Below are 47,278 nucleotides of genomic sequence, written 5' to 3' on the forward strand. Positions count from 1 at the left end.
AAACAAATAAATAACAAATGTAACATTTATTTCTTAATTTAAAATAAACTTAAAAAATATATTTGAATTAAAATTAAAATATTTTATAATTTTAGGAGCTAAAAAGCTCCTATTTTTAGCCGTTGAATGTGGTATTGTAATCAAGATAAACAACATGAGTTGCAAGGTATTCATAAAGTCCGTGCTTACCATCAGCACCACCTATGCCACTCTTTCTAAATCCTGCGTGAAAGCCTTGCATAGCTTCAAAATTCTCACGATTTATATAAGTTTCGCCAAACTTAATCTCACGGCAAGCTCTCATAGCTGTGTTTAGATTTTCTGTATAAATACTACTTGTAAGCCCGTATTCACAATCATTTGCCATATCAATTGCTTCATCTAAAGTATCAAAACTAGTAACTGGTAAAATCGGTGCAAAGATTTCTTTTTGCATAATATCACTCTTATGGTCTGCATTGCTAAGTAGTGTAGCTGGGTAGAAATATCCACTAGTATCAGTAATCTTACCACCAACTTCTAATTTTGCACCTTGCTCAAGTGCGCGTTTTAGCATTGCATCAGCATTTTTAACACCCGCTTCATTTACAAGTGGCCCCATATCAAAATTACCTTTTGCAGTATTTCCGAATGTAATTTTGCTAAATTCATCAGCCATTTTATTAATAAACTCATCATATCTTGATTTATGCACATATACGCGTTCTGCACAATTGCAAACTTGTCCGTTATTGCAAATTCTACTTGCTTTAATTGCAGGAATTACTAAATCCATATTTGCATCTTTGCATACGATTGCAGGTGCTTTTCCACCAAGCTCAAGATTTACTTTTATAACATTTTTTGCAGCTGCTTGCATAACTCTAACTCCAGCTTCTACGCTACCTGTTACACTTACCATTCCAATAAGTGGGTTTGAGCTTAGCTCATCTCCAACCTCACTTCCTTTTCCGCTAACAAGTGAGAAAACTCCTTTAGGAACTCCAGCTTCATGAGCTAATTTTGCAAATTCAAATGCGTTGTTTGGAGTTTCGCTACTTGGCTTAATTACTATTGTATTTCCTGTTACAAACGCAGGTGCAAGTTTTCTAACTATTAAGAAAAACGGGAAATTCCAAGGTAAAATCCCTGTCGTAACACCAATTGCAGTTCTAAATAAAAAGATATTTTCATTTGCCCTATCACTTTGAATAATTTCTCCTTCATAAGTTCTTGCAAATCCTGCCATATAATCTAAATAATCAGCCGCAAAATCAATCTCAACTTCAGCTAAACCTCTAACTTTTCCTTGCTCTTCTTGTAAAATATCAGCTAGCTTTACTCTATCTCTACGAATTAATTGTGCGATTTTTTTAAGGTAATTTGCACGTTCAATAGCTGGAAGTGCTTCCCATTCTCTACCCGCTCTTTTTGCAGCTTCAAGCGCTCTTTTAGCATCATCTCTTGTGCCTAGTGGATATTCACTAACTTGCTCTTTTGTAGCAGGATTATAAACAGGTGCCATTTCTCTTTTTTCAGTAACAAACTCACCATCAATATACATTTGATAACTCTTCATAACTTCTCCTTTTTTAAATGATTTTGAAATATCTTATCAAGGAATATTAATTATTTTTGTATATTCAAAAAAAATTCTAATTTTTTTACGAGAATGTGAAAAAAAGTAACACTTTAGTATTTTTAAAAAAGAATTTGAAATAAGCATTTCAAATTCTATAAAAGTTATTTTCTATAACCCATTGTAAATATTTCATTTGAGCTATCATCTAAAAGATTTAAATACCTTTCATAATGCTTTAAAATATCTACTATTATTTCTTTTTCATTTAAATATTTTATATCATAACCTAGTCTATCATCGCCAAAAAATGTTATAGGTCTATATTCAAATTCCTTTGATAAATTAGGCAAATTCTCATCATCTAATAAGGTTTTATTTACTTCGTGTTTTTCTATTTTTACCCCATAAATAAAATCTTTTGATAAGTCTTTTTTAATCACTAAACTAATTTTATTTTTTTCTTCTTTTATTAGTGCTTTTAATCCACGCTCGCTTAATTTATTGCAAATCTTTTGCATAGCAGGTTTTACAAGCTCGTTTAAAAACTCTTGCATATCTTTTATTTGAGATTGTTTTAAGATTAAATCAAGCCTTTGTTCCCAAAAATCTCCACTCCAATAAACACTAGCCTTACTAACTCTTGTATTAAAATATCTACTATCAACTATTAAGCCTTTAAGTAGTGATGCACACATAATTACAAGCATTAAAGCAAACGGAAGTGCAACTATCATAGTAACGCTTAAAATAGTATCAAGACCACCAGAATATGATAAAGATATTGCAATAGCAATTAAACTAATGCCCCATAAAATACTTTGCCATTTATAAGGTTTTTCTTTACCACCACTTGCTAAAGAATTTAAAACAAATATCCCACTATCAGCAGAAGTTATAAAAAATAAAACTAAAACTACTAGAGCTAAAATAGTGCTAATTTGTGAAAATGGTAAAAGATTTAAAAACTCAAATAATAACTTTTCAGAACTTTGAGAAAAATTACTTAAAATTTCATTATATTTTAAAGCAGAATTTCCAAATACACTAAACCATAAAACATTAAAAGAAGTAGGAACAATCAAAACTCCAAATATAAATTCTCTAATAGTTCTACCACGAGAAATCTTTGCTATAAAAAAGCCAACAAAAGGCGCCCAACTAAGCCACCAAGCCCAATAAAAAATAGTCCAAGAATTAAACCAGCTAATATAATCTTTATTATATGTATAGGTTTTAAAACTAAACTCAACTATATTTGAAAAATATAACCCTAAATTAGAACTAAAATCAGATAATAGCTCAACCAAATCACCACTAACTAATACAAAAATCATTAGTAAAAATGCTAAAAGCAAATTAATCTCGCTTAATATTTTAAGCCCTTTATTAACTCCACTAATAGCTGAAATAGTAGATAAACTAACAACTATTAATATAATAATAGCTTGTTCGCTAAATGAAATATCACTAAGCCAAGCAATATTAACAAGTCCTGCATTTAAAGAACTTGCAGAATATCCAAGTGTTGTGCTAATTCCAAAAACGGTTACAATTAATGCCAAAATATCAATAACATTGCCCCAAAATCCATAAATTTTATCTTTTAAAAAAGGATAAAAAGCACTTCTTAAAGTTAAAGGCATTTTATAACGAAAACCAAAATAAGCCATAGCTAAAGCACAAACCCCATAAATAGCCCAAGGATGAATTCCCCAGTGAAATAGAGTATGAATTAAAGCTTCTTTATCATCTATATTTAATGATTTTTTATGAATTATAGGCTCAGCCACACCAAAATACATAAGCCCAACGCCCATTCCAGTAGCAAACAACATAGAAAGCCAAGAAAAAAAGCTAAAACTAGGCTCATCATCATCTTTACCTAATTTTATATCTCCAAATTTAGATAAAGCTAATAAGACCATAAATCCTACAAAAAAACTAACACTAAGTATAAAAAACCAAGAAAAATTAGTAAAAACTGAAGTTTTAATATTATTTAAAATACTACTTGTAAATTCTGGTAAAAATATACTTAGTAAAACTAAAATTACAATAAATACTATGCTTGGAACAAACACAGCGGGTAAAAAACTCGTTTTTATCTTCATATTTTCTCCTTGAGTTTTCAGTCTAACAAGGCTTAGTTAATGAGATTTGCAAGATTTAGATGATAATTACATAATTTGTCTATATAAAAGAAAAATTAGCCATTAACCTAAAAAAATTTTTATATCAATTTCTTCAAAAAAATTTATATAGTTTTTAATAAATTTTTTATAAATATATATGTAATAATTATAAAAGATAATAATAAAAAATAAAAATTATAATATGCAAATACACTTAAAAAATCTAAAATTAAAATATTATAAGATTTTAAAAAAGATTGATATATCAGCATATTTAGAATTAAAATAGCTAATATAAATAACTTAATAAGTAAAGATTTTTGACTTGTATTAGTTTTTATATTGGTATTAAGATTTGCAAAATCATTATAAATAAAAACAACAATAAAAATACAAAATTAAACCCTAAAAATAAAACTTCACTTTTTAATAAATAATAATTTATAAAAGGATAAGATAAAAATAAAATCAATAAAATATTTTTATATACTTTCTTAACCCTATAAACCAAGCTAATGCCTAGAATATAAAGAAAAATAAATATAAAAGATATATTTGAAATTTGAAAAACATATTCAAATAATATATAAAAAAACAAAAAATATACCTAGTAAAGCTAAGAATTTAAAATAAAGTTTTTTAGATAAATCTATATGAAATTTAATAAAAATATATTTAGCAAAATCTCTTTAATTTCTTTCATTTTCAATACTCTTTTGTATATTATCTAGCTTATTTATAAAATAATCAAGCTCATTTTTATTTTTAAAAACACTTAGAATTTTATCTAACATAATATTGTCTATTTTGGTGCAAATTAGTGCTAATTCTTTGGCTTTTTTTGTAGGACTTAAAATAAAGGCTCTTTTATCATTTTGATTAGTTTTTCTAATAACTAAGTCTTTTAAAACAAGCTTATCAACTATTGCTTTTATGGTGTTTTGGTCTTTTTGGGTAAGTTCTGAAAGCTCTTTTTGTGAGATTTTTGGGCTTTTACATAAAGCATTTAAGACTATCCATTGTTCAGGTGTAATGTCTAAGTCTAAAAATGATTTATGTAAATGCTGATAAATAATCCTAGCAGTCGCACAGATTTTGATACCTATATTCATATTATCTCCTTGCAACTGCTATTTTAACTATTAATTGTTATCTAATTTTTCTTTTATATGTCCTTTGTATTCTTTATACCAAGCATCTATGCCTTCTTTTCCTATGATATATGGATGGGTTTTGAAATTATTATTATAAATGTTTTCTAATTTTTCATATCCATTATTTCTAAATAAATGTGATTCTAGCTTTGCTACTACATTGTTTTTATCAAGCTCTTTTTTAAACTCATCTAAAGATTTATCATAAGCAATTTGTAGATTTTTATCTTTTGAAATTCCATTTCCACCCCATAAAAATACATTAAATTTCTTACCATTAAACGAGCTTTCAAAGATAATTGAAGTAGTTCCTATGGTATGCCCTGGGGTTAAGAAAGTTTTAATTTCTTTATTACCGAGCTTTATTATTTCTTTATCTTTTAGTAAATGATTAATCGTTGGCTTAGGATATTTTGGGTCATTTGGGCCTTCGTTGTATGAATACATAAAATCCTTATCAATAGCACTCATCATAACTTTTGCGTTATATTTATCTTGAAAATACTTAGCCCCACCATAATGATCGCCATGTCCATGAGTAATTAAGACAATTTTTACATCTTTTGGGTCTAAATTATAAGCTTTTAACCCATTTTCAATCACTTTTGCATCATCATTATCCCACATAGCATCAATTAAAATTATGCCTTCGCTAGTTGTTATTGCGTATGCTACAACGCTTTTTGTCCCAAGACAATAAACATCATCAAAAACCTTAGTAGGCTTTAGCGGAGTATGGTCGTGTAATAATTGTAAAAGCTCCTTAGGAGGCGTGTCATCATTAGCTAATAAATTAGCACCTAAAATACTAAATGCACAAAATAAAATCGTTGCAAATCTTTTCATACTAGACCTTTCTTTAAAAATTAATATGTATGCGTATTAAATTTACACCATAAAAATTAATAACAAACTTAAAACCTATTAATTATTTCTATTTCGCTTTGTTTAAAGTCTAGAGTTTGGGCTTTATTATTTAAATTAAGCTCTATATAAACAACATCACTTAAGCTAGATAAAATCAATACATCTTTTAATACATAATTTCCATCGCTTAATTTACAAATATTTTTCTCTCCTTTTTTAATATCACAATCATTAATATCTAGCTTTTTATAATTTATAAAATAACTCATATATAAACTATTTTTACTAACTACAATATCAGTTCTAAACCCACCAATGTTGGCTAATTTAACAACTTTAATATCAAGACTAAAAAAATACCAAATAGAGCAAATTATCCAAATAATTTTTATAATCAAACTAAATCTTTTAAAAAAATATGCAAAAAAACATAAAGTAATAAATATAGCCATCATAACATTTAAGCAATGATTTATCGTTGGAAAAGTTACATTTTCGTTTTGATATATTTGAACTAAACTTAAAAATACTAATTCAATTATGATAATTACTATAATTACAAATAATAAAAATACTCTTTCATACAAAAAATTAAGAATTTTAAAGCCAAATTTATTTGACTTTTTTCTTTTACAAGCTAAAAGCACAACAAATTCAATCATAACATAAGGAATAATCCCTATAAAAATAGAATAAACAAAACACACATATCCAAATGTAAGTAATAAATTAAAATCAAATCTAGGCAAATACCCAACTTCAAATAAATAATATTTTGTATAAGCTATTACAGAAACAAAAGTTATTAAAACTAAAGAAAATCTCATAGTTTTTACAAATATATTGGCGAGTTTTAATAATTTAAAATAATTAAAATAAAGCCTTTTAAACTCTCTTTTGTAATTTAACATTAATCTTTTAGTATTCCTAGCAAAACAAATTCTAAATTTCTTTAAAAATTTATCAGACATTTTTACTCCTTTTTTTAAATTTAGCAAAAATATCTTTTACTTTTTAAAAAATTCAATAAATTTTTTAATATTTTTATATAATAAAAAAAATTATAAGGACAAAATATGAACTCAAGCTTATTTTTAATGGGAAGAATAAAAGAACTATCAAATGAATTAATTTTAAAAGAACTTAGTAAAAGAGTAGAATTTGATTTATCCTTTTCTCACGCTGATATTTTAAATATATTATTTGATGAAAAAGAATATTGTATGGTTCAAATAGCACAAAAAATACATAGAAGCAAGGCTACAATTAGCTCTTTAATAGACAAATTAGAACAAAATGGATATATCACAAAAAGCCAAAGTAGTAACGATAGTAGAATGTATTTAATAAAAGCAACTCAAAAAACTTTAGATTTAAAACCAATATTTGAAGAAGTATCAAATATAGTTTTTGAAAAATTACTTAAAAACTTTTCAAAAGCAGAAGAGTTATTTTTAGAAGAATTATTAGAAAAAATGCTAAATAACATAAAAAATTAAAATATATTTAACTTTTTATGCAAAAATAGTTCGTTATCAAACTAAAAAGGAGTCAAAATGAGTAATGGATTTAGTGTAAAAAGTCTAGGAGAATTTAAAAATATTCAAAGAATTGATTTAAAAGAAGCTTTAGGATTTACATCTTGTGAAATAAGTATTAACACAATGGAAGCAAATACTAATGTGCCTTTTGTTCATTATCATAAAGAAAATGAAGAAGTTTATATTATCTTAGATGGTAATGGGGAAATAAAGTTAGATAATGAACTAATTTTAATTAAAACAGGAGATATAATTAGAGTTGCACCTAGTGTAAAAAGACAGATTTTTGCAAAAACTAAACTAAATTATATCTGTATTCAAGCAAAAGAAAATTCTCTAACCCAATACACTTTTAGTGATGGCGTAGTAGAGTAATTTAACTTAGGAGTAATCCTAAGTTAAGCAAATATATTAATCAAATAAGTATTCAAAGGAATAGCCACAATATCTATCAAAACAGAACCGCACAAAGGAACTATCAAAAATGCAGGTTTTGAGAATAAAGAATATCTATTGCAAGCAGCATTCATATTTGCAACCGCATTAGGAGTAGCACCCAAGCCATGCCCCATTAATCCAGCACACATAATAGCACTATCATAGTTTTTCCCGCACAATCTAAACACAACAAATATTGCAAATAATGCTAAAACAACAACTTGAACAAAAAGCGTAATCAATAAAGGCATAGCAACCACGCTTAATTCATTGATTTTTAAACTCATCATAGCCATAGTTAAAAATATTCCTAAGCTAAGCTCACTAATAGTATCTATTGTGTATTGATTTAATTTAAATATATTAAAAATATCATTTATATTTCTAATTAGCATTGCTATTAACATAGCGCCCACATAGCTTGGCAAAGAATAACCGCTAAGTTTTGTAAATAATGAACTTATATAAAATCCAATGCACATAATACAAAGTATTAAAAATAAAGATTTTAAAAATTCTTGATAACTTGCGTGATGAATATTGTGCTTTAGCGGGTCAATATCTTGTATATCTTCGTTTGTTTTTATCTCTAATTTATATTTAAGTATTAAATATCTACATAAAGGCCCACCGAGTAAAGAGCCGCTTATTAAACCAAAAGTAGCCGCTGCAATTGCTACTACTTTAGCATTGCTAAGACCACTTAAATCTTCCACCATACCACCAAAAGCAATAGCATTTCCGTGTCCTCCTTCTAAAGCAACAGCCCCACTTAAAATTCCATATAAACTATTCAGCCCAAAAGCATTCATCATAGTAATTCCAATAGTATTTTGCATAATAGCCATTACCCAGCAACACGCTAAATATATTAAAAGCAATTTACCACCAACTTTTAATAATCTAGCACTTCCGCTAAGCCCTACAACACTAAAAAATACAACCATAAAAGGAGTTTGCAATGACTTATCAAATTCAATATTAATATCTATAAAGGTTAAAAACCATACTAAAATACTTACCAAAAATCCACCAACAACAGGAGCTGGGATACAAAATTTTTCTAAAAAATTGATTTTGGTTTTTAAAAACATTCCAAATAATAAAACACCAATGCTAATTGCCAATACGCTTAAACTATCAAAACTCATATAACAGCCTTTCTTAATAAAATATAAGCTAAATAAGCGCTTAATTTAGCAGTATGATTATCTATATCATATTTTGGATTAAACTCGCAAATATCAGCTAAAGCAACTTTTTTACTATCTAAAATAATTTTTAGTATCGGTAAAATTTGTTGCAAACTAATACCATAAACAGCAGGAGCACTAACACCTGGTGCATAGCTTAAAGAAAACACATCAATATCAATACTAAGATATAAAACATCGCAATCTAATATAAATTCTTTTACAATTTTTGCTGAATTATCAAAGTCTTTATCTAAAACATATTTAGCATTCATATCTTGCATAGTATTAAATAAAGCTTGAGTATTTGATAAAGCATTTGCCCCAATACATAAATATTTATAAGAATAATTATTTGATTTTGCGTATTTATAAGCTTCATAAAACGAATTGCCTGAAGTGTGTTGGGGTTGAATTCTCACATCAAAATGTGCGTCAAAATTAATAACACCTACATTTTGTTTATTATCTAATAAAGCCTTAATTCCAGCCAAAGAAGTTTCGTGACCACCACCTAAAATAACGCAATAATCTTGATTTTTTAATACTAAATTAAGCTTATCGTATAATAAATCATCAGCTTCTTCTAGGCTTTTAAAATTATCAATATTACCTAAATCATCAAAGCTAAAATCATCAAATACAGCAAAATTTGCCATATTTTTTCTAATAATATTCGGTGCTAATTCGCTACCAACTCTTCCGTGATTTCTATCTACACCTAAACTAGAACAAAATCCTATTAATTTATTTGAAGATGAAGTATTCAAACATTTAAAAACTCTGTTATGAATACTTTCTTCGCCATCATTTCTTCCAATCCACATAAAACTCTCCTTTAAATATCTTATACTTTAAATTGTTTTAATTAAATAAACAAGAAATACTTAAAAATTGAGTTTAATATGTGTAATTTGGTAATAAAATTAGGAAATAAATTCCTAATTTTGTAAAGATTTATAAATCACATCTAAAACGCTGCCATCACGATATTCTACAACGCCTACTACCTCATCGCCAAATTTAATACTAGCTGGTTTGCCTGTGATTTTTTCTGCCATTTCTTTTAGTTCTTCAATCGTATATAATTTAATACCTGCTTTTGTGAAATTCTCTATCAAATCAGTTCTTTTAGGGTTTACTGCAATTCCGTAATCAGTGCAAACCACATCAACATTTGCTCCTGGGGTGCAAATTGTGCTTACATTATCAACTACGATTGGAATTCTAGCACGAATTAATGGTGCTAAAATCATTGCAATTTTTGCACCTTCAGCAGTATCTTGGTGTCCGCCTATTGCTTGATTAATAACACCTGTTGAAGTAGTAATTACATTTACATTGAAATTCGTATCAATCTCAAGTGCTCCCAACATTACAAAATCTAATTGATTTACCGCTGGAGTAACTAGATTTGGATTTGCATAAAAAGATGCTGATATTTCATAATGTTTTGGGTTTTTTGCAAGTGAGCTAACAGCATCTAAATCAAAACTTTGAGTATCAAAAAGCGCATCCATCAAACCATTTTCATGCAAATCAACTAAAGCAGCAGTGATACCACCAACACCTAAACTAGCAGTGATATTATGCTTAATCATCTCTTCTTTTAAAAGCTTAGTTACTGCTAAAGAAGCTCCTGCAGCTCCTGTTTGAAAACTAAAGCCATTTTTAAATAAACCTGATGCTAATATACATTTTAAAGCATTTTCAGCTATTAAAATATCTCTTGGATTATCATTAAAACGAATTGCACCTGATACTATACCTTTTGGATCGCCAATACTCTCAATCTCACAAACAAAATCCACCATAGTTTGGTCAATACTAGCAGGAAGATTTATTCCATCTACTAAATTATCAGTAATTGCAATAACTTTATTAGCATACATAGCATCAACCTTAGCATAGCCTAAACTACCACAAGCAGATTTGCCTGTATAACCATTAAGATTACCAAATTTATCACAACTTGGAGCACCAATAAATGCTACATCAATTTTAAGTGAGCCATCTTCAATAGCTCTAGCACGACCACCATGACTTCTAATAATTACAGGAGTTTTTAATCCACCATTACTAATAAAAGAACCCAATGGCTCTCTTAGACCACTTGTTTGAAGACTTGTTACAACACCATTTTTAATATGCTCAATTAAAGGTTTATGACAAGTTGAAAGAGAGCTTGCTGCTACGCAAAGATTTTTAATACCTAGTTTGCTTATTTCTTCTAAAACTAGATTTAAAATATAATCTCCACTTCTAAAATGGTGATGAAAACTTATTGTCATACCATCTTTTAAGCCTGATTTTATAATAGCGTCTTTTATACTTGAGACTAATTTATCTTCTTTTTTGCCAACTCTAATAGCTGCACCGATTTTACGCTCTTTTGGTTGTTTTAATTCTCCACTATATACAACTACATCTTTATAATTAGCAATTTTATTAGGTATTTTTCTATTAACTGCATTTACTTTATACATAATCATTCTCCTTTATAAAGACCACTAGCTTTAGCTAATTCAAGCACTCTTAAAGCTCTAATAATAATTGGACCATCTACCATTTTGCCATCAACTGCAATTACACCTATGCTATTTTTTTCCGCTTCTTTAGCTGCGTTTACTACTTTTAAAGCGTCTATTATTTCTTTTTCTTTTGGAGTATAAATATCATGAACTATTTTGATTTGACTTGGATGAACTACTGATTTGCCATCAAAACCTAAGTCTTTTATAAATTGCACTTCTTCAGCAAATGCAACTTTATCTTTTATATTTGAAAAAACGGTGTCAAAACAATATAAATTATTGCTTCTTGCTGCGTGAATTATCTGCTCTCTTGCATAATAAAGCTCCATTGCGTGTTTGCTTCTAGTTGTTTTTAAATTCGTTACATAATCTTCAGCTCCAAGAGCAATCCCCATTAATCTATCACTTGCCTTTGCAATCTCACAAGCATTAATAACCCCAGTAGCACTCTCAATTGCTGCTAGAATTAAAGTTTTTTTAGGACGATTTAATTTATGCTCAACTTCGCTTATTAACTCATCTACTTCTTTAACTTCGTTTGCATTATCAGTCTTTGGAAGTCTTATAACATCAACTCCAGCACTAACCATAGCTATTACATCATCTCTTCCATAAGGAGAATTTAAAGCATTTATTCTTACAACAACTTCAGTTGAACCATAATTAATCTTTTTAAGAGTTTCATAAGTTAGCATTCTAGCAGCATCTTTTGCTGAAATACTTACTGCATCTTCTAAGTCAATCATAATAGAATCACTTCCATAAATATGTGCGTCTATTAATTTTGCAGGTGCATTTCCGGGTAAGAACATCATACTTCTTCTAAGTCTATCTTTATTTAGCATAATTCACTCTCCCAATCATAATCTTTTAAACTAGCTCTAAAAATAGCAGTTTTAAGTCTTGCACGAATTACTAAATCAAGCGCTCCTTTATCTTCTATTTTTATTGTTACATTTTTAATATCATATTCATCTAATACTTCATTAACGCTAGCTAATATTTGTTCTCCAAATTGTTTATAAACACTAGAATTTAATTCAATTTTCCTTCCCACATTAGCAGGACTTACACTAATTAAAACATCGCCTGATTCTAATGAACCAGCACTTGCAATAGTTGTAATCATCAAATCTCCTAATTAATTAAATTTTTTAAGTTTTCTTTTATTATTACAAAGATAACTTAATTTTTAGTTATTAAATTGTTTTTTAAATACTCATAAGTTGAATTAGCACAAAGGGATTTTAACTCCTTATTATTTAAATAATCCTTATCATTTAAAATAATTTTTCTAATCCTACTTGCACTTATTACTTTTTTATTTATTCTAGCTCTACTGATTTCATAGAATTTGATTTTAAATTCTTTTAAAATTTCTTTTGCTTTTTGGTTGTAATCTTTTGTTATTTTATCTTTTGGTTCTGTCCCAAAAAATCTCATATTTATCCCTAAAATAGGTGCTATTTTTGTAGCAAATAATGTAATATCAAGCCTTGAATAAATCTCATTAACATTAGCATTATCCTTTAAAAAATATGTAGGAAAAGTAGCTTTTGAAATAATATAATTTTTACTTTCGTGAATTATTATGTTTTTATAATCTTTTAATTCATTTCTTACAATCTCAAGCCTTGCTTTTGTATTAAACATACTTAAATCTTCGCTTAAAATAAATATATGCAATATTTCGCAGTGCTTTAAGGCTTTTTGAATTAAATATAAATGCCCTTTACTCATAGGATTTAAATTCATTACAATTGAGCCAATTTTTTTTGCTTTTTTATAATGTTTAGCTAGTTCAAATTTATAATTTTCATAATTTAACTTTGTGTTTTCAAATAACGCAACATCTTTTGTAAGACATAATAAATAAAGCCCTAAACTCTCAAATACTTTTACATTACAAGGCTTTGTAAATATAAAATATTCATTTATATTTAATTCTCTTAATTTATCTGCAATTTGAGTTAGTAAAGTAGCACTAAAATTATTACCTTGTAAAGATTTATCAATTGCTATACATTTTACAATATTACCGCTTATACAAGCACTTGCTTTAATCTCTTCATTTTCTTCATAAACTAAAGCATATTCTATATCTTCATCGCATCTTAAATCAAATCTTTTTAAAAATAATTCTAATTTTTCTCTTTCATAAGCTAATAATAAATATCTAAACATTAAAACCTAGCTTCGTGTTCTAATTGATTTTTGCAAATATCTTCTATTGAATACTCTAATTCATATTTTAATAAATTACAAGACTTAATTTTATCGCAATGGTCATTTTTTAAAGCTATTGTTATATCTATTTCTTTTTTGCTTAACTTTTCTACTAATTTGATTAGATTTTCTACACTTATACTTTCTTTGCTAGCTATTGTAGTGCATATATTTTCTTTGGTTGTATAAAGCTCGCTAGCTACTTTTAAATTAATATTAACAATATCATCAATATGTGCGAAATGATAATTCTCATCATAGTTAAAATCACGACCTAATTCAGACTTACCGCAAGCAATTCTTGTGATATTTTTAATAATTGAATAATGTTCAAATTCTCCTAAAAATATCTTAGAATAATACCCTGCAATATTGCAATATCTTAAAATTGCATAAGAAAAATCAGGATTGCTTCTAGCATAATCTTGTATCATATTTTCAGCTAAGATTTTTGTCTTAACATAAGCATCACAGGTATTTTCCAATCCTACATTAGCAAATATACTTGATGGATATATTAAAGTCTTAACTTTAAATTTTTTCATAGCTTTTAATAATTTAAAAAGATTTATGATATTGTTTTCATAAAAAGTTAGATTATCTTTTTTACTAAAATTCTCATTGCTAGTTGCTGCAAAATGAAATACCATATCAATTTTAAATCTTGACATTACATCTTCTAAAGCTTCGCTATTTGAAATATCAACTTCATAAAAATCAACTTCATAATATTTTTTTATATTTTTTATAGCTTTTTTGTTTTTACCGCTTAAATTATCAATTCCAATTACCTTATGCCCAGCTTCTAAAAATCCAGATGCAGTGGCTGAGCCAATATATCCTGCAACACCTGTTATTAAAACTACCACTTTACTTCCTTAACTTAATTTTTGTTTTAAAATCTCATAAGCTTCATTAATCTCATGAAATTTCTCTATCCCTGCTCTTAGCTCGCTTTCACTAAGATTTTTTGTGTTTAACACATCAGGATGATATTTTTTAGCAAGTCTTCTATATGCTGCTTTTACTTCAACTAAACTAGCATTAGGACTTAATTCTAAAACCTCATAAGGGTCTTTTTTAATTTTATTATTATTTTGTTTGTTATTGTTACCAAAATTTATAAATTGTGCAAATTCTTGTGTAACGCCAAAAATCTCTGCAATTTCTTTTAACGCAAAAATCTTTTTTTCACTAAAACCATCAATACTCGCACAATAAAGCAAACTTTGCATAATATTAAGCTTTTCATTTTTGCTTAAAATAAAATTATTTTTAAGCTCTTGTGCCACTATCCTATAATTTTCTGGATTTTCTTTAGCTTCTTTAAAAACCTTTTTTAATCTCTCACGCTCAACTAAATTATAAGAATTATTATCTAGTATTAATTTTATAAATTCGGCTTCTTTAGGCGAAATTACTCCATCAAGTTTAGCTATTTTTGCAATAAGTGCGACTAGGTATTCAGCATATCCACCTTTCATTTTAGTAAATTGATTATTTAAAATATTTCCTTTAAAAAATAAAGGTAATAAAATTGCTCCAATAAGCCCTAAAATAGCCGTTAAAATAGTCCCTAATATTATCGCAAAAAACGATATTATGGTTCTAATAATACCCTTACCTGTAATAAATCCTATAATTGCTAAAATTATTATTAATAATAAAAATATATTCAATTTTCTTCCTTTATAACACTTAAAATCTTTTGGAAATTATCGTTTTTCCTTTGTAATAATCAAATTTTTATTTTTTATCATAGCCTTCAATGTAAGCTAAAACTTTTTTGTAATTTTCCTTGCGAATACCATTTGCTATAGCAAATAATTCTATAACATATATAATGGTTAATAAAAATCCCAAAAATAAAAAACAAAGAAAAGCAATAAGTCCGTCACTACGATGGAAAAATAAACTATAAATTTTTTCTACAACTTTAATCTCAGTCATCGCCATTAATAAAATAATTGTAAAAGAAAAAAATAATAAAAACTTTATAAATGCTAAAATAAAATCACCCTTATAAATCCTATCAATACCACAAATTCCTATCGTAGCCGCTAGCATAAAACCTAAATTTGGATCTTTTAAACAAATATTCTTAGACAAATTCTTATCTTTTATAGTTTCTAAATCCTGCGTTCTTAGTCTATCTTGAAGATAAGATATTTGTTCTTCAGTCATTTTTTGCCTTTAAAAATTTACTATTAATCATTATCCTTAAGTGCAATTAATACACCTTCTATCATTTTTTTAATATCCCCATCAAGTATCGCATCAACTTGGCTAAATGCCTCATTACTTCTAGCGTCTTTTACTTGCTGATAAGGAGCTAAAACATACGAGCGAATTTGATGTCCGAAACTATTTTCGCCAACTCCTCCTGTATCTTTTCCATCGTTTAATTTCTCCATTTCAAGTTCATATAATCTTGAACGAAGCATTTTATAAGCTGTGGCTTTGTTTTTATGCTGACTTCTATCGTTTTGGCATTGCACTACAATTCCTGTTGGAATATGAGTAATTCTTACCGCACTTTCTGTCTTATTTACATGCTGACCACCTGCACCACTTGCTCTATAATAATCAATTCTTATATCTTTTTCTTCAATTTCAATTTCTATATCATCATCAATTTCAGGTGCAACGATTACACTACAAAAACTCGTATGGCGTCTAGCATTACTATCAAATGGACTAATTCTTACAAGTCTATGAACTCCGTGTTCAGCCTTAAAATACCCGTAAGCATTAAGCCCACGAGCAACAAAGCTAACATCTTTTATCCCTGCTTCATCACCTTCTTGATAATCTAGTGTTTCAACTTTAAAGCCTTCTCTTTCACAAAATCTCAAATACATTCTATAAACAATACTCGCCCAATCATTACTCTCCGTTCCACCTGCTCCTGGGTGAATATTAATAATTGCGTTTTTAGTATCATTTTCCCCACTTAAAAGCATTGATATTTCAAGACTTTTAATAGTTTCTTCTAAATTAGGACTATCTATAAATAAAGCTTCTAAAGTCTCATAATCATTTTCTTTCACCGCAAGTTCAAACAACTCGCTAGTGCCTACTAATTCACTATTTGCAATTTCATATTTTGATACTAATTGATTTAATTTAGTTTTTTCTTTACCAAGCTCGGCTGCTCTTTTTGCATCAGCCCATAATGCTGGGTCTTCTTGCTCTTTTTCTATTTCTTTTATTCTTTCTTTTGCCTCGTTTGGTTTGATTATTTTTTCTATATTGTCAAGTTTTATTTGTAATTCTTTTAATAATTCACTAAATTCATAATTATCCAAATTTTGCTCCGTAGTTGTATTTTAAAGGCAAATCTTAGCTAAAATTTATTAAGATAATAGCTTTTTTAAAAGGAATTTAAATGAAATTATTTTTACAAAGTTTAGGCTGTAATAAAAACTTAGTTGATAGTGAAATTATGCTAGGTCGCTTAAAAGAATATGAAATTACTAATGAAGCAAGTGAAGCTGATGTATTGATAGTAAATACTTGTGGCTTTATAAAAAGTGCAAAAATTGAAAGTATTAATGCTATTTTAGAACTACACGAAATTAGAAAAAAAGGCTCAATTTTAGTAGTAACTGGCTGCTTAATGCAAAGATACAAAGATGAATTAGTTAAAGAATTACCCGAAGTTGATTTATTTGCAGGAGTTAGCGAGTATGCAAAAATTGATGAATTAATAGCAAGTCGTGAAAGTAGATTTAGAGATTTTGTATATTTACAAGACGCAAATACTCAAAGAGTAATAACAGGCTCAAATACTCACGCTTATATAAAAATCGCTGAAGGTTGCAATCAAACCTGTAGCTTTTGTGCTATTCCTACATTTAAAGGCAAGTTAAAATCTCGCCCAATAGATGATGTAGTAGCTGAAGTTAAAGGCTTAGTTGCTAGGGGATTTTATGATTTTTCATTCATTGCTCAAGATACAAGCTCTTATTTAAAAGACTTAAAAATTAGCGATGGTTTAGAGAATTTAATTTCAGAAATTGAAAAAATTGAAGGCATAAAGGCTGCTAGAATTTTATACCTATACCCAAGCTCAATTAAGCCTAGTTTAATTACTAAAATAATTAATTCAAAAGTATTTGTGAATTATTTTGATATGCCACTTCAACACTCAAGCGATAAATTATTAAAAATTATGAAGCGTGGCTATGATAAGGCTAAGGCTATTAGCTTTTTAGAGCAAATGAGAGCAGCTCCTAATAGCTTTTTAAGAACTGGTTTTATCGTAGGACACCCAGGAGAAAGTGAAGAAGATTTTGAAGATTTATGCGAGTTTATTAAAGAATTTGATTTTGATAGAATTAGTGTGTTTGCATATTCAAAAGAAGAAGATACCGCCGCTTACTCAATGCAACAAATCAATGCAAATACTATTAAAAGTAGGCTAAAAAAGATTGAAAAAATCGTAGATGCTAAAATCAATGCAAGTTTTGAAAAAATGCTAAATCAAGAAATAATAGCAAGTTGTTTAGGAGAATCTAGCGAAGGCGAGTTTTTTATAGGTGCTAAGCCGCTTTTATTTGATAGAGATATAGATGGAGAAATCTTAATAAATGAAAGTGAGATAGGAGAGCTAAAAGTGGGTGATTTAATAGTTTGTAAAATCACTCAAGTGCATGAAAAAACACTAATAGCAACTGCAATTAGACGCTATGAGAATTGAATATTTAGAAGAGCTAAAAGGTAAAAAAAACCTTTTAGCATTTTCACACGGGACTGATAGCACGGCACTTTTTTATGCACTTTTAGAGCTTTGTGAGTTTGATTTATGCCTTGTGAATTATCAGACTAGAATTAATTCAAATAACGAAGAGCAAAGCGCTATAAAATTAGCAAAAGCTCATAACAAAAAAATCTTTACTAAAAAAGTAAATCTTGATAATAATAATTTTGAAAGTAATGCTAGAAAATATAGATATGATTTTTTTGATGAATTAATGCAAGATTATGATAATTTAATAGTAGCTCATAATTTAAATGATAGGTTTGAGTGGTTTTTAATGCAAATTACAAAAGGTGCGGGATTATGCAATCTATTGGGTTTTAACGGGATTGATACAAGGAAAAATTATAAAATAATTCGCCCATTAATTAATACTAGCAAAGATGAAATTATGCTGTATTTAAATGAGAATAATTATGAATATTTTCAAGATGAAAGTAATTTTAATACCAAATATAAAAGAAACGAAATTAGATTAAATTATGCAAATGATTTTGTAAAACACTACGCAAATGGCATAAGAAATACTTTAAAATATTTAGAATTTGATAAGAGTAAAATATGTAAAGATAGCTTGGTTTATAAAGGAATTTATTTTTGTAAAGATGAAAATTCTTTAGATAAAGCTATTAAAAAACTAGGTTTTGTAAGCTCATCAAAGCAAAAATTAGAGCTAAAAAACCAGCTAAATAAAAACAACGAAGCCGAGCTTTATTTTAGGACTGATTGTGTTTGTGTTTGCTTTTATAAAGGATTTTTTATGGTTTTTTTAAAGGCTATTACAAAGCTTAGTAAGGAGCAAAAAGACGCTTATAGACTAGCAAAAGTGCCAAAAAATCTTAGATTTTTCCTAGCGTTAAATAATATAAAACTAAATGAATTAATAAATCTTACAAAAAACCTAAAATCAACTCATAATAATTATTGATATTTGATTTTAGGAATTTCTTTTTATGTAAAGATTAAATATTTAAGATAATGATTTAATACTTAATTTGCTGATTTTATAGTAATTTTTACTAAAACCAATAACTACAATTTTAATCATTTTTAAAATATAAATAAAAAATATTTAATCTACTTCAAGCAAATTTGTTGTTTTATAGTAACTCTTCTTTATTTTTAAATTATATTTTTTCATAAAATCTTTTTTTAATAAATTGAAATTCCTGTTTTAAATTCCCTTAATATTCATCAAAATATATAATATCAGTATCTTCATCGTAGTTTTTATAGTATTCTAAATAAAAATCAGGCAAGGTTTTTAAACTTTCACACCCATCAAACATCTCATACATATTCTCAACACTATTTGTGTATAAATTAATAAATTTATCAAAACTCGTGCAATCTTTAAACATCTCGCTCATATCCACTACATTTTTTGTATCAAAATCTACATATTGATTAAAACTAGAGCATTTAGCAAACATCGCATTCATATTTACTACATTTTTTGTGTCAAAATCAAGCTCTTGATTAAATTTAGAACAACCCGCAAACATAGCACTCATATCTTTTACATTGCTTGTATTAAAATCAAGCTTTTGATTAAATTCTTTACAATCATAAAACATACAATTCATATCTTCTACATTTTTGGTATCAAAACTAAGCTTTTGGTTAAAACTCTTACAACCTGCGAACATTTCAACCATTTGTTTTACATTTTTTGTATCAAAACTAAGCGGTTGATTAAAATTTGTACATTTATAAAACATACCATTCATATTTTTTACTTTACTAGTATCAAACTCTAGTTCTTGGTTAAAATTACTACACCATGCAAACATTTCACACATATAAACCACATTAGAAGTATCAAAACTAAGCCCTTGATTAAAGCTAACGCAATTAGCAAACATTCTTGTCATATCTTTTACATTGCTTGTATCAAAACTAAGCTCTTGATTAAATTCTTTGCACTCATAAAACATCCCACTCATGTCTTTTACATTGCTAGTATTAAAATAAATCGCTTGATTTAGTTTTTCACATCCTAAAAACATCGCTCTCATATCTTCTACACTAGAAGTATCAAAACTAAGCTCTTGATTAAAGCTAACACAATTAGCAAACATTCCATGCATATCTTTTACATTGCCAGTATTAAGGCAAATCGCTTGATTTAGTTTTTTACATCCGTAAAACATTCCTTCCATATTTGTTACATTTTTGGTATCAAACTCAAGCTTTTCGTTAAAATGCATACACCCTGCAAACATTTCGCTCATATTCACTACATTGCTAGTATCCCATTCGTTTATCCCACTAAAGTCTTTTCTGCTACTTTCATAAAAAAGCCCACTCATATCAGTGATAAGGCTTGTATCAATATCACCTAGATAAATACTCTCATCATTTGCTAGCTCTTTTAGCTCGGCTTTTATGGTTGGTTTGTATTTTTTCATCTTTTATCCTTGTGAGTTTTTTGTAGTTATATCATAAGCATGTGCCTGATTATGTCCATATGTGATTTTTTAAAAATTTTTTTTAGAATTTGAATTAGGAATTTCATTTTAATTTTATATTTGGTTTAAGAACTTCACTCTCGCAAAATTATTTAATTTAGATTAAAAATACACGAAATAAATTCATCTCGTGTATTTTCTAATTACTATTTTAATTTCTCTTCTGAATTAAAAAAAGAATTTTGTAAAACTTTTAGCATTGCCTTTTGGTGGTCATTAATTTGGGTTTTTTGCCAAACCTGACTAATCAACTTATTACCATTCTCATCTTTTTGATATTCTTCATTTTTATATATATCTAAAAGTTTTAAGCTAATCACTAAGCCTTTTTTTAAGTAACTATCAAATTGTGATTGTTTCTCATTAAACGGCTTATTGCTAAATTCTGAATTTTCTCCATCAGTTATCAAAGCTAGATTTCCAAAATTATCCAACACTTCTTGATTTTCTTCTTGCTTAGCCAAACCACTTACATCATTTTGTGCTAAAACATGTTCAACTGAATTAACATACCTAAAACGATATTTTTCAGTATCATCTTTATGTTTTTCCTTAAAATTTTCATCAGTTAATAAGTAATATTCCAAGCGATAAAACCAATAATGCGGGGTATTTGTACCTTTATTTAAAAAATTAAAATTTAAACTTGTAATATCTGTTTGTTCTTCACTACTAATTTCATTAAAAGAAATATCACTAATAATATCAATTAAATTTTGAGTATTTTCTTGTGGGTTGTTTTCTTTTACCAATTGCTTTAATGCCAAAAGGTCATCAATATTCTTTAGGTAGTTTTTAAGCTTGCCAGCATTGCTTTTTAATATTTCCAAATAATTTTTATTAGCTATTACTTTTTGTTCTTCAAAGATTTTATTTTTACAAAATTCTAAGTAATGCGTTAAAAAGTGGTGGTAGTTGGCATTATCTCCACGCCTTGCTACTCTTAGATAGTTTTGGATTAGTTTTAAATCAATAGTATTATCAACTTCATGCCAATCATCATTTTTATTATCATTCTTTTTAAATCTATTCCATAACTTATACACATTTTCATCATCATCAGATTTTCTTTTTATCACAAAGGTATCAAAAATGGTTCTGTAATCTTTTAAAGCATCTATGATTGTTTTTGCTATTAAAGATTTACAAGCTTTACAAGTAAATCTATCAAAATCAATACATTCCCAAGTATTTTCAAGGAATTTATCTTTTTTTATTGATATTTCAGATTTAAAATAATTTCTAGTTGATTCTTGTCTTGATAAAATCTTAAAAACATGCAAAACAAAGGTAGGAAAATCAATAATACTCTCAAACTCAGCTCTATCTTTATCGTTATTTGAATAATTTTGTAACTTATTTTCATTATTAATTATATTTTCAATAGTTGGCGGAGTTGTATTAGGGTCTTTACTATTATTTACAAAACCAAAATCTGAAAAATAATTCATCTGCGAACATTCATCAAATATCCTAGCGTATGTTGTAACTTCGCTTTTTTCTTTTTGATTTTCTTGTTCTTTTTCATTATCGCTTATCAGCTTTAACAATCTTGCCTTTAAAATATCTGTGCCGTCAAGCTGAACGCCTGTATTATTCATCCTTACGAAGTATTTATTTAGCTCTACTTGATCGCCTAAAATTACTAGATTGAACTTAACTTTTTCTTTTATAAAATCAATAAAATCTTCACCATCTTTACCGAAATACACTTCAAAACATTTAAAAGCATTCTTAAAACCTACATTAGTATTGTTTTTTTCGTTAAAACATTCATCTAAAGATTTTTCATTATCACAATAATCTTCTATCGCCTGAATATCTTCTTTTCTAATAGGCATTTCTATATCAAAATAATCTACTTTATTGATAGAAAATTCTTTTTTTAGCAAATACCTTAAAACTAGCCAAATAGTAGTTAGCCTTTGCTGTCCATCTATAAGGATATATTTGCCATTATCTTTTGATACTACAATATTACCTATAAAATGAGTTTTTTGTTGCTCAATACAGTTTCTAAAATCATCTAAAAGAGCTTTTATTTGCTCATCTTTCCAAGCATAAAGCCTTTGATAAGTTGGGATTGTAAAATTTTTCTTAAATTCTATGTTATTATTTTTTTCATTTAGTTTATTGATAGTGCAAATTATTGATGTTGCTTTTTTATTTTGTTCCATTTTGCTCTCCTAAGTAATGACCTAAAATCCCATATTTTTCGTATTTTTCTCTTATTTCTTTTAAATATTTTTTACTTTCTTTTCTTTTTGCACCTTCATGCTTATTTTTTTCTTCTTGATAGCACTTTTCTATAAAAAGCTCTAACTGATTAGCCAAATCACTTTCATAGGTGCTAAAATGAATGATTTTTAAAACATCTAAAGCATTTTTTGAGCAACTAATACTACCTTCAACTATCCTTTGCGAATAAACAGCTCTAGTAATTAGCAAGGCTACATAATCAAAATTAGCGCAATTAAACTTATCTATATAAGCCACCAAGCACATTCTAACGCCTGTTAAAATATTTACTTTACTTTTAATATCTGGATTATTTAAATCTTTTAAAAAATCTAAGCTTTTTACATACTCAAGTATTTTTGCGTATTTTCTAAAATATTCAAAAAACTCACTACCTATGGCAAAATCTCTCATAATGCCATTGTCATATTTTGATATATTGTCTAAATCTTCTTTACAAAACTCAGCAAAACTTAGTTTATTAAAGCCTTTATATATTTTTTTACCTCTAGTCCATAATCTAATCGGAGTTAAAATACTATTTATAAAATAAGAAATATCAAGAGAATTAGGATAATCTTGCTGTTTTATTAGCTTTTCAAAATACCTAGCTTCATTTTTTTCTAAAAATGTGCTTTTTTGGCTTAAACTCTGTAAATGAAAGGCTTTTATTAAATCATAGCTTTCTAGCTTTTTGCCTTTTGAGTTGGTATTGTCAAAAAAGATAAAAGCATCATCGGCATTTGTTGTAGCTACTATTATAAATTGAGTTTTTTCTAGCTTTTTTAAAAAATCTTTAGCCTTATCTTCGTTACTCAAATAGTTTTTAATATACTCGTAATTAGTCTTGATATTATCTTGAGAAATTTTATGAAAAAAACTTACATTACTTAAGTAGTTACTGTATCTATTTTGATTTTCATTAAAAATTTCATATTTCCCCAACGCCATCAAAATAAGCTTAATCGTAGTTAGCCTTTGCTGTCCGTCTATTACTTCATAAATTGTTTTATTATCTCGTTTGATTTCATGTAAAATAATAGAGCCTAGCAAAGCTCCATCTTTAGTATTTTCAATATCTTTTAAAAGCATTCTTGTTTGCTTTATCTCCCATACATAAGGGCGTTGATAATCAGGTATGCTAAGTTCTAATTCACTTGCCAAAGCACTAAAACTTGAGACATTAGAACCTACTGGATTTTCATCGCTTAGATTAAATTTAATCCCACTTTTAATCTCACTCATTTTTACTCCTTGCTAATCGCTATTATCTTTAAATCACTTTTAGGATCACAATGAGTATTAACATATATTTCATTATTATCATCTTGCAATCTTTCTTGAAATTCTAAGAGTTCAAACATTCCTAAATCATCGTTATGTATGATATGTAGTATCGTTGGGGTGCAAAAGCCTTGTATTTCATCAAAACTCTTATATATCCTAACCTTGCCACCATCTTTACATACCATACAAATCTCATCTAAAAGGTTTATAATTTCGTTTGTTGGTTGGCATTCTTCTTCAGTAGCCATTTCATCTTTTATGCTTTCTACTAGCTCTCGTGCTGTTTCATAACCTATGTCTAATTCTCTTTGCACATACGCTATGCTTGGGTTTTTTGCATAAAGTTCTTTTACTTTATCTATCATCTTATCTCCTTTTTATTAAATTTGTTTTTATAATACAATTTATTAACTATCATTTTATCTCCTTAAAAACTATCATTTTAAACCCTTTTGCTCTTGAATCTGTATAAATCTCAAAAGTTAATTTTGATGGGATGCTATCTCCCCCGTAATAGCCCAAAAATTCCCTATATTCACTACCCCTAAAATTCCCACAAAACCTTACTATCCTAACATCTCTTGGGACAAACTTATAAAACTTTTTATACTCACTAATCTTTAAAGTCTTATATTTACAAATTTGCTCATAAAACTCATCGCAATACTCATCATTATAAAAAATCTCTTCAAGCACCCTACTATCACCCTTACAAACAAAATCATATTTATTAGCACTTATGATATGCAAAATCCCATCACCCCTTGGGCTAAGATTTTTTACCTTTTTTAGTATTTTTCTAGCCTTTATATCTAAAAAGTTTTTATACTCTAAATGATGAAGAATGGTATTTGCTCTAGCCATGTCAATGTCAAGCTTAAGACTTAGATACCTTGCGTCTATCAAGCCACCTTTATGTAAAAGCTTCTTTGCCTTGTCATAAAGCTCATCTTTAGGTAGCAAATCCTTAGCAAATCTTATAAAACTTCTAGCAAACCGCCTATTTACTACCCAAGCTCTATAAATCCTATCCTTTGTATCGCATAACTTCACATAAACATCAAAAATCCCCCTATCATAAACCACATCTATAAGCTTACGAGAGCTAGTTTTTGTGACCTTGCATTCTGCATTAAGCCTTATTAAAGGCTTAGTAAAAACCACGCTTGAGTTTGTATGAATATCTCTTAAAGAATATAAATCGCTAGAAAATATAACTCTAGGATGTTTTAGACTAAGACAACCCATAAACATTTCATCAGCATTCTCAACGCCTTTTAAATCAAGCTTATTTATATACCTTAAATTAGTGCAGTTTTTAAACATTCTTTTAGTGTTTCTTAGATAATTTGAAAAACAATGTGGCTTTTTTGTGATATTCATATCAAGGCTTATAAGGTTTTTGCACCCGTGAAACATACCTTCAGCACTTTTAAGTTTATTAAATACTAGCTTAGGAAGGCTTTTTAGATTTATGGCGTTATTAAACATATATGAGGTATCTCTAACTTGTCCAAGCTCCCAAGATTTTAAGCCACTAAAATCACTCCTAGTGCTACCATCAAAAACAAAACTCAAATTAATTATCCTAGAAGTATCAATAAGGCTTAAATCATCTATGCAAAACACCAAAAGCTTTAACTCAAATCTGTTTTTAGGCTGATATTTTTCGCCGTTTTTTCTAATGTTTGCGTGGCGAAGTAAAAAATCTTTGTATGATTTATGGCTATGGCGATAGATATCAAAAAATGGGCTTTCGCTAAGCTCTTTGAGATTTAGGTTTTTAAGCTCTAAGTTATCATAATCCATATCAACCCCAACCATAAAAAACCTAAACTCCTCACAACTTTTCATATCAAGGCTGATTTTAGTAGTGATTTTACCCATGCCATCTAAAGCTAGATTTGTTTGATTGAAAATATAAGAAAAATCCTTGCATTTGCTAGTATTTAGGCAAATTTCGTTTGTTAGCGTAGCGTTTTCAAATATACCTTTAACACTTAAAACATTGCTAAAATCCCAGTGATTTATATCAGCTAAATCAGCTCTTAAACTATTCTTAAAAAGATAGTTCATATCAGTGATGGCACTTGTATCAATTAGTTTTAAATCTATTTTTGGATTTTTAACTAGTCTTGATAATTCAGCTTTGTCCTTAGGAAAATACTTTTTCATACAAACTCCTTAAATATTTTATGAAGTTATACCATAAAAGTAGTCCTGATTATGTCCATATGTGATTTTTTTAAAAAAAATTTAGGAATTTTATAAATTAAAATTCCTAAATGAAATTATTTTAAATATTTTAAACATACTCCTGAATAAAATGCAGCGGCATTAACTAAAGTATCATCATCATAAATATATCTAGGGTCGTGTAGATAATAATCATTCTTATTTAAAATAAAGGCATAAGCACCTTTGCAATGCTCTAACATAAAAGAAAAATCTTCACTACCCATTAATGGCTCGTGAAATTCATCACAATTTTGCTCTCCAAATAATTCACACGCTACACCAAAAGCTAATTTTTGCGCTTCATCATCATTAATTGTAGCTGCTCCTATTTGAATAAATTCAAGCTCAACTTTTACCTTAAAAAGCAACTCGCAAGATTTAGCAATATTGTTTAATTGCTCTATTATCGTATTTCTATCATCATTATTAAAAGTTCTAATATTAGCAAGTAATAATGCCTTATCTTGTAAGATATTAAAGCTAGTTTCATTTCCACTTAGAGCTGCTCCAAATGTTATAACAGCTTGATTTTTAGCCGCTATATTTCTAGCAGTTATAAATCCCGCTTGGGTTATAAAATGAGCCATCGCACCCATTACATCACTAGCTTTTTCAGGAGCACTACCATGCCCACCAACTCCACTAATATTTACCCTAAGTGCGTCAGCTCCTGCCATCATAGCTCCACGCTTAAGACAAAATAATTTATTAGTTTTACTTGGGATATTGTGATAACCAAATATAAAATCACTTTTAAATCTAGTAAATAAATTATCATCAATCATAGCTTTAGCACCGCCTCTACCTTCTTCAGCAGGTTGAAAGACAAAATTAATAGTGCCATCAAATTCACTCTTACTTAAATATTTAGCCGCTAATAATAAACTCGCCGTATGTCCATCATGCCCACAAGCGTGCATTAAACCTTCGTTCTTAGAAGCATAGCTTACTCCACTAGCTTCGTTTATTACAAGTGCATCCATATCAGCTCTTAAAGCTATGCTTTTATTTGAATTACCTTTCTTTAAAACCCCAACAACTCCTGTTACGCCTACATTTTCATAAACTTCTATGCCAAATTCTCTTAATTTGTTCGCAACTAACTTTGCTGTTTTAAATTCTTTTAATCCTAGTTCAGGATTTTCGTGAATACATTTTCTAATCTCTATAAACTCGCTTGAGAGTTTTTTAATCTCTTCTATCATTTTAACTCCTTTTTCATTTCTTTAAATTCTTGTGCTAAAAACTTCGCTGTATAGCTTTTATCAGCATATTTTTTAGCAAGTTCTAATGGATTACCTGTTGCAATTATCTTACCACCCCTAAAACCGCCTTCAGGACCCATATCTATAATATAATCAGCGTTTTTGATTAAATCCAAATTATGCTCAATTACAAAAACACTATTTCCAGCATCTACTAAATGCTGCAATACTTTTACTAATTTTTGTGTATCTGCAAAATGAAGCCCAGTAGTTGGCTCATCAAGTAAATAAAGTGTATTTCCTGTATCACTTCTACTTAATTCTTTAGAGATTTTTATCCTTTGAGCTTCCCCACCACTTAAGGTTGTAGCGTTTTGACCTAAGGTTATATAATCAAGCCCTACATCCATTAAGGTCTTTAATTTTTGCTTAATCTTAGGGTGTTTTGCAAAAAACTCATAAGCTTCTGCTACACTCATTTCTAAAACATCAGCTATATTTTTGTCTTTATATTTAATCTCTAGTGTTTGATGGTTGTATCTTTTACCCCCACAAGCATCACAGGTAATATTTACATCGGGTAAAAAGTGCATAGAGATTTTAAGCTCACCTTCTCCACTACATTTTTCACACCTTCCACCTGCAACATTGAAGCTAAAGCGACCGATTTTATATCCTCTAATCTGTGCTTCAGGAACATTTGCAAATAAATTCCTAATCTCATCCATAAGCCCTGTATATGTTGCTGGATTGCTTCTTGGAGTTTTTCCTATTGGACTTTGATCTAGAAAAATTACTTTGTCTAATTTATCAAGACCTTTGTATGTAATATCATTAATTACTGCTTTTGCTCTATTTAGATTTGCTCTTGCAATTGGTAGAAGTGAATGCAGCATTAATGAGCTTTTACCACTACCGCTTACTCCTGTTACACAAACTAAATTCCTAAGTGGGAATTTCACACTTAAATCCTTTATATTGTTTTGATTAATTCCGCTTAATTCTAAATATTCATCACTCTTTCTAGCCTTATAAAGGTCTATGTCTTTTTTACGATTTATATACAATGCAGTTTCGCATTTGCTTTTAAGTAATTCTTTATAAGTGCCATTAAAGATAATCTCCCCACCACTAGTTCCAGCCCTAGGTCCAATCTCAACGATTACATCAGCACTCTCAATTGTCTTTCTATCGTGTTCTACTACTATTAGAGTATTTCCTTTAGCCTGCAAGCTTTTTAGAGTATTTATTAGTTTTTGTGTATCTCTTTCATGAAGACCTATACTAGGCTCATCTAATACATATAAAACCCCGCTTAATCCACTTCCAATTTGAGAAGCAATCCTAATTCTTTGAGCTTCTCCACCACTAATTGTCCTTGCATCTCTACCTAGTGTTAAATACCCCAAGCCAACATCATTTAAGAAAAATAATCTTTCATTAATTTCTTTAATAATAGGATAAGATATTTCATAATCTTGCTTATTTAAATTATTAAAATTCTCTATTTTAAAAAATTCGCAAATCTCTTCAATAGGTGTGCTAATAACTTCTGCTATGCTTTTACCATTTACCAACACAGCTAAGCTTTGCTCGTTTAATCTAAAGCCTTTACAAGATGGACAGGTTTTTTCTGTTATGTATTCGTTAAAATCTTTATCATCTTTTAAGATTTCATAACTTATTTTAATAGCTCCATCAAAAGTTTTTTTGATATTATGTTTATTCCATAAAAAGCTAAATTCCGTAGCACTTCCGTATAAAATAAGCTTTTTTTGATATTCACTTAATTCTTCATAAGGCTTATTTGTAGGGATTTTTTCTGCTTCGCAAAATGCTAAAAGTAACTTTGAATAATAACTTTTATTAAAGCCCATCATAGTGCGAACTGCACCATCTTCTATGCTTCTTTCATAATTTATGATTTTTTCTTGGTCAATACTCATTCTAATGCCTAAACCATCACATAAAGAACAAGCTCCTTTAGGACTATTAAATGAAAAGCTTAAAGGCTCAAGTTTATTAAATGAAATTTTGCATTTAAAACAAGCATTATGAAGCGAATAATGAATATTTTTATTACTTTCTAATAATTCTAACTCACACTCACCATAACTTAGACTTAAAGCTTTTTCAACAGCTTGAGCTAAACGACTTTTATTATCATCACTAATTCTTAGCCTATCAACTACTAATTTAATAGTATGCTTTTTAGTTTTAGCTAATTCTATTGGCTCATCTAGTCGTGTTAGTGTGCCGTTTATTAAAATATTTATAAAACCTTGAGCTTTTAGGCTTTCAAGAAGTGGTGCGAATGTGCCTTTTTTTTCTTTTACTAAAGGAGCTAAAATCATTGCCTTTTCGCTAAATTTTGCCATTTCGTTTATTATATCTTCTGTATCCATTTTATTGATTTTTTCTCCGCATTTATGACAATGCTGAACTCCGATTTTTGAATACAAAAGTCTTAAATAATCATATATTTCAGTAATTGTTCCAACGGTTGAGCGTGGGTTTTTGCTAGTTGATTTTTGATCAATTGCAATAGCAGGGGTTAAGCCTTCTATTTTTTCTACATTTGGTTTTCTAAATTTATCTAAAAATTGCCTAGCATAAGCACTAAGGCTTTCTATATAACGGCGTTGTCCTTCTGCATAAAGCGTATCAAAAGCTAAAGTAGATTTTCCACTACCGCTAAGCCCTGTAAAAACTATTAATTTATTTTTAGGTAGTGTTAGACTTATATTTTTTAAGTTATTTTCACTTGCGTTTATAACTTGAATTTCATTATTCATTAAATACTCCGTGTTGTTTTAGAACTTCTATTATTGATAAGGTCAATACAAATAATAAAAATCCTATGAAAAGTTTTTTTTGCGTATTATTGCTAATTTTATGAAACAGCCAATTACCAACCCAAACTCCAGGCAAACTTGAAATAGCAATTATTGCACCAGCAGTATAATCAACATGATTTGTAATTGCCATAGAAACAAAAGCAGCACTTCCGGCAAAAGCTACAAAAAGACCGCTAAATGAAGCAGCTTTTTTGATATTAAAATTACAAATTGCAACTAAAGCAGGCGTGAGTAATGCTCCACCACCTATCCCACCACTTGTAGCAATTGCACCTATTATTAAACCTACGAAAAATTGTAATAATTTTGAATTCTTTTCAGGCTCAATTGGATTTGCAGGAGTAAAATAAAGTTTAACAATAGCCCAAATAATTAAAAAACAAATAATATAAGCAATCATTAAATTGCTTGCAAATTTCATAATAAAACCAACGCTAAAACCACCAACTAAACCACCTAAAGCAGGATATAAAGCATTTTTTACTTGCAATGTGCCTTTTTTATAATTTAAATACGAATTATAAAAAGATGAAAAAACCATTTGCATAACGCTAATTCCAACAGCAATCTTAGGCGAATACCCAACAAAAGTTGTCATAATAGGCACAACAGCAGTTCCGCCACCTATTGCAAAAAGTCCTGCAGTAAAACCAACTAAAAGCCCATCTAAAATAAAAATAATATAAGTAAGTAATGTATATTCTTCTATCATAAAAAACTCCTAAGGCGTAATCTTAATTAACTTAGCTTACACTTTTCTTTCTTATAATAATTAAAACTTATTTAAGGAAAGATTAATGCTTGATACAATTGATTATTCAGTTAAACATTTTTTTAAACATATTTTAAGAAGTAAATTAGAAACCACAAATTCTTTAGATGAAGCTGAATATTATGGTGCTAGTATTTGTTTAGGAGATAATGTAAAAGAATTATTTTGTTATTTAATATTTAAAAAAGAAAGCTTACAAGCTCTTGCTTCAAGATTATTAGGCGATGATGATAAGATGAGTGAAGATGATTATTGTGATTTATGCAAAGAAGTAGCAAATCAAATCATAGGCTATGCAAAAAGATTATTAGCTGATGCTTATGATGATTATTCAATTAGTGTGCCTGAATATTTAGGAAGGGTAAGTGATTTTAAATTAGGCTTTACTCACGAGTTTTTTTATAAACTAGAAAATAATACCTTTTGCGTTGGTATAGTAGAGAAGAAAAAATAATGCAAACACAAGAGCAACCTACTAGAATTCTAAATGCAACTTATGAAGAATTGCTAGATGTTAGCGTAGATTTTATAAGTGAGTTAGGAACTACACAACTTAGCGTTAGAGAATTTTTAGAACTTGGAATTGGCTCTGTTATTGATTTAGAAAAACCAGCAGGTGAGAGTGTAGAACTTTATGTAAATAATAGAATTTTTGGTAAAGGCGAAGTAATGGTTTATGAAAGAAATTTAGCAATTCGTATAAATGAAATACTAAGCTCAAAAACCGTTATTCAATATTTTAAAAAAGAGTTGTGATGAAAAAAATAATCTTACTACTAATTAGTTTAAATCTTTTTGCGAACAATATCATAAATTATAATATTTATAAAAGAGATGATAGGATTGATGTTATGCTAAGCTTTGATTCTCCATATAACGCAAAAGATGGAGATATTAGAATATTAAGTGGAAGCGATTATGTAGGCGTAGTATTAAATAATGTTAAAATTTCTGAAAGAAATTCTCAAATATTAAATATGCCTTACGCAGAACAATTATTAATGTATCCATTAGGCGAAAGCACGGTTTTAGAATTTAAAACAAAAGAAAAAATAAATGTCATTCCTGCACTTACAAAAGATGATGGTTTTGGGCTTAGAATTAGAGTTATGCCAAAAACCACAAGCCAAGTGCAAAATAATGAAATAAAATATGCAGAAGATAATAATATAGATAGTAAATTGTATTCAATGATAGGTGTTTTAGCAATATTAGTATTAGTATTAATATTTATAAAAAGACAACTTGCAAAAAAAGGTAAAATATCTAATTTAAATTCTAAGCAAAAAGTTGCTAGTTTTTTAAATATTAATGAAAATCAAGCCGTAGTAATTTGCGAAAAACAACTTGATAAAGATAATAAATTCATAGTTATTGATTATGAAAATTCAAGATATAAATTAATAATAGGAAATACAAATATTTGGCTTGATGCACCTAATCAAACTGAAGAGAATTTTGAAAGTTATTTTGAAGAAAACAAACAAAAATTACAAAATATGATAAAGCAAAATGCTCTTAATTCATATAAAGAAAAAATAAGTAAAATATAAGGAGTTAAAATGAGAAATAGAAATAAAAAAACAAAAATAACAATATTTTTTTCAATAATTATAGTTGTTGTATTGGCAAGTTTTATTGCTTTTTCAAATACTTTTGAAAGAATTGCTCCTAATATTTCTTTAGACAACAACCAAGAAGATACAATTTATTGGAATGCTAGAGATAAAATAAATTTAAAAGTTGAAGATAATTTAGGACTAAAAAATTTAAAAGTTGAATTTAGTAAAGATAACGAAGAAACAAAAAATATATTAATAAATAAAACTTTAAATGGCAAAGAATTTAATGTTGAATTAGACCTTCCAAAACCAAAATTTAATGAAAAATTAGATAAATACACAATATATATTAAAGCTAATGATAAAAGTTTGTGGAATTGGTTTGGTGGAAATGTAAGCGAAAAAATAATTAATGTTATAGTAGATAATAAAAAACCTCAAGTAAGCGTAATAGCTAATTCATACAATATAACTCAAGGCGGTGCTGCTAGCGTTGTATTTTACGCACAAGATGATAATCTAACTGATTTATATATAGAAGTTAATAATAGAATTTTCAAAGTTGTTCCTTTTATGAAAGATGATTATTACATAGCTTTAATTGCTTGGGATTTAAGAGATGGAGATGAATTTGAAGCTAGAATTGTTGCAAAAGATAAAGCAAATAATATAATTAAAGAAAGAATTCCATATTATTACTCAAATAAAAAATATAAAGTTTCACATATTGAAGTAGGAGACGCTTTTATTGATGGTAAAATTAGAGATTTGTATGAAGCAAATTCTGATAATTCTTTAAGCGATAGAGCTTTAATATTTGACTTTGTGAATGCGAAATTAAGACAAGAAAATGAAAAATTAATTCATAAAGTTACACAAGTAGTAAGCAATGAATTAGTAACTGATTTTAAGCTAAATGCGTTTTTACCACTAAAAAATGGTATGAAAGTTGCAGATTTTGGCGACCATAGATATTACAAATATAATGGAAATCAAATTAGTGAAAGCTATCATATGGGACTTGATTTAGCAAGTACAAAAATGGCACCTATTGTGTTAGGAAATGATGGTAAAATAGTTTTTGCACAAGATAATGGAATTTATGGATTGAATTTAATAATTGATCACGGTTTAGGTCTTTATACTTTATACGGACACTGCACTAAAAAAAATGTAGAAATTGGCGATATAGTTAATGCTAAAAGCACTATAGCTAATACAGGAACAAGTGGTTTAGCATTAGGGGATCATTTACATTTTGGTGTTTTGGTTCAAGGTGTTGAGGTAAGACCAGAAGAGTGGATGGATACTAAGTGGCTTAATGATAATATATTTGGAATTATCAAAAAAGCAAAAGAAGTTATAAACAAAAAATGAGGGAAAAAAATGTTACAAACTACAATAGCTAAAGAAGTAACAAATGTTGGAATTGGACTACATAAAGGTAGTGCTATTAAGATAAAATTTAGCCCACTAGGTGCTAATAGTGGAGTGGTATTTCATAGAACAGATATTAATAAATTTTACGAAGCAAATTATAAAAGCGTAATCAATACTCAAATGGCTACGGTAATTGGAGATAAAGATGGTTATATATCTACAATTGAGCATTTAATGAGTGCTGTTAGCTCTTATGGAATTGATAATTTATTAATAAGTATTGATGCAAATGAAGCACCTGTTTTAGATGGTTCAGCGGCTGGTTTTTGTGCTATGCTTGATGAAGCAGGTATTAAACAACTTGACGCTAAAAAACAAATATTTGTTGTTAAAAAAGAAATAAAAGTTCAAGAAGGAGATAAATTTGCAAGTCTTAGTCCTACAAATGCTCCTACTTATGATTTTACTATAAACTTTAAGCACCCATCAATTAATACTCAAAACTATATTTACAAGGCTAATAAACAAAATTTCATAAATGAAATTGCAAGTGCTAGGACTTTTGGGTTTTTAAAAGATGTTGAGTATTTAAAATCAAAAGGATTAGCATTAGGTGGTAGTTTAGAAAACGCTGTTGTTTTAGATGATAATGGCATATTAAATCCTGAAGGATTAAGATTTAGCAATGAATTTGTAAGACATAAAATCCTTGATGCGATTGGTGATTTATATATGTTAGGTAAAGCAACTTTTGCTAACTATAAAGCTTACGCAAGTAGCCATGATTTAAATCATAAACTAACTCTTGAATTGCTAAACAATCCAAATTCTTATGAATTAGTAACTCTTAGTGATGATACAAACAAAGATTTATTAAAGGCATTCACATTAAACTTTTAGTAGTGCCTATGGCAAATCTCATTGGAATATATGATGATAATAATTTGTTAAAAGAAGAAATCAAAATCATAAATAAAACCAGTGAAGATTTGCCAAAAATTATGCAAGAGCTATTAAATAAATATAATTTTAGCGAATTAGCCTATGCTAATGGACCAGGCTCATATATGTCTTTAAAAATTGTTTATGTATTTTTAAGCACAATTGCCCTTGTTAAAAACATACCATTAAAAGCAATTAGTGGTTTTACATTTACAAAGAATAACTTAATAAAAGCTAATAACAACTTATATTTTACCCTTGCTGATGATAAAATCAAATTAATTAAAAATGATAATTTTAAAGATGAGTTTTTTATACCAAATGAGTATAATTTCAAATTCTTAGAAAGTAATTTGCCAAATTATTTTTTACCTGCTATTTAGGAATATAAATGAGAAACGAAATATGTTTAAAATCACCCGCTACTAGTGCGAATTTAGGTGCTGGATTTGATTGTCTAGGACTTGCTTTAGACTTTTATAATGAAACAATAATTAAAAGAAATAATTTTTTTAAAATATCTATTAAGGGTGAAGGTGAAGATAATCCTTATCTTAAAAAACATAATTTATTTATTACCATTTTTAATGAAACTTACATAAAGCTAACTGGTAAAAAAGACTTATTTAGCTTTAATTTCATAAACAATATTCCTTTAAGTCGTGGATTGGGTAGTTCTAGCTCTATAATTGTAGGAGCAATTGCTAGTGCTTATTATCTAGCAGGACTTGAAGTTAATAAAGATACCATATTAAACAACGCCTTAATATACGAAAATCATCCTGATAATATTAGCCCTGCGGCACTTGGTGGATTTGTTTGTTCAGTAGTTGATAAGGATAATGTAAAATATATAAAAACTGATATTTCTAGTGATGTTAAAGCAGTAGTTTGTATCCCAAATAAACAAATCTCAACAAATGTTAGTCGTTCGGCTTTACCTAAGCATTTAAGCCTTGCTGATACTAGCTTTAATATAAGCAGAAGCTCGCTTACAACTGCAGCTTTTATGAGTAAAAATTATGAAATGTTAAAGATTGCAAGTTTTGACAAGCTTCACGAAAATCGTAGAATGAAAGCTGTTCCTGAATTATTTAAAGTGCGTGAATTAGCTCGTAAAAATGGTGCATTAATGAGTAATTTAAGTGGTTCTGGTTCAACTTTTTTTAATCTATGTTACAAAGATGATGCAAACAAACTAAAAACCATACTAGAAAATAATTTTCCTAATATGAAAGTATTAGAGCTTAATTTCAATAATCAAGGAATAATAATAAGCTAATTTTGCTTATTTAAATATTCCTTAGCTTTATATAAAATATCCTTATCTAAAACCTCATCAAAATACTTAAAGCTAATTCCGTGCTGAACATCTCCATCTATTAAATCCCCGCTTTTTCGGTTTTCTAAGTCAATTTCGGCTATTTTAAATCCATCTAAGGTATTAGCAAATTTAATCAATCTATCACTAAATTCAAACTTGCTAAGCAAATAACAATAGCTCTTAACCCCATTTCTTCCTACTCTTCCACGAAGTTGATGAAGTGTAGATAAGCCGTATCGCTCGGGTGCAACGATTACAATTATACTTAATCTTGGCAGTGAAATTCCAACTTCTACGATAGTAGTGCTTAGTAATACATTTCCATTTTCAGCAAATTGCAATAATATATTATCCTTTTCTTTATCCTTGCCGTGCGTATAATAAACTTTATCAAAATTCTTCTCATAAAAGCTAATAACACTCTCAAGTGGTTTATAAGATGAGTTTTTGCTCTCTTCTATTAAAGGATAAACTATTATTGCTTGATGATTTTGTTTGTTTTCGCTTTTTATGTGATTAAATAATTCATTGCTATTTGCTATTGTGATTAGTTTTGTTTCTATTTCTTTTTTAAATGGTAGTTCTTTTATAAAAGAATAGCTGTAAATATCACTATGAATTAATGCAGTTGTCCTTGGTATTGGCGTAGCTGAAAACTCTATATAATGCGGATTTTCTTTATTGTTTGTAGCTAAATCTTTAAGCTTCATTCTTTGCTTAGCCCCAAATCGTTGTTGCTCATCAACCATAACTAAAGTAGCATCATCTAAACTAGCCCACAAAAGTGCGTGAGTGCCTATTACAAAATTTGCTTCTTTTAATTCATCTTGCATTAATTTAGTCTTGCTAGATACAAAATGCAATATCTTTAAAAACCCTGGCAAAAGTCTTTTAGCTTCATTATAAAGTTGTTGGGCTAAAACGCTTGTTGGTGCCATTAAAACCACTTTTTTAGGATAGCACATAAGTGCTGCTGCAAAAATCACTAAGCTTTTTCCACAACCAACATCTCCCATTACTATTCTAATTTTATGATGAATACTTTCAAGATCATTTTTAATATCATTTATCGCATTTATCTGGTCGCTTGTCGGCTTAAAAGGTAGAGATTTTAGCCATTTGTTTATATCAAAAGTTTTAATTTTTTTGTATAAAGTATCGTTTTTATAAGTTTCATTAAGTCTTTTTATGTGATGGTAAATCTCAACAAATTTTAAGCATTCGTTTAATTCTTTTGAATTAAGCAATTTCATTGCTTCTTGGCTATTTTCTTTCATAATTAATAGCAATTTTATATGCTCATCTAATAAATTAAATTCTTTTAAAGCTTCGTAAGTTAAATATTTATTTTTTATCTTACAAATCTCTTTATCACTTACACCTTTTATCAAATAATTAGCAGTGATTTCTCCACTATCTTTAATGATTTTTGGATTAATAAACTGCAAAAGTCCTGCAAAATCGCCTAATTTCCCATAAATAATTAGCTCTTTATTTATAGCAAAAAGTGCATTATGAAAAGGTCTTAGATTAAATATAGTAATAGTGCATTCACACTCCCAATTATATGAATACGCAATTATACTAAGCCTTTTGCCCGGTAGTTGTTTTTTAGATTTTATTATAACTTTTGTGCAATTTAGCTCATTTAATATAGGCTCATTATTTAATCTTAAATCATCAAATTTTTTAGGCATTAAAAGAGCTAATTCAACTATATCTTTGCAAGATAATTTTTCTAAATCCTTATTCATTATTACCTATTACATAAAAACTAAGCTCGGTAATGCTTTTTTGATTTTTTAAAAAATCATTACAAGTTTTAAGCTCTAAATCTTTAATTATCTTTGTAATTTCTCTTAATTCGCCTTGTTTTAAATCACTAAAACACTCGCTACTTGCAATGCTATGACGATTTTGAGTGGTTGAGTATTTTAAAATCTCACTACCTACTAAAAAATCTTTAGCCTTTTTAAACTCATCTTCACTTATTCCAAATTCTACTAATTTTTTAAACTCTTCTTGAACTATTTTTATAGCTTCTTTTTTGCTTTCATTTTTTGTTTGTAAATAGCCTGAAATAAGATAATTTTTCTTAAACGCTACTAAAAACGCAAAAGCCGAATAAGCTAAGCCCCTTTTTACTCTGATTTCTTCGGTAATTCTTGAGCCAAATCCACCGCCTAAAACATAAATAGCAAGACTTATAATAGCTCTTTCATAAATGCTTTTAATCTCTACACTGCTTATAAACCTAACAAAAGCTTGTGATATTTCTTTGCTTTCTTCTTTATAAAAACTCTCATTTGTTTTTAATTTTTCATAAGAACTTTGCTTATTGTTTAAAAGTTTTTTAACCTTACTAATATCATCTAAATTTGCACTAATTACTATCTTATTTGCTTGATTTTTAAGGTTTAAAATATAGTTTTTAAATTCTTTTTCATCTAAAGCTTCAAAATCGCCAAATTTATCATTCTTAAAATCATTTTTAAAATAATTCTCATATAATTTCATCTTTGCTAAATTATCGTAATCTTGAATATGGATTAAAAAATAATTTTTTATTTTGTTTTTGATTAATTCAAAATTAGTAATTTCGGTATTTAAAAGCATATTATTAAAAGCATTTAAGCAATTATCAAGCTCTTTTTTAAGACAAACTATATCAAATGTAAAATCAAAATAATTAGCACTAGCACTAATATTGATTGCACTTTGCTCTAATTTTATATAAAACTCATCATCTAAACTCTCATTGTAAAAAAACTCAGCTGCCATAGCATTAGCATTATGAAAAATCCTTCCATAATTAGGATAGCTAATACTAATATATACTAAATCATCATTGGTTTTTAAATGCACAAAATTATTCATTGTAGTATTCCAAAATATTATATGCTGTATCTCTTTTAGCTGGATTTTCGCCTAAATCACGGATTAATTCTATCATTTGCTGTTCATTCATTCTATATTTTGCACCTGCAGCTGCAACAACATTTTCTTCCATCATAGTCGAGCCTAAGTCATTTGCTCCAAATTTTAATGCGAGTTGCCCTACTGCACTTCCTTGAGTAACCCAAGAGCTTTGAATGTTTGCAAAATTATCTAAATATATTCTAGAAATTGCTAATAATCTTAAATATCTATTAGAACTTGCATTCATTAAATGTGGATTTTCAGCCTTTAATCTAGTGTTTTTACCTTGAAAACTCCATAAAATAAAAGCTCTAAAGCCACCTGTTATATCTTGAAGATTTCTTAAATAGTCTAAATGCTCAATTATTTCTTCATCGCTTTCAACATGTCCAAACATCATAGTTGCACTACTAAGTAAGCCTAATTCATGAGCTTCTTTATGAATTCTTAGCCAAGTAGCAGTATCGCATTTGCTAGGTGCTACCATATCTCTTACTCTATCGCTTAAAATCTCCGCACCTGCTCCAGGTATAGAAAATAGCCCGCAATCACTCATTCTTTTTAATACTTCTTTAGTGCTAATTTTGCTAATTTTTGCAATATATTCAATCTCAACTGCACTAAAGCCGTGAATTGTAATACTAGGATAATTTGTGCTTATATATCTTAATAAATCTTCATACCAAGTAATATCAAGCTTTGGATGCACTCCGCCTTGAAATAATATTTGAGTGCCACCAATTGCTAATAATTCTTCAATCTTTTGTCCGATTTGTTCGTATGTTAAAATATAACTATCACTATCCTTTGCGTGACGATAAAAAGCACAGAATTTACAATCAACTAAACAAATATTTGTGTAATTAATATTTCTATCTACTACAAAAGTAGTAAGTTTGCTTGGATGAAGCTTATTTTTTACTGCATAAGCAATCTGACCTAAAGTAGCTAAATCAGAATTTCTTAATAAATTAAGTGCTTGTTCTTTAGTAATTCTTGGGACTATTCCTTTTGGTGCATAAGGATTTTCCCAATCTTTATGGATATTAAATGCTGAAGTTTTATAATTTGTATTTATTTTTTTACTTAATAATGCTGCGTTCATATTGTCCTTACTTTATATAATTTATTAATGAGCCAAGACGCTCTATTCTACATTCAATCTTATCGCCACTTTTTAAAAATTTAGGTGGATTAAAGCCCATTCCAACACCACTTGGAGTGCCTGTGCTAATGATAGTTCCAGCCTTTAAACAGGTGTAATTTGATAATTCTTTTAAGATATAAGGAATATCAAAAATTAATAAATTAGTATTAGAACTTTGTCTTAATTCATCATTTACAAAACATTCTATTTTTAAATTACTTGCTTCTTTTATACTAAGACTTGTATTTATAAAACTACCAAACGGGCAAGAATTAGCTAAACTTTTTCCCATATACCATTGCTTATGTTTGTTTTGAATTGCCCTATCGCTAATATCATTTAAAATGGTATATCCTAAAATATAATCATCAAAATCACTTGTATCATCTAATTTATAAGCATCTTTTCTAAGTATAAATGCAAGTTCGCATTCATAGTCTAATTTTTCGCCACTAATATCTAAAATATCAAATGGATTAGAAAACTCATTTACTCTTTTTGCAAAATAAACAGCTTCTTCTCTTTTACCATCAAACTCAATTCCTTTAAATTTATAGCTTTCTTTTGCGTGTTCTAAATAATTTATCCCTAAGCATATAATATCTTGATAAGGAGATTTGATTGGAGATAATAACTTAACTTCGCTAAGCATAAAAGCATCTTCAATCAATTCTAATCTATCAAAATAAGAAGAATAATTTTTAAAATAACCCACCTTATTATTATCGCCTAAATTCCCATGATAAACTACATTATCTTTCATAAATCTAATCAATTTCATACTAACCCCTTTTTACTAGATTTTCTAAAATATATTGCTCTAATTTTGTCTTAGGTATGCTAAGTTCATTTGCTTTATTATAAATTTCAACAACAATTGCGTTGTATTTTTCATATTCAAAATGCGATAAATGTATTTGCCACGCTGCTTTTATTTGTCTAAGACTTGCTATTTTTCTTGTATAAATCTTAAAAATATCAAAACATATAAAAATAGCAGAAGTTACAAATACAGCACTAATTAAACTAAAATGAAAGTCAATTTTTTCAAATAAAAAATGAGTAGCAATAGTTAATGGAGTAAGCACGATTAAACACAATATAAAATATATAAAATAAGTATTAAAATAATTAAACTTAAAATGTAATTTCGCTGGGTCAATTAACATTCCTTCATTATAAAGGCTATTTGCTTCTATTAAATCTAAAAATTTTACAGGCTCATTTGAGAATTTAAAAAGCTTATTAATTAGTAATTCTTTCATTTCAATCCTTAAAAATTTCATTATATTTTAACGCTGCTAAATCAAAAAATTCTTTAGCTTTTTCATCTCCTAAAGATTTTTGAACGCACTCTTCAAATTCTGGTAAAAGTTTTAATAATTTATCTTTTAATTCATCGCTAGGCAAAGTCTTTATGGTATTTAAAACAGATACTAAAGCTAAGGCTTTTTCTTTATCATTTTCAGGCATTAAACTTGCGTATTTATTAAATATTTCTTCTAAATTATCGCACAATAATGCACATTTTTCGTTTTCATTATGAATTAGGCTTAAAACTTCTTCTTGAGTAAAATTAGCTGTATTTTTTTCTTCTTTTCTTACAAAATCTCCATGTTTATCAAGCTCTTTAAAAACCTTTTTTAAAATAGTTACGAAAAACAATACTATAAAAATTATACCTATTACATAAATTCCAACTTCATTCATAGTCTATTTCCTTTTTTAAACACATTATCATAAACGCTTAAAGCTACTGCTATAAAAATTATAATAAATGATATTAATTTATGTTGATTTATTGGCTCATTGTATAAAAAAATAGCAACTAAAAAAGAAATTATCGGGCAAATATATTGCATATATGAAAGTAATGTTAAGCTTAATTTTTGCGTAGCATAATTGTATCCTAACATAGGTAGCAAGGTTACAAGCCCACTAAGTGCAAGTAATACTCCTAAATAATCAATATCAAAATGAGCTAAATTTGTTGGGATAGAAAATAAAAATATTAAAGCAAAAGGAGTGATTAATAATGTTTCTAAGAAAAACCCATAAACGCTACTTACATAAACTTTTTTACGAATAATCGTATAAAAATTAACTAAGAGCGCTAAAGTAATTGATAATATAGGTAAAGCTCCTAAAGTAATTACTTCAAATAAACACGCAAAAATCACTAAACTAACACTAATAATTCCTAATTTACTCATATTTTCTTTTAAAAATACTTTTGCAAAAATTATCCCAAATAATGGACTTAAAAAATATCCTAAAGAAGTTTCTAAAATCAAATTCTTTTGAATCATATAAATATAAAGACCCCAATCTCCACTAATTAAAGCACCACAAATAAAAAGATTAAAAGCCATTTTTAAAGATTTTAATTCTTGTAAGGCTTTTTTAAATTGCCCTATAATTATTAAAAATATTGCTAAAAATATAACCGACCAAACTATCCTATGCGACATTACTACAAAGGCATCTAATGTATCAAGTTGTTTGTAAAAAATAGGCACTAAACCCCAAAATACAAAAACAACAAAAGCTACAAAAAATCCATAATTCATAAAAATTTTTCCTTAAAATGTAAAACTTATCTCATATAATCATAATTTACTAAATTAAAAAAAGGAGAAACGATGAATTGGTCGCTAGATTCATATAAAAATTATAAAGCTCTTCAGCAACCAAACTATGAAAACAAGGAAGAATTAGAAAATGTAGTAAATGAATTAAAATCGTATCCACCTTTAATATTTGCTATGGAAGCAAATGAATTAAAAAACGAATTAGCAGCAGTTTGTAAAGGAGATGCGTTTTTATTACAAGGTGGTGATTGTGCTGAAAGCTTTAATGATTTTAGTGCAAATAATATCCGTGATATGTTTAAATTATTTTTGCAAATGGCATTAGTTTTGCAATTTGGTGGGTCAAAAAAAGTAGTAAAAATTGCTCGTATGGCAGGACAATTTGCAAAGCCTAGAAGCTCTGATTTTGAGAATAAAGATGGCATAAGCTTACCAAGTTATCGTGGAGATATTATAAATGATTGTGAGTTTTGCGAAAGTGCAAGAGTTCCAAAAGCTAAAAAAATGCTAAAAGCTTATATGCAAAGCTCTGCTACGCTTAATTTACTTCGTGCATTTAGCGTAGGTGGATTAGCTGATTTAGCCCAAGTGCATAAATGGAATTTAGGTTTCGTAAGACGCGCTGATATTGATGATAAATACGCACTTTTAACTCAAAGATTAACAGAAGCACTTGATTTTTTTAAGGCTTGTGGAATAACTAGCTTAAATGATGCTAGATTGCATGAAACAAAAATCTACACAAGCCACGAAGCCTTGCTTTTACCTTACGAAGAAGCACTTACTAGAATAGATAGCTTAAGTGGAGCTTATTATGATTGTTCAGCTCATATGCTATGGATTGGCGAGAGAACTCGTGGGCTTGATGATGCTCATGTGCATTTTTTAAGCGGAGTTAAAAATCCAATAGGTGTTAAAATAGGACCTAATGCTAGTGCTAGTGATATATTAGCCTTAGCTGATAAGCTAAATCCACAAGATGAAGCAGGAAGATTAAATATAATCATTAGAATGGGTGCTAGTAAGATTAAAAATCTTGAAAATATCTTTAAAGAATTAAGCAAAGAGCAAAGAAATATAATCTATAGCATAGACCCAATGCACGGCAATACTCAAAGCGTAAATGGTTATAAGACTAGAAAATTTGATGATATTTTAGATGAAGTTAAAAATTTCTGGCATATTGCAAGAGCTAATAATATAATTCCTGGTGGGGTTCATTTTGAAATGACAGGACAAAATGTAACCGAATGTTTAGGTGGAAGCGTAGGAGTTAGCGAAAGCGATTTAGCAAGACGCTATGAGACCCAATGCGATCCTAGATTAAATGCAGACCAAGCATTAGAACTTGCATTTTTAATAGCTGAATTAATGAAGCAAAAATGAAAAACATTGTTTTAATCGGTTTTATGGGCTGTGGTAAAAGCACAACTGCAAGAAGGCTTAGTAAGATTATTAAAAAAGAAGTAGTAGATACTGATAGCATAATAAAACAAAGAACTGGGCTTGAAATTAAAGAGATTTTTGAGCGTTATGGAGAAGAATATTTTAGGAATTTAGAAAAAGAATTAAGAGATGAATTAGCCACAAAAAGTGATTTAATCATCTCTTGTGGCGGTGGTTTTGCTAATTTACAAGATTTAAGAAAATTAGGTTTTGTAGTGTTTTTAGACCTTAGTTTTTACAAAATCGCAACAAGACTTAAAAACGATACTAAACGCCCATTATTTGATGAAAAGGCGAAATTGCTTTATGATAAAAGAATGCCACTTTATAATAACGCTTGTGATATAAAAGTAAATATTTTAAATCTAAAAGCAAGAGAACTTGCTAAGATTTTAGAATTTTTCTTAGGCACTAATATCACAAATGATGTTAGAAAAGCCTTTATAAAACCTAGTCTAAATAGAAAAATAAATCGCAAAATTAAACCTATAAAAACTGATAAGTTTAAATTAAACCCAATAAGAGCTAATTAACTTAGCTCTTATTATTGCTTCCCCATTTACACATCATATTAAGAATTGGTATTAATGATTTTCCTTTATTGCTTAGACTATATTCAACCTTAGGTGGGATTTGCGGATATTCGGTGCGTATTATTAAATCATCTTGCTCTAATTCTTTTAATGCCTTTGTTAAACTCTTAAAAGAAATTCCAACAAGCATTCTTTTAAGTTCATTGTATCTTATAATCTCATTGATTGATAAAAGATACAAAATACTCATTTTATATTTTCCTGAAATTAGGTTTAGCGTATAATAAATTCCACATTTACTATAATCATTTTTTCTTTTCATTACTCTCCTTTTAGTTAGTATCTAACAATTTTGTTCGTATTGACTTAAAATAAAGTAAAAATTATAATACAATTTTATTTTTAAACAAGGAGAAATTATGAAAAATGTTTTATTAGTTAATGGTGCTAAAGCTTTTGCTAATGCAGGTGCAAGACTGAATGCAAGTTTGCAACAAGTTGCGTATGATACTTTAGTAGAAAATGGTTTTAATGTAGAACAAACCATAATTGATGATGGATATGATGCGTTAGAAGAAGTAGAAAAATATGTAAGAGCTGATATTATAATTTATCAAATTCCAGGATTTTGGATGAATGCACCTTGGATAGTATGGGAATATTTTTCAAAAGTTTTTGGAGCTGCTTTTGGTAAATTATGTGCTAGTGATGGAAGAAGTAGAAGTGATGCTAGTAAAAAATACGGCTCTGGTGGGCTTAGTCAAAATAAAAAATATATGCTATCTTGGACTTGGAATGCACCTGAAGAAGCATTTACTGATAAAGAGCAATTTTTTGGTGGTGTCGGTATTGATGGAGTTAGCTTAAATCTTCATAAAACTCACGAGTTTTTAGGTATGAGTGCACTTAAAACTTTTGCTTGTTATGATGTAGTAAAAGACCCGCAAGCAGAAAAATATTTTAAAGACTATAAAGAACATATCTTAAATGAAATAGTAAAAAAATAATATTTTGGATTTAGGTTTTCTAAATCCAAAATTAAAAAAAATTAAATTTATTTTAAATATTTTTAATAATTTTATAATTTAAATTATAAACAAATAATTTATATATTTTTAAGTTCATATTACCTATAATCAAAATCTTAATCTAAATCAACAAACAAGGAAAAACTATGAAACTATCAACCAAAATTGCATTGTTTTCATTCATTGGAATTTTAATTAATTCTATAGTTTTAGTATCACTTCATAAATACTATGATAACTACTCTGTAAATTACACAAAACATACGGTAGAAGATGAAATCTTAACCGCTAAAAAACAACAGGTTAAAGCCCTAGTAGAAAGCGTTTTAAGGTATTCTGGTGCTATTTATGAAGAGTATAAAAATGATAATAACTTAAGTGAGTTTAAAAATAAACTACAAGATTATTTATCTAAAGTAAGATTTGGTAGAGCAAATAGTTATTACACCGTGTTTGATAAAGATGGAAACATATACTATCACCCATCTGCTTCTTGGATAAACAACAATAAATTTAACGAAAAAGACGCAAAAGGAATGTATTTCATACAAGAAATGATTAAGAGTGCTGATAATAATGATGGTTATATAAGATATTTTTATGAAGATTCAAATTCTAATAAAGTTACTGAAAAACTAGCATATACAGGTAAGGATAAAGCAAGCGGTCTTTATTTTATGACTTGGTTATCTTGGGAGACAATTAGCAAAACTTCAATAGAAAAAGTATCAAAAGATACAGAAGAACAAAGCTATAATAATATGATTACTTTTATAATTACTACTGCACTTATAATAGTTGCGATTGTAAGCTTATCAATTATCTTCGTAAAATTCCAAATCACTCGCCCACTAAACAATCTAACAGCTAAATCAAACGAACTTAGCAGTGGAGATGGAGATTTAACTAAAAAGCTAGATGATAAAGGC

46 protein-coding genes are annotated in these 47,278 nt (G+C 28.1%); 15 read left to right on the forward strand and 31 right to left on the reverse strand.

Annotated features, from left to right (window positions below; genetic code table 11):
• Nucleotides 1-115 precede the first annotated feature (115 nt).
• From aldA to AVBRAN9333_RS06175, 5 genes are all read right to left on the reverse strand, one after another.
• Nucleotides 116-1,558: an aldehyde dehydrogenase gene (gene aldA / locus AVBRAN9333_RS06155; RefSeq protein WP_336609613.1), complete on the reverse strand. Its 1,443-nt coding sequence runs from the start codon at nt 1,556-1,558 to the stop codon at nt 116-118.
• Between the two features lie 164 nt (nt 1,559-1,722).
• Nucleotides 1,723-3,672 (reverse strand): BCCT family transporter, encoded by a 1,950-nt coding sequence (locus AVBRAN9333_RS06160; RefSeq protein ID WP_239802939.1) that lies wholly within the window; start codon nt 3,670-3,672, stop codon nt 1,723-1,725.
• Nucleotides 3,673-4,382: 710 nt separating this feature from the next.
• Nucleotides 4,383-4,805 (reverse strand): MarR family winged helix-turn-helix transcriptional regulator, encoded by a 423-nt coding sequence (locus AVBRAN9333_RS06165; RefSeq protein ID WP_336609614.1) that lies wholly within the window; start codon nt 4,803-4,805, stop codon nt 4,383-4,385.
• A 30-nt stretch (nt 4,806-4,835) separates the two neighbouring features.
• Nucleotides 4,836-5,693 carry a metallo-beta-lactamase gene (bla, locus tag AVBRAN9333_RS06170; protein WP_336609615.1) on the reverse strand — a complete coding sequence of 286 codons (858 nt, stop codon included), beginning with the start codon at nt 5,691-5,693 and terminating at the stop codon, nt 4,836-4,838.
• A 68-nt stretch (nt 5,694-5,761) separates the two neighbouring features.
• Nucleotides 5,762-6,685 carry a hypothetical protein gene (locus tag AVBRAN9333_RS06175; RefSeq protein WP_214118062.1) on the reverse strand — a complete coding sequence of 308 codons (924 nt, stop codon included), beginning with the start codon at nt 6,683-6,685 and terminating at the stop codon, nt 5,762-5,764.
• A 105-nt stretch (nt 6,686-6,790) separates the two neighbouring features.
• On the opposite strand from AVBRAN9333_RS06175, the gene AVBRAN9333_RS06180 reads away from it, so the two are divergent.
• Together AVBRAN9333_RS06180 and AVBRAN9333_RS06185 are read left to right on the forward strand one after the other, a co-directional pair.
• Nucleotides 6,791-7,213 carry a MarR family transcriptional regulator gene (locus AVBRAN9333_RS06180; protein ID WP_214118064.1) on the forward strand — a complete coding sequence of 141 codons (423 nt, stop codon included), beginning with the start codon at nt 6,791-6,793 and terminating at the stop codon, nt 7,211-7,213.
• A 57-nt stretch (nt 7,214-7,270) separates the two neighbouring features.
• The gene (locus AVBRAN9333_RS06185; protein WP_214118074.1) at nt 7,271-7,630 is read left to right on the forward strand and encodes a cupin domain-containing protein; all 360 of its coding nucleotides are present in this window, start codon (nt 7,271-7,273) and stop codon (nt 7,628-7,630) included.
• A gap of 23 nt (nt 7,631-7,653) precedes the next feature.
• On the opposite strand, the gene gltS is transcribed toward AVBRAN9333_RS06185, so the two are convergent.
• The 10 genes from gltS to prfB form a co-directional block, all read right to left on the reverse strand.
• Nucleotides 7,654-8,844 carry a sodium/glutamate symporter gene (gltS, locus tag AVBRAN9333_RS06190; protein WP_336609616.1) on the reverse strand — a complete coding sequence of 397 codons (1,191 nt, stop codon included), beginning with the start codon at nt 8,842-8,844 and terminating at the stop codon, nt 7,654-7,656.
• On the reverse strand, nt 8,841-9,713 hold the full coding sequence (locus tag AVBRAN9333_RS06195; protein ID WP_214119888.1) for a formimidoylglutamase: 873 nt from the start codon (nt 9,711-9,713) through the stop codon (nt 8,841-8,843). The genes gltS and AVBRAN9333_RS06195 overlap by 4 nt, the downstream gene beginning before the upstream one ends.
• Before the next feature lie 114 nt (nt 9,714-9,827).
• On the reverse strand, nt 9,828-11,372 hold the full coding sequence (gene citF, locus AVBRAN9333_RS06200) for a citrate lyase subunit alpha (protein WP_214118076.1): 1,545 nt from the start codon (nt 11,370-11,372) through the stop codon (nt 9,828-9,830).
• Between the two features lie 2 nt (nt 11,373-11,374).
• Nucleotides 11,375-12,265: an aldolase/citrate lyase family protein gene (locus AVBRAN9333_RS06205; RefSeq protein ID WP_214118078.1), complete on the reverse strand. Its 891-nt coding sequence runs from the start codon at nt 12,263-12,265 to the stop codon at nt 11,375-11,377.
• Nucleotides 12,259-12,549, reverse strand: coding sequence for a citrate lyase acyl carrier protein (gene citD, locus AVBRAN9333_RS06210; RefSeq protein WP_239802947.1), 291 nt, complete (start codon nt 12,547-12,549; stop codon nt 12,259-12,261). The genes AVBRAN9333_RS06205 and citD overlap by 7 nt, the downstream gene beginning before the upstream one ends.
• A gap of 56 nt (nt 12,550-12,605) precedes the next feature.
• Nucleotides 12,606-13,604: a [citrate (pro-3S)-lyase] ligase gene (citC, locus tag AVBRAN9333_RS06215; RefSeq protein ID WP_336609617.1), complete on the reverse strand. Its 999-nt coding sequence runs from the start codon at nt 13,602-13,604 to the stop codon at nt 12,606-12,608.
• Nucleotides 13,604-14,515, reverse strand: coding sequence for an SDR family NAD(P)-dependent oxidoreductase (locus tag AVBRAN9333_RS06220; RefSeq protein WP_214119891.1), 912 nt, complete (start codon nt 14,513-14,515; stop codon nt 13,604-13,606). Before AVBRAN9333_RS06220 ends, citC begins: the two co-directional genes overlap by 1 nt.
• Nucleotides 14,516-14,524: 9 nt before the next feature.
• A complete protein-coding gene (locus AVBRAN9333_RS06225; RefSeq protein ID WP_275591982.1) occupies nt 14,525-15,325 on the reverse strand; it encodes a DnaJ domain-containing protein in 801 nt (266 codons plus the stop codon).
• Nucleotides 15,326-15,392: 67 nt separating this feature from the next.
• A complete protein-coding gene (locus AVBRAN9333_RS06230; protein WP_214118085.1) occupies nt 15,393-15,830 on the reverse strand; it encodes a TM2 domain-containing protein in 438 nt (145 codons plus the stop codon).
• A gap of 23 nt (nt 15,831-15,853) precedes the next feature.
• Nucleotides 15,854-16,954, reverse strand: a complete 1,101-nt coding sequence (gene prfB / locus AVBRAN9333_RS06235) for a peptide chain release factor 2 (RefSeq protein ID WP_214118087.1) — start codon at nt 16,952-16,954, stop codon at nt 15,854-15,856.
• Between the two features lie 80 nt (nt 16,955-17,034).
• Between prfB and rimO the strand changes: the two genes are divergently transcribed.
• Nucleotides 17,035-18,348: a 30S ribosomal protein S12 methylthiotransferase RimO gene (gene rimO / locus AVBRAN9333_RS06240; RefSeq protein ID WP_214118089.1), complete on the forward strand. Its 1,314-nt coding sequence runs from the start codon at nt 17,035-17,037 to the stop codon at nt 18,346-18,348.
• Nucleotides 18,338-19,336, forward strand: coding sequence for a tRNA lysidine(34) synthetase TilS (gene tilS, locus AVBRAN9333_RS06245; protein WP_214119894.1), 999 nt, complete (start codon nt 18,338-18,340; stop codon nt 19,334-19,336). The genes rimO and tilS overlap by 11 nt, the downstream gene beginning before the upstream one ends.
• A 256-nt stretch (nt 19,337-19,592) precedes the next feature.
• On the opposite strand, the gene AVBRAN9333_RS06250 is transcribed toward tilS, so the two are convergent.
• From AVBRAN9333_RS06250 to AVBRAN9333_RS06285, 8 genes are all read right to left on the reverse strand, one after another.
• The gene (locus tag AVBRAN9333_RS06250; protein ID WP_336609618.1) at nt 19,593-20,819 is read right to left on the reverse strand and encodes a BspA family leucine-rich repeat surface protein; all 1,227 of its coding nucleotides are present in this window, start codon (nt 20,817-20,819) and stop codon (nt 19,593-19,595) included.
• A 206-nt stretch (nt 20,820-21,025) separates the two neighbouring features.
• Nucleotides 21,026-23,056 carry a DUF262 domain-containing protein gene (locus AVBRAN9333_RS06255; RefSeq protein ID WP_336609619.1) on the reverse strand — a complete coding sequence of 677 codons (2,031 nt, stop codon included), beginning with the start codon at nt 23,054-23,056 and terminating at the stop codon, nt 21,026-21,028.
• The gene (locus AVBRAN9333_RS06260; RefSeq protein WP_336609620.1) at nt 23,043-24,362 is read right to left on the reverse strand and encodes a DUF262 domain-containing protein; all 1,320 of its coding nucleotides are present in this window, start codon (nt 24,360-24,362) and stop codon (nt 23,043-23,045) included. Before AVBRAN9333_RS06260 ends, AVBRAN9333_RS06255 begins: the two co-directional genes overlap by 14 nt.
• Before the next feature lie 2 nt (nt 24,363-24,364).
• The gene (locus tag AVBRAN9333_RS06265; protein ID WP_336609621.1) at nt 24,365-24,769 is read right to left on the reverse strand and encodes a hypothetical protein; all 405 of its coding nucleotides are present in this window, start codon (nt 24,767-24,769) and stop codon (nt 24,365-24,367) included.
• 49 nt (nt 24,770-24,818) lie between these two features.
• Nucleotides 24,819-26,579, reverse strand: a complete 1,761-nt coding sequence (locus AVBRAN9333_RS06270) for a BspA family leucine-rich repeat surface protein (protein ID WP_336609622.1) — start codon at nt 26,577-26,579, stop codon at nt 24,819-24,821.
• 116 nt (nt 26,580-26,695) lie between these two features.
• Complete coding sequence (locus tag AVBRAN9333_RS06275; protein WP_336608112.1) at nt 26,696-27,847, reverse strand: M20 metallopeptidase family protein; 1,152 nt, start codon at nt 27,845-27,847, stop codon at nt 26,696-26,698.
• Nucleotides 27,844-30,642, reverse strand: a complete 2,799-nt coding sequence (uvrA, locus tag AVBRAN9333_RS06280; protein ID WP_214119901.1) for an excinuclease ABC subunit UvrA — start codon at nt 30,640-30,642, stop codon at nt 27,844-27,846. Before uvrA ends, AVBRAN9333_RS06275 begins: the two co-directional genes overlap by 4 nt.
• The gene (locus AVBRAN9333_RS06285; protein ID WP_214118121.1) at nt 30,635-31,417 is read right to left on the reverse strand and encodes a sulfite exporter TauE/SafE family protein; all 783 of its coding nucleotides are present in this window, start codon (nt 31,415-31,417) and stop codon (nt 30,635-30,637) included. Before AVBRAN9333_RS06285 ends, uvrA begins: the two co-directional genes overlap by 8 nt.
• Nucleotides 31,418-31,502: 85 nt before the next feature.
• Here AVBRAN9333_RS06285 and AVBRAN9333_RS06290 point away from each other — a divergent pair, with 85 nt between their 5' ends.
• The 7 genes from AVBRAN9333_RS06290 to thrB are packed head-to-tail and all read left to right on the forward strand — an operon-like array spanning nt 31,503 to nt 36,643.
• The gene (locus AVBRAN9333_RS06290; RefSeq protein ID WP_214118123.1) at nt 31,503-31,931 is read left to right on the forward strand and encodes a chemotaxis protein CheX; all 429 of its coding nucleotides are present in this window, start codon (nt 31,503-31,505) and stop codon (nt 31,929-31,931) included.
• The gene (fliN, locus tag AVBRAN9333_RS06295; protein WP_214118125.1) at nt 31,931-32,233 is read left to right on the forward strand and encodes a flagellar motor switch protein FliN; all 303 of its coding nucleotides are present in this window, start codon (nt 31,931-31,933) and stop codon (nt 32,231-32,233) included. Before AVBRAN9333_RS06290 ends, fliN begins: the two co-directional genes overlap by 1 nt.
• On the forward strand, nt 32,233-33,030 hold the full coding sequence (locus AVBRAN9333_RS06300) for a hypothetical protein (RefSeq protein ID WP_336609623.1): 798 nt from the start codon (nt 32,233-32,235) through the stop codon (nt 33,028-33,030). The genes fliN and AVBRAN9333_RS06300 overlap by 1 nt, the downstream gene beginning before the upstream one ends.
• Nucleotides 33,031-33,039: 9 nt before the next feature.
• Nucleotides 33,040-34,416, forward strand: coding sequence for a M23 family metallopeptidase (locus AVBRAN9333_RS06305; protein WP_336609624.1), 1,377 nt, complete (start codon nt 33,040-33,042; stop codon nt 34,414-34,416).
• A gap of 9 nt (nt 34,417-34,425) precedes the next feature.
• The gene (gene lpxC / locus AVBRAN9333_RS06310) at nt 34,426-35,319 is read left to right on the forward strand and encodes a UDP-3-O-acyl-N-acetylglucosamine deacetylase (protein ID WP_214119904.1); all 894 of its coding nucleotides are present in this window, start codon (nt 34,426-34,428) and stop codon (nt 35,317-35,319) included.
• A gap of 8 nt (nt 35,320-35,327) precedes the next feature.
• Complete coding sequence (locus AVBRAN9333_RS06315) at nt 35,328-35,744, forward strand: tRNA threonylcarbamoyladenosine biosynthesis protein TsaB (RefSeq protein ID WP_214119905.1); 417 nt, start codon at nt 35,328-35,330, stop codon at nt 35,742-35,744.
• A gap of 8 nt (nt 35,745-35,752) precedes the next feature.
• A complete protein-coding gene (gene thrB, locus AVBRAN9333_RS06320) occupies nt 35,753-36,643 on the forward strand; it encodes a homoserine kinase (protein WP_442862232.1) in 891 nt (296 codons plus the stop codon).
• On the opposite strand, the gene recG is transcribed toward thrB, so the two are convergent.
• Genes recG through rarD form a run of 7 tightly spaced genes read right to left on the reverse strand, consistent with a single transcriptional unit; the run spans nt 36,640 to nt 43,321 of the window.
• On the reverse strand, nt 36,640-38,439 hold the full coding sequence (recG, locus tag AVBRAN9333_RS06325; protein ID WP_336609001.1) for an ATP-dependent DNA helicase RecG: 1,800 nt from the start codon (nt 38,437-38,439) through the stop codon (nt 36,640-36,642). The two genes, thrB and recG, sit on opposite strands and share 4 nt — an antisense overlap.
• Nucleotides 38,432-39,562 carry a M16 family metallopeptidase gene (locus AVBRAN9333_RS06330; RefSeq protein ID WP_214150296.1) on the reverse strand — a complete coding sequence of 377 codons (1,131 nt, stop codon included), beginning with the start codon at nt 39,560-39,562 and terminating at the stop codon, nt 38,432-38,434. The genes recG and AVBRAN9333_RS06330 overlap by 8 nt, the downstream gene beginning before the upstream one ends.
• Nucleotides 39,555-40,709, reverse strand: a complete 1,155-nt coding sequence (locus AVBRAN9333_RS06335; protein ID WP_214118140.1) for a dehypoxanthine futalosine cyclase — start codon at nt 40,707-40,709, stop codon at nt 39,555-39,557. Before AVBRAN9333_RS06335 ends, AVBRAN9333_RS06330 begins: the two co-directional genes overlap by 8 nt.
• A 7-nt stretch (nt 40,710-40,716) precedes the next feature.
• Nucleotides 40,717-41,532, reverse strand: a complete 816-nt coding sequence (locus AVBRAN9333_RS06340; RefSeq protein WP_214118142.1) for a fumarylacetoacetate hydrolase family protein — start codon at nt 41,530-41,532, stop codon at nt 40,717-40,719.
• 1 nt (nt 41,533) lies between these two features.
• Entirely contained in the window at nt 41,534-42,016 is a 483-nt protein-coding gene (locus AVBRAN9333_RS06345) for a hypothetical protein (protein ID WP_214118144.1), read from the reverse strand.
• A 1-nt stretch (nt 42,017) separates the two neighbouring features.
• Complete coding sequence (locus tag AVBRAN9333_RS06350) at nt 42,018-42,461, reverse strand: hypothetical protein (RefSeq protein WP_214118147.1); 444 nt, start codon at nt 42,459-42,461, stop codon at nt 42,018-42,020.
• On the reverse strand, nt 42,458-43,321 hold the full coding sequence (rarD, locus tag AVBRAN9333_RS06355; RefSeq protein ID WP_214118148.1) for an EamA family transporter RarD: 864 nt from the start codon (nt 43,319-43,321) through the stop codon (nt 42,458-42,460). Before rarD ends, AVBRAN9333_RS06350 begins: the two co-directional genes overlap by 4 nt.
• 72 nt (nt 43,322-43,393) lie before the next feature.
• Between rarD and AVBRAN9333_RS06360 the strand changes: the two genes are divergently transcribed.
• Both AVBRAN9333_RS06360 and AVBRAN9333_RS06365 read left to right on the forward strand, forming a co-directional pair.
• Entirely contained in the window at nt 43,394-44,728 is a 1,335-nt protein-coding gene (locus AVBRAN9333_RS06360) for a class II 3-deoxy-7-phosphoheptulonate synthase (RefSeq protein ID WP_214150298.1), read from the forward strand.
• Nucleotides 44,725-45,321 carry a shikimate kinase gene (locus tag AVBRAN9333_RS06365; protein WP_214118152.1) on the forward strand — a complete coding sequence of 199 codons (597 nt, stop codon included), beginning with the start codon at nt 44,725-44,727 and terminating at the stop codon, nt 45,319-45,321. The genes AVBRAN9333_RS06360 and AVBRAN9333_RS06365 overlap by 4 nt, the downstream gene beginning before the upstream one ends.
• A 1-nt stretch (nt 45,322) precedes the next feature.
• Here AVBRAN9333_RS06365 and AVBRAN9333_RS06370 read toward each other — a convergent pair whose 3' ends face one another.
• On the reverse strand, nt 45,323-45,643 hold the full coding sequence (locus tag AVBRAN9333_RS06370; RefSeq protein WP_336609625.1) for a winged helix-turn-helix transcriptional regulator: 321 nt from the start codon (nt 45,641-45,643) through the stop codon (nt 45,323-45,325).
• Nucleotides 45,644-45,740: 97 nt separating this feature from the next.
• On the opposite strand from AVBRAN9333_RS06370, the gene AVBRAN9333_RS06375 reads away from it, so the two are divergent.
• A complete protein-coding gene (locus AVBRAN9333_RS06375; protein WP_336609626.1) occupies nt 45,741-46,328 on the forward strand; it encodes an NAD(P)H-dependent oxidoreductase in 588 nt (195 codons plus the stop codon).
• Nucleotides 46,329-46,495: 167 nt separating this feature from the next.
• Nucleotides 46,496-47,278: cache domain-containing protein (locus AVBRAN9333_RS06380; protein WP_336609627.1), on the forward strand; the 783-nt coding region annotated here is incomplete at its 3' end.

The sequence above is a fragment of the Campylobacter sp. RM9333 genome (assembly GCF_020137705.1).
GTDB lineage: Bacteria > Campylobacterota > Campylobacteria > Campylobacterales > Campylobacteraceae > Campylobacter_E.

Bases quoted from the DNA above. Each gene is read 5' to 3' on its own strand.
- aldA (WP_336609613.1), bottom strand. From the start codon at position 1,558: ATGAAGAGTTATCAAATGTATATTGATGGTGAGTTTGTTACTGAAAAA.
- AVBRAN9333_RS06160 (WP_239802939.1), bottom strand. From the start codon at position 3,672: ATGAAGATAAAAACGAGTTTTTTACCCGCTGTGTTTGTTCCAAGCATA.
- AVBRAN9333_RS06165 (WP_336609614.1), bottom strand. From the start codon at position 4,805: ATGAATATAGGTATCAAAATCTGTGCGACTGCTAGGATTATTTATCAG.
- bla (WP_336609615.1), bottom strand. From the start codon at position 5,693: ATGAAAAGATTTGCAACGATTTTATTTTGTGCATTTAGTATTTTAGGT.
- AVBRAN9333_RS06175 (WP_214118062.1), bottom strand. From the start codon at position 6,685: ATGTCTGATAAATTTTTAAAGAAATTTAGAATTTGTTTTGCTAGGAAT.
- AVBRAN9333_RS06180 (WP_214118064.1), top strand. From the start codon at position 6,791: ATGAACTCAAGCTTATTTTTAATGGGAAGAATAAAAGAACTATCAAAT.
- AVBRAN9333_RS06185 (WP_214118074.1), top strand. From the start codon at position 7,271: ATGAGTAATGGATTTAGTGTAAAAAGTCTAGGAGAATTTAAAAATATT.
- gltS (WP_336609616.1), bottom strand. From the start codon at position 8,844: ATGAGTTTTGATAGTTTAAGCGTATTGGCAATTAGCATTGGTGTTTTA.
- AVBRAN9333_RS06195 (WP_214119888.1), bottom strand. From the start codon at position 9,713: ATGTGGATTGGAAGAAATGATGGCGAAGAAAGTATTCATAACAGAGTT.
- citF (WP_214118076.1), bottom strand. From the start codon at position 11,372: ATGTATAAAGTAAATGCAGTTAATAGAAAAATACCTAATAAAATTGCT.
- AVBRAN9333_RS06205 (WP_214118078.1), bottom strand. From the start codon at position 12,265: ATGCTAAATAAAGATAGACTTAGAAGAAGTATGATGTTCTTACCCGGA.
- citD (WP_239802947.1), bottom strand. From the start codon at position 12,549: ATGATTACAACTATTGCAAGTGCTGGTTCATTAGAATCAGGCGATGTT.
- citC (WP_336609617.1), bottom strand. From the start codon at position 13,604: ATGTTTAGATATTTATTATTAGCTTATGAAAGAGAAAAATTAGAATTA.
- AVBRAN9333_RS06230 (WP_214118085.1), bottom strand. From the start codon at position 15,830: ATGACTGAAGAACAAATATCTTATCTTCAAGATAGACTAAGAACGCAG.
- rimO (WP_214118089.1), top strand. From the start codon at position 17,035: ATGAAATTATTTTTACAAAGTTTAGGCTGTAATAAAAACTTAGTTGAT.
- tilS (WP_214119894.1), top strand. From the start codon at position 18,338: ATGAGAATTGAATATTTAGAAGAGCTAAAAGGTAAAAAAAACCTTTTA.
- AVBRAN9333_RS06250 (WP_336609618.1), bottom strand. From the start codon at position 20,819: ATGAAAAAATACAAACCAACCATAAAAGCCGAGCTAAAAGAGCTAGCA.
- AVBRAN9333_RS06255 (WP_336609619.1), bottom strand. From the start codon at position 23,056: ATGGAACAAAATAAAAAAGCAACATCAATAATTTGCACTATCAATAAA.
- AVBRAN9333_RS06260 (WP_336609620.1), bottom strand. From the start codon at position 24,362: ATGAGTGAGATTAAAAGTGGGATTAAATTTAATCTAAGCGATGAAAAT.
- AVBRAN9333_RS06265 (WP_336609621.1), bottom strand. From the start codon at position 24,769: ATGATAGATAAAGTAAAAGAACTTTATGCAAAAAACCCAAGCATAGCG.
- AVBRAN9333_RS06270 (WP_336609622.1), bottom strand. From the start codon at position 26,579: ATGAAAAAGTATTTTCCTAAGGACAAAGCTGAATTATCAAGACTAGTT.
- AVBRAN9333_RS06275 (WP_336608112.1), bottom strand. From the start codon at position 27,847: ATGATAGAAGAGATTAAAAAACTCTCAAGCGAGTTTATAGAGATTAGA.
- uvrA (WP_214119901.1), bottom strand. From the start codon at position 30,642: ATGAATAATGAAATTCAAGTTATAAACGCAAGTGAAAATAACTTAAAA.
- AVBRAN9333_RS06285 (WP_214118121.1), bottom strand. From the start codon at position 31,417: ATGATAGAAGAATATACATTACTTACTTATATTATTTTTATTTTAGAT.
- AVBRAN9333_RS06290 (WP_214118123.1), top strand. From the start codon at position 31,503: ATGCTTGATACAATTGATTATTCAGTTAAACATTTTTTTAAACATATT.
- fliN (WP_214118125.1), top strand. From the start codon at position 31,931: ATGCAAACACAAGAGCAACCTACTAGAATTCTAAATGCAACTTATGAA.
- AVBRAN9333_RS06300 (WP_336609623.1), top strand. From the start codon at position 32,233: ATGAAAAAAATAATCTTACTACTAATTAGTTTAAATCTTTTTGCGAAC.
- AVBRAN9333_RS06305 (WP_336609624.1), top strand. From the start codon at position 33,040: ATGAGAAATAGAAATAAAAAAACAAAAATAACAATATTTTTTTCAATA.
- lpxC (WP_214119904.1), top strand. From the start codon at position 34,426: ATGTTACAAACTACAATAGCTAAAGAAGTAACAAATGTTGGAATTGGA.
- AVBRAN9333_RS06315 (WP_214119905.1), top strand. From the start codon at position 35,328: ATGGCAAATCTCATTGGAATATATGATGATAATAATTTGTTAAAAGAA.
- thrB (WP_442862232.1), top strand. From the start codon at position 35,753: ATGAGAAACGAAATATGTTTAAAATCACCCGCTACTAGTGCGAATTTA.
- recG (WP_336609001.1), bottom strand. From the start codon at position 38,439: ATGAATAAGGATTTAGAAAAATTATCTTGCAAAGATATAGTTGAATTA.
- AVBRAN9333_RS06330 (WP_214150296.1), bottom strand. From the start codon at position 39,562: ATGAATAATTTTGTGCATTTAAAAACCAATGATGATTTAGTATATATT.
- AVBRAN9333_RS06335 (WP_214118140.1), bottom strand. From the start codon at position 40,709: ATGAACGCAGCATTATTAAGTAAAAAAATAAATACAAATTATAAAACT.
- AVBRAN9333_RS06340 (WP_214118142.1), bottom strand. From the start codon at position 41,532: ATGAAATTGATTAGATTTATGAAAGATAATGTAGTTTATCATGGGAAT.
- AVBRAN9333_RS06345 (WP_214118144.1), bottom strand. From the start codon at position 42,016: ATGAAAGAATTACTAATTAATAAGCTTTTTAAATTCTCAAATGAGCCT.
- AVBRAN9333_RS06350 (WP_214118147.1), bottom strand. From the start codon at position 42,461: ATGAATGAAGTTGGAATTTATGTAATAGGTATAATTTTTATAGTATTG.
- rarD (WP_214118148.1), bottom strand. From the start codon at position 43,321: ATGAATTATGGATTTTTTGTAGCTTTTGTTGTTTTTGTATTTTGGGGT.
- AVBRAN9333_RS06360 (WP_214150298.1), top strand. From the start codon at position 43,394: ATGAATTGGTCGCTAGATTCATATAAAAATTATAAAGCTCTTCAGCAA.
- AVBRAN9333_RS06365 (WP_214118152.1), top strand. From the start codon at position 44,725: ATGAAAAACATTGTTTTAATCGGTTTTATGGGCTGTGGTAAAAGCACA.
- AVBRAN9333_RS06370 (WP_336609625.1), bottom strand. From the start codon at position 45,643: ATGAAAAGAAAAAATGATTATAGTAAATGTGGAATTTATTATACGCTA.
- AVBRAN9333_RS06375 (WP_336609626.1), top strand. From the start codon at position 45,741: ATGAAAAATGTTTTATTAGTTAATGGTGCTAAAGCTTTTGCTAATGCA.